The sequence below is a fragment of the Streptomyces sp. NPDC087440 genome (genome assembly GCF_044744005.1).
Lineage (GTDB): Bacteria > Actinomycetota > Actinomycetes > Streptomycetales > Streptomycetaceae > Streptomyces.
On record NZ_JBIUXN010000002.1, the window covers coordinates 516,646 to 573,681 of the forward strand.

General features: G+C 71.4%; 53 protein-coding genes and 1 tRNA gene (2 of these 54 cut by a window edge). 15 read left to right on the plus strand and 39 right to left on the minus strand.

The features are described 5' to 3' along the window. The 15 genes from ACIO3O_RS07165 to ACIO3O_RS07235 form a co-directional block, all read right to left on the minus strand. Positions 1–972, minus strand: partial view of a sensor histidine kinase gene (locus ACIO3O_RS07165; protein WP_401742933.1) — the 5' portion only. 555 nt of this gene lie to the left of the window's left edge; the window shows 972 of its 1,527 coding nt (coding positions 1–972); it begins with the start codon at positions 970–972; its stop codon lies beyond the left edge, outside the window. A gap of 117 nt (positions 973–1,089) precedes the next feature. Beyond that, complete coding sequence (locus ACIO3O_RS07170) at positions 1,090–1,947, minus strand: SDR family oxidoreductase (RefSeq protein WP_401742936.1); 858 nt, start codon at positions 1,945–1,947, stop codon at positions 1,090–1,092. Positions 1,948–2,020: 73 nt separating this feature from the next. Beyond that, positions 2,021–2,902 carry an alpha/beta hydrolase gene (locus ACIO3O_RS07175; protein WP_401742939.1) on the minus strand — a complete coding sequence of 294 codons (882 nt, stop codon included), beginning with the start codon at positions 2,900–2,902 and terminating at the stop codon, positions 2,021–2,023. 140 nt (positions 2,903–3,042) lie between these two features. Next, entirely contained in the window at positions 3,043–4,269 is a 1,227-nt protein-coding gene (kynU, locus tag ACIO3O_RS07180; RefSeq protein WP_401742940.1) for a kynureninase, read from the minus strand. Continuing rightward, positions 4,262–5,119, minus strand: a complete 858-nt coding sequence (locus tag ACIO3O_RS07185) for a tryptophan 2,3-dioxygenase family protein (protein WP_401742941.1) — start codon at positions 5,117–5,119, stop codon at positions 4,262–4,264. Before ACIO3O_RS07185 ends, kynU begins: the two co-directional genes overlap by 8 nt. A 111-nt stretch (positions 5,120–5,230) precedes the next feature. Continuing rightward, a complete protein-coding gene (locus ACIO3O_RS07190) occupies positions 5,231–6,115 on the minus strand; it encodes a DUF3152 domain-containing protein (protein ID WP_401742944.1) in 885 nt (294 codons plus the stop codon). A 206-nt stretch (positions 6,116–6,321) separates the two neighbouring features. Continuing rightward, positions 6,322–6,735: a DUF3151 domain-containing protein gene (locus ACIO3O_RS07195; protein WP_345221273.1), complete on the minus strand. Its 414-nt coding sequence runs from the start codon at positions 6,733–6,735 to the stop codon at positions 6,322–6,324. Between the two features lie 21 nt (positions 6,736–6,756). After that, positions 6,757–8,250 carry an MFS transporter gene (locus ACIO3O_RS07200; protein WP_401742945.1) on the minus strand — a complete coding sequence of 498 codons (1,494 nt, stop codon included), beginning with the start codon at positions 8,248–8,250 and terminating at the stop codon, positions 6,757–6,759. A 248-nt stretch (positions 8,251–8,498) separates the two neighbouring features. Beyond that, a complete protein-coding gene (fbaA, locus tag ACIO3O_RS07205) occupies positions 8,499–9,521 on the minus strand; it encodes a class II fructose-bisphosphate aldolase (RefSeq protein ID WP_401742947.1) in 1,023 nt (340 codons plus the stop codon). Between the two features lie 231 nt (positions 9,522–9,752). Then, complete coding sequence (pyrE, locus tag ACIO3O_RS07210) at positions 9,753–10,292, minus strand: orotate phosphoribosyltransferase (RefSeq protein WP_401742948.1); 540 nt, start codon at positions 10,290–10,292, stop codon at positions 9,753–9,755. Between the two features lie 44 nt (positions 10,293–10,336). Further along, positions 10,337–11,152: an aldose 1-epimerase gene (locus ACIO3O_RS07215; protein ID WP_401742950.1), complete on the minus strand. Its 816-nt coding sequence runs from the start codon at positions 11,150–11,152 to the stop codon at positions 10,337–10,339. A 26-nt stretch (positions 11,153–11,178) separates the two neighbouring features. Beyond that, positions 11,179–12,111, minus strand: coding sequence for an SRPBCC domain-containing protein (locus ACIO3O_RS07220; RefSeq protein ID WP_401742952.1), 933 nt, complete (start codon positions 12,109–12,111; stop codon positions 11,179–11,181). Between the two features lie 89 nt (positions 12,112–12,200). Continuing rightward, complete coding sequence (locus ACIO3O_RS07225) at positions 12,201–13,901, minus strand: polyamine aminopropyltransferase (protein WP_401742953.1); 1,701 nt, start codon at positions 13,899–13,901, stop codon at positions 12,201–12,203. Between the two features lie 149 nt (positions 13,902–14,050). Further along, positions 14,051–14,584: a DUF2617 family protein gene (locus ACIO3O_RS07230; protein ID WP_401742955.1), complete on the minus strand. Its 534-nt coding sequence runs from the start codon at positions 14,582–14,584 to the stop codon at positions 14,051–14,053. A gap of 322 nt (positions 14,585–14,906) precedes the next feature. Beyond that, positions 14,907–15,203: a hypothetical protein gene (locus tag ACIO3O_RS07235; RefSeq protein ID WP_401742957.1), complete on the minus strand. Its 297-nt coding sequence runs from the start codon at positions 15,201–15,203 to the stop codon at positions 14,907–14,909. Between the two features lie 121 nt (positions 15,204–15,324). Here ACIO3O_RS07235 and ACIO3O_RS07240 point away from each other — a divergent pair, with 121 nt between their 5' ends. Both ACIO3O_RS07240 and ACIO3O_RS07245 read left to right on the plus strand, forming a co-directional pair. Next, on the plus strand, positions 15,325–16,536 hold the full coding sequence (locus tag ACIO3O_RS07240; protein ID WP_401742958.1) for a pyridoxal phosphate-dependent aminotransferase: 1,212 nt from the start codon (positions 15,325–15,327) through the stop codon (positions 16,534–16,536). A gap of 133 nt (positions 16,537–16,669) precedes the next feature. Further along, on the plus strand, positions 16,670–17,680 hold the full coding sequence (locus ACIO3O_RS07245) for a LuxR C-terminal-related transcriptional regulator (protein WP_401742961.1): 1,011 nt from the start codon (positions 16,670–16,672) through the stop codon (positions 17,678–17,680). Between the two features lie 20 nt (positions 17,681–17,700). On the opposite strand, the gene ACIO3O_RS07250 is transcribed toward ACIO3O_RS07245, so the two are convergent. Continuing rightward, positions 17,701–17,913 carry a hypothetical protein gene (locus ACIO3O_RS07250; RefSeq protein ID WP_401742963.1) on the minus strand — a complete coding sequence of 71 codons (213 nt, stop codon included), beginning with the start codon at positions 17,911–17,913 and terminating at the stop codon, positions 17,701–17,703. Between the two features lie 314 nt (positions 17,914–18,227). On the opposite strand from ACIO3O_RS07250, the gene ACIO3O_RS07255 reads away from it, so the two are divergent. Continuing rightward, complete coding sequence (locus ACIO3O_RS07255; protein ID WP_401742965.1) at positions 18,228–19,445, plus strand: hypothetical protein; 1,218 nt, start codon at positions 18,228–18,230, stop codon at positions 19,443–19,445. Positions 19,446–19,455: 10 nt separating this feature from the next. On the opposite strand, the gene ACIO3O_RS07260 is transcribed toward ACIO3O_RS07255, so the two are convergent. Beyond that, positions 19,456–19,992, minus strand: a complete 537-nt coding sequence (locus tag ACIO3O_RS07260; protein ID WP_401742968.1) for a YbjN domain-containing protein — start codon at positions 19,990–19,992, stop codon at positions 19,456–19,458. Positions 19,993–20,125: 133 nt separating this feature from the next. Then, positions 20,126–22,738: an ATP-dependent chaperone ClpB gene (gene clpB / locus ACIO3O_RS07265; RefSeq protein ID WP_401742971.1), complete on the minus strand. Its 2,613-nt coding sequence runs from the start codon at positions 22,736–22,738 to the stop codon at positions 20,126–20,128. A 156-nt stretch (positions 22,739–22,894) separates the two neighbouring features. Here clpB and ACIO3O_RS07270 point away from each other — a divergent pair, with 156 nt between their 5' ends. Continuing rightward, positions 22,895–23,299: a pyridoxamine 5'-phosphate oxidase family protein gene (locus ACIO3O_RS07270; protein ID WP_401742972.1), complete on the plus strand. Its 405-nt coding sequence runs from the start codon at positions 22,895–22,897 to the stop codon at positions 23,297–23,299. A gap of 115 nt (positions 23,300–23,414) precedes the next feature. Here ACIO3O_RS07270 and ACIO3O_RS07275 read toward each other — a convergent pair whose 3' ends face one another. After that, a complete protein-coding gene (locus tag ACIO3O_RS07275) occupies positions 23,415–23,792 on the minus strand; it encodes a hypothetical protein (RefSeq protein WP_401743434.1) in 378 nt (125 codons plus the stop codon). Between the two features lie 341 nt (positions 23,793–24,133). On the opposite strand from ACIO3O_RS07275, the gene ACIO3O_RS07280 reads away from it, so the two are divergent. Genes ACIO3O_RS07280 through ACIO3O_RS07295 form a run of 4 tightly spaced genes read left to right on the plus strand, consistent with a single transcriptional unit; the run spans position 24,134 to position 27,123 of the window. Continuing rightward, positions 24,134–25,111, plus strand: coding sequence for a helix-turn-helix transcriptional regulator (locus ACIO3O_RS07280; protein WP_401742974.1), 978 nt, complete (start codon positions 24,134–24,136; stop codon positions 25,109–25,111). A gap of 34 nt (positions 25,112–25,145) precedes the next feature. Then, on the plus strand, positions 25,146–25,790 hold the full coding sequence (locus tag ACIO3O_RS07285) for a helix-turn-helix transcriptional regulator (RefSeq protein WP_401742976.1): 645 nt from the start codon (positions 25,146–25,148) through the stop codon (positions 25,788–25,790). 38 nt (positions 25,791–25,828) lie between these two features. Then, positions 25,829–26,482 (plus strand): helix-turn-helix transcriptional regulator, encoded by a 654-nt coding sequence (locus tag ACIO3O_RS07290; protein ID WP_401742977.1) that lies wholly within the window; start codon positions 25,829–25,831, stop codon positions 26,480–26,482. A 56-nt stretch (positions 26,483–26,538) separates the two neighbouring features. After that, entirely contained in the window at positions 26,539–27,123 is a 585-nt protein-coding gene (locus tag ACIO3O_RS07295; protein ID WP_401742979.1) for a hypothetical protein, read from the plus strand. Between the two features lie 63 nt (positions 27,124–27,186). Here ACIO3O_RS07295 and ACIO3O_RS07300 read toward each other — a convergent pair whose 3' ends face one another. The 10 genes from ACIO3O_RS07300 to ACIO3O_RS07345 form a co-directional block, all read right to left on the minus strand. Further along, positions 27,187–27,633, minus strand: a complete 447-nt coding sequence (locus ACIO3O_RS07300) for a heat shock protein transcriptional repressor HspR (RefSeq protein WP_401742982.1) — start codon at positions 27,631–27,633, stop codon at positions 27,187–27,189. Between the two features lie 9 nt (positions 27,634–27,642). Next, positions 27,643–28,815 (minus strand): molecular chaperone DnaJ, encoded by a 1,173-nt coding sequence (gene dnaJ / locus ACIO3O_RS07305; protein ID WP_401742984.1) that lies wholly within the window; start codon positions 28,813–28,815, stop codon positions 27,643–27,645. Between the two features lie 45 nt (positions 28,816–28,860). Further along, complete coding sequence (gene grpE / locus ACIO3O_RS07310) at positions 28,861–29,511, minus strand: nucleotide exchange factor GrpE (protein WP_401742986.1); 651 nt, start codon at positions 29,509–29,511, stop codon at positions 28,861–28,863. Further along, positions 29,511–31,367, minus strand: a complete 1,857-nt coding sequence (gene dnaK / locus ACIO3O_RS07315) for a molecular chaperone DnaK (protein ID WP_401742989.1) — start codon at positions 31,365–31,367, stop codon at positions 29,511–29,513. Before dnaK ends, grpE begins: the two co-directional genes overlap by 1 nt. A gap of 114 nt (positions 31,368–31,481) precedes the next feature. After that, the gene (locus tag ACIO3O_RS07320; protein WP_401742991.1) at positions 31,482–32,546 is read right to left on the minus strand and encodes a hypothetical protein; all 1,065 of its coding nucleotides are present in this window, start codon (positions 32,544–32,546) and stop codon (positions 31,482–31,484) included. Continuing rightward, on the minus strand, positions 32,546–33,184 hold the full coding sequence (locus tag ACIO3O_RS07325) for a low molecular weight phosphatase family protein (protein WP_401742993.1): 639 nt from the start codon (positions 33,182–33,184) through the stop codon (positions 32,546–32,548). Before ACIO3O_RS07325 ends, ACIO3O_RS07320 begins: the two co-directional genes overlap by 1 nt. Then, positions 33,181–34,713 (minus strand): polysaccharide biosynthesis tyrosine autokinase, encoded by a 1,533-nt coding sequence (locus ACIO3O_RS07330; RefSeq protein ID WP_401742995.1) that lies wholly within the window; start codon positions 34,711–34,713, stop codon positions 33,181–33,183. Before ACIO3O_RS07330 ends, ACIO3O_RS07325 begins: the two co-directional genes overlap by 4 nt. A 161-nt stretch (positions 34,714–34,874) precedes the next feature. After that, the gene (locus ACIO3O_RS07335) at positions 34,875–36,374 is read right to left on the minus strand and encodes a lipopolysaccharide biosynthesis protein (protein ID WP_401742998.1); all 1,500 of its coding nucleotides are present in this window, start codon (positions 36,372–36,374) and stop codon (positions 34,875–34,877) included. Then, entirely contained in the window at positions 36,371–37,519 is a 1,149-nt protein-coding gene (locus ACIO3O_RS07340; protein WP_401743000.1) for an LCP family protein, read from the minus strand. The genes ACIO3O_RS07335 and ACIO3O_RS07340 overlap by 4 nt, the downstream gene beginning before the upstream one ends. Before the next feature lie 15 nt (positions 37,520–37,534). After that, positions 37,535–38,491, minus strand: a complete 957-nt coding sequence (locus ACIO3O_RS07345) for a UDP-glucuronic acid decarboxylase family protein (protein ID WP_401743003.1) — start codon at positions 38,489–38,491, stop codon at positions 37,535–37,537. Between the two features lie 152 nt (positions 38,492–38,643). On the opposite strand from ACIO3O_RS07345, the gene ACIO3O_RS07350 reads away from it, so the two are divergent. Continuing rightward, complete coding sequence (locus ACIO3O_RS07350; protein WP_401743006.1) at positions 38,644–39,243, plus strand: sugar transferase; 600 nt, start codon at positions 38,644–38,646, stop codon at positions 39,241–39,243. 146 nt (positions 39,244–39,389) lie between these two features. Continuing rightward, positions 39,390–40,265 (plus strand): class I SAM-dependent methyltransferase, encoded by an 876-nt coding sequence (locus tag ACIO3O_RS07355; RefSeq protein WP_401743009.1) that lies wholly within the window; start codon positions 39,390–39,392, stop codon positions 40,263–40,265. Here ACIO3O_RS07355 and ACIO3O_RS07360 read toward each other — a convergent pair. The 5 genes from ACIO3O_RS07360 to ACIO3O_RS07380 are packed head-to-tail and all read right to left on the minus strand — an operon-like array spanning position 40,241 to position 45,966. Further along, entirely contained in the window at positions 40,241–41,710 is a 1,470-nt protein-coding gene (locus ACIO3O_RS07360; protein ID WP_401743012.1) for an O-antigen ligase family protein, read from the minus strand. The genes ACIO3O_RS07355 and ACIO3O_RS07360 overlap by 25 nt on opposite strands. After that, positions 41,701–42,927 carry a glycosyltransferase gene (locus ACIO3O_RS07365; protein WP_401743437.1) on the minus strand — a complete coding sequence of 409 codons (1,227 nt, stop codon included), beginning with the start codon at positions 42,925–42,927 and terminating at the stop codon, positions 41,701–41,703. Before ACIO3O_RS07365 ends, ACIO3O_RS07360 begins: the two co-directional genes overlap by 10 nt. Next, the gene (locus ACIO3O_RS07370; RefSeq protein WP_401743014.1) at positions 42,924–44,129 is read right to left on the minus strand and encodes a glycosyltransferase family 4 protein; all 1,206 of its coding nucleotides are present in this window, start codon (positions 44,127–44,129) and stop codon (positions 42,924–42,926) included. The genes ACIO3O_RS07365 and ACIO3O_RS07370 overlap by 4 nt, the downstream gene beginning before the upstream one ends. Then, a complete protein-coding gene (locus tag ACIO3O_RS07375) occupies positions 44,126–44,968 on the minus strand; it encodes a WecB/TagA/CpsF family glycosyltransferase (RefSeq protein ID WP_401743016.1) in 843 nt (280 codons plus the stop codon). Before ACIO3O_RS07375 ends, ACIO3O_RS07370 begins: the two co-directional genes overlap by 4 nt. Beyond that, positions 44,965–45,966, minus strand: coding sequence for an NAD-dependent epimerase/dehydratase family protein (locus tag ACIO3O_RS07380; RefSeq protein ID WP_401743018.1), 1,002 nt, complete (start codon positions 45,964–45,966; stop codon positions 44,965–44,967). The genes ACIO3O_RS07375 and ACIO3O_RS07380 overlap by 4 nt, the downstream gene beginning before the upstream one ends. Positions 45,967–46,105: 139 nt before the next feature. Between ACIO3O_RS07380 and ACIO3O_RS07385 the strand changes: the two genes are divergently transcribed. Continuing rightward, complete coding sequence (locus ACIO3O_RS07385) at positions 46,106–47,341, plus strand: nucleotide sugar dehydrogenase (RefSeq protein WP_401743021.1); 1,236 nt, start codon at positions 46,106–46,108, stop codon at positions 47,339–47,341. A gap of 21 nt (positions 47,342–47,362) precedes the next feature. On the opposite strand, the gene ACIO3O_RS07390 is transcribed toward ACIO3O_RS07385, so the two are convergent. Beyond that, positions 47,363–48,262: a class I SAM-dependent methyltransferase gene (locus ACIO3O_RS07390; RefSeq protein ID WP_401743024.1), complete on the minus strand. Its 900-nt coding sequence runs from the start codon at positions 48,260–48,262 to the stop codon at positions 47,363–47,365. Between the two features lie 305 nt (positions 48,263–48,567). Here ACIO3O_RS07390 and ACIO3O_RS07395 point away from each other — a divergent pair, with 305 nt between their 5' ends. Beyond that, on the plus strand, positions 48,568–50,850 hold the full coding sequence (locus ACIO3O_RS07395) for a (Fe-S)-binding protein (RefSeq protein ID WP_401743027.1): 2,283 nt from the start codon (positions 48,568–48,570) through the stop codon (positions 50,848–50,850). 71 nt (positions 50,851–50,921) lie between these two features. Then, a complete protein-coding gene (locus tag ACIO3O_RS07400; protein WP_401743028.1) occupies positions 50,922–52,193 on the plus strand; it encodes a hypothetical protein in 1,272 nt (423 codons plus the stop codon). On the opposite strand, the gene ACIO3O_RS07405 is transcribed toward ACIO3O_RS07400, so the two are convergent. Continuing rightward, positions 52,181–53,029 carry a hypothetical protein gene (locus ACIO3O_RS07405; RefSeq protein WP_401743031.1) on the minus strand — a complete coding sequence of 283 codons (849 nt, stop codon included), beginning with the start codon at positions 53,027–53,029 and terminating at the stop codon, positions 52,181–52,183. The two genes, ACIO3O_RS07400 and ACIO3O_RS07405, sit on opposite strands and share 13 nt — an antisense overlap. 332 nt (positions 53,030–53,361) lie before the next feature. Here ACIO3O_RS07405 and ACIO3O_RS07410 point away from each other — a divergent pair, with 332 nt between their 5' ends. Then, complete coding sequence (locus tag ACIO3O_RS07410) at positions 53,362–54,342, plus strand: Yip1 family protein (protein ID WP_401743033.1); 981 nt, start codon at positions 53,362–53,364, stop codon at positions 54,340–54,342. A 98-nt stretch (positions 54,343–54,440) separates the two neighbouring features. Here ACIO3O_RS07410 and ACIO3O_RS07415 read toward each other — a convergent pair whose 3' ends face one another. Next, positions 54,441–54,938, minus strand: a complete 498-nt coding sequence (locus tag ACIO3O_RS07415; protein WP_401743036.1) for a phosphoribosyltransferase — start codon at positions 54,936–54,938, stop codon at positions 54,441–54,443. A gap of 8 nt (positions 54,939–54,946) precedes the next feature. Continuing rightward, positions 54,947–55,522, minus strand: coding sequence for a dCTP deaminase (gene dcd, locus ACIO3O_RS07420; RefSeq protein WP_189822350.1), 576 nt, complete (start codon positions 55,520–55,522; stop codon positions 54,947–54,949). Positions 55,523–55,930: 408 nt separating this feature from the next. On the opposite strand from dcd, the gene ACIO3O_RS07425 reads away from it, so the two are divergent. Continuing rightward, positions 55,931–56,004, plus strand: a tRNA-Gly gene (locus ACIO3O_RS07425). Positions 56,005–56,091: 87 nt separating this feature from the next. Here ACIO3O_RS07425 and ACIO3O_RS07430 read toward each other — a convergent pair. Continuing rightward, positions 56,092–57,036, minus strand: partial view of an ATP-binding protein gene (locus ACIO3O_RS07430; protein ID WP_401743038.1) — the 3' portion only. It continues 579 nt past the right edge of the window; only the last 945 of its 1,524 coding nucleotides appear in the window; its start codon lies off the right edge, out of view; its stop codon occupies positions 56,092–56,094.

A 57,036-nucleotide genomic window follows, 5' to 3' on the forward strand; every position in this document is an offset into this window, starting at 1 on the left:
GACGGCCTGCTCGACCTCCAGCCCGGTGTCGCGGACGTTCGCCAACAGGCGCGGCAGGTCGGCCAGTTGGGGCTGCGGGGCGTCGGGGGCCTCGTAGTCCTCCGCCCGTACGACGCCCAGGACGCGGCGCAGTTCGGTCAGGGCGGCCACCGCGTTCTCGCGGATCGTGGCGAAGGCCTGTTCCAGCTCGGGCGGCGGGTTCTCCACCCGGTAGGGGGCGGCCTCCGCCTGGATGGCGACGACCGACATGTGGTGGGCGACCACGTCGTGCAGTTCGCGGGCGATGGTGGTGCGCTCCTCCAGCAGGGTGCGCCGGCCGCGCTCGACGGCGGTGACCGACTTCTGGGCGACCACCTCGCGCTGCCCGGCCCTGCGGACGTGCACGATGCACACCAGGAGGAGCAGGAAGGCGGCTGCCGCCAGGAACGGACCGCCGTTGTTGAAGCGCCCCGCGCCGAGCACCACGTCCGCGAGGAAGGTGTACGCGGCGGAGATCAGCCACATCCAGACGGCGGTCCGCGGCCGGGTCCTGAACGCCACCACGATGAGCACCACCAGGTGGGCCGCGATCACCCCGCCCGGCCAGGGCCAGTACACGTCGAACGCGCCCAGCAGCCCGGTCACCGGCGCCATCAGCAGCGACAGCCAGAACGCGGCGGCCGGTCGCACCAGGCTGAGCAGCACCGGAGCGGCGGTCAGCAGCGCGATCACCACGCCCTCGATGTTCCCGCCCATGGTGACGAAGGCGATGAAGGCGGCCAGCAGCGCCCCCGCCGTCACCAGGGCGTGCACCGCCCAGGACGCCCGCTCGCGCATCCGGGCGGGCAGTGCGGCCACCAGCCGGTGGTCCGGGCCCAGCGGCGGCAGGAGCCGGTAGGCGGTGGGCTCACTCAGCAGGTCTTCCCGCAGACCGCCCAGCGCTCGGGCGGCCAGCCGGTACTCCGGGCTTCTACTACTGATCGTCTGGTTCACGTTTCCCAAGGTAGGGCGGGGTCCACGAAAGGTCGTCCCTCCGTACGCCGACCTTTCGCGTCCCCCTCAAGTACTACGCGCCCAAGGACTACGCGCCCGAGGACTGCGCACCCCGCCTCACGCCCGGAACGCCCCCGCGTGCTCGGCCGCCCACTCCTCGAAGGTCCGCGCCGGGCGGCCCGTCACGTCCGGCACCGTCGGGGCCACCGTGCGCCCCTCGACGGGAGTGTTGCCGTACATCTCCAGCATGAAGTCGATGGTCTCCTGCGGCATGTACTGCGCCCGCATCCGCTCCACCGCCTGCTCCTCGGTCAGCTCGACCAGGCCGATCTCCGCACCCCGTGCCGCGCCGAGGATGCGCACCTTGTCGCGCAGCGTCAGGGCGGCCGGACCCGTGATGACGTGCTCCTTCCCGTGGTGGCTGCCGTCCCGGGACAGCAGGGCCACCGCCGCGACCGCCCCGATGTCGCCCTCGTGCACCATCGAGCTGACCCGGTCCACGAACGGCTCCTCGATGCGGCCGTTCGCCTTGATGTCGTCCGCCCAGAACAGGGCGTTCGACATGAACTCCACCGGCATCAACACGGTCCATTCCAGGCCGAGTTCATTGGACCGCACCACGTCCTCCAGCGGCGAGGGTCCGCCGCCGTGCAGCACCGTCACCCGCCGCACCCCCGCCTTCGCGGCCTGCGCGAGCAGCTCCGGGCCCGTGGTCAGCGGCGCGTACTCCTCGCCGCCGAAGACGATCAGGTGGACCGCCTCGACGCCCTCCAGCGCGGGCGCAAGGGACGCCGGGTCACCGAGGTCTCCGCGTACGACCTCGACCTCGGCCGGGAAGTCGGCCTTGGCGGGGTTGCGGGTGAGGGCGCGGACCCGGGCCCCTCGGGCGAGCAGTTCGGCGACCACCTCGCGGCCGACCGTGCCGGTGGCTCCGGCGACCAGGACCTTCTGCGCTTCGCTCTGCGTCTTCGTCATGCCTCAGACAGTAGGAGGGCTTGCGGACAACCACGGTCCGCAAGCCCCGTTTCGCGCACGCGAGTTGGCCCGTCTAGTACGCGAGCTGGGCGATCTCCTCCGCCACCACCGCGCACGCGTCCGCCACCGGGTCGATCAGCGGGAAGTGCCCGACGTCCTCCAGCAGGGTCACCCCCACCACCTCCCCCGCCTTCGCCGCCGCCGCCGCGAACGCCTCCGCCACCTCGTGCGGGACGGTGGTGTCGGTGCGGCCCTGGACGACGGTCGTCGCGATGCCGGTGGGCAGCAGCGCCGCCGGGTCCGCGTACGGCCTGCGCTCCTCGTACGTACCGTCGCCGCCCAGAAGCTGCGTGACCGCGCCGCCGCACACCCCTCTGCGTACCGCCTCCGCGAAGTCCGCGATCGGCGCGAGCGCGACCACTCCGCGCAGCGGCGGCGGCGCGTCCAGCCGCCACGGCGAACCCTCCGGGAGCACGTGCCGGGCGGCGGCCCACAGCGCCAGGTGGCCGCCCGCGGAGTGCCCGGTCAGGACGGTGCGGCGGACGTCCGCCTCCGGCAGTGCCTCCTTCGCCAGGTGCGGCAGCGCGTCCAGGGCGGCGGCGACGTCGTCGAAGGTCTCCGGCCAGCGGCCCGCCAGCGGACCGGAGGCGTCCTGGTGCGGCAGTGAACTCCCGCGCCGGTACTCGACGTTGGCGACCGCGAACCCCCGCCGGGCCAGGAAGTCCGCGAACGGGGTGACGTGCTGCCGGTCGTAGGGGGCCCGCCACGCCCCGCCGTGCAGGACGACCACCAGCGGGGCGGCCCCGGTGCGCTCGCCCCGGGGCGCGTAGAAGTCGATGATCTGGTCGGGGTGGTCGCCGTACGGGGCGGTGGCGTCCGGCGCGACGGCGGGCAGTGTCGGCGGCTCGTCGAGGGGGAGCCCGGACGGCTCGTCCGGCAGGGGAACGCTCGGCATGACGGCTTCAACCTCCGGGCACTGGCGGGTCGTTCCTACACCCATTTGGATCATTAAGCGCGGACGCTACCAGGCGCTTTGCATGCGTGTGGCCACGCCGGGAACCGTTCCCTCCGACGTGGCCACCACGCGTCGTCCCGCTACAGCACCTCGGCCAGCACCCGGGCCGCCCGCTCCACATCGCCGAAACCGACGTACAGCGGAGTGAACCCGAAGCGCAGCACGTCCGGGTGACGGAAGTCCCCGACCACGCCCCGCGCGATCAACGCCTTCATCACGTCCCCCGCGTCGTCGCAGCGCAGCGCGATCTGGCTGCCGCGCTCGGCGTGTGCGAGCGGCGTGACCACCTCGACGCGACCCTCGGGGACGTACGCCGTCACGCACTCCAGGAAGAAGTCCGTGAGCGCCAGGGACTTCGCCCGTACGGATGCCACGTCGACGCCCTCCCAGACGTCGAGCGAGGTCTCCAGGGCCAGCATCGACAGGATGTCGGGCGTGCCCACCCGGCCGCGCACCGCCCCGTCGCCCGGGGTGTACTCCGGGGTCATCCCGAACGGGTTGGCGTGTCCCGTCCAGCCCGGCAGCGGCGAGTCGAACCGCTCCTGGTGGCGGGCGGCGACGTACAGGTAGGCGGGCGAACCCGGCCCGCCGTTGAGGTACTTGTACGTGCAGCCGACCGCCAGGTCCACGCCGTGCTCGTCGAGCCCGACCGGCACCGCGCCCGCGCTGTGGCACAGGTCCCAGACGGCGAGCGCGCCCGCCGCGTGGATCGCGGCGGTGAGCGAGGGCAGGTCGTGCAGGCGGCCCGACCGGTAGTCGACGTGGTTGAGGAGGACGGCGGCGGTACGGGGGCCCAGGGCGTCCCGCACCTCCTCCGGGCGGACCGGGCGCAGGGTGCGGCCGGTCATCCGGGCGGCGGACGCGGCGATGTAGCCGTCGGTGGGGAAGGTGGTGGCGTCGACCAGCACCTCGTCGCGGTCGTCGCCCGCCAGCCGGATCGCCCCGACCAGCGCCTTGAAGACGTTGACGCTGGTGGAGTCGCCGACGACGATCTGGCCCGCCGCCGCGCCCACGAGCGGGGCGATGCGGTCGCCGATCCGCTCCGGGGCGGTCCACCAGCCGCTCTCGTCCCAGGACCGGATGAGCAGCTCGCCCCACTCGCGTCCGGCCACGTCCTGGAGGCGTCCGGGGACGGCTCCGGGCAGGGCACCGAGGGAGTTCCCGTCGAGATAGACGAGCCCCTCGGGGAGGCTGAACAGCTCGCGGTGCTTGCCGAGTTCGTCGGCTGCGTCGAGTTCGGCCGCACGTTTCACGTGAAACATCGCCTGTGCGTTCTCGGAAGCCTTCTCAGAAGCGTTCTCAGACATGACTGCGCGCCGTCCACAGCTCGGGGAACACGTTCTTGCGGGCGCGCTTCTCCAGCCACGCCACTCCGGCGGAGCCGCCGGTGCCGACCTTGGAGCCCATCGCACGGCGGGTGGCCACCAGGTGGTCGTTGCGCCATCGCCACACGAGTTCGCCGACCTCGGTCAACGCCTCGCCGAGCACGACGAGTTCGGAGCGGTTCGCGCCGACCTCCTCGTCGCCGTACACCTGCGCCCAGACCGCCTCGATCTCGGGCGACGGCTCGTACTTCTGCGACAGGTCGCGCTCCAGGACCTCCGGCGGGACCGGCAGGCCGCGCCGTGCGAGAAGGCGCAACACCTCGTCGTACAGGCTGGGTTGGTGCAGCGCCTTCTCCAGCTCGTCGTACACGCGGGGTGCGCCCCGGTGCGGGACCAGCATGGAGGCGGCCTTGTCGCCGAGCAGGAACTCCATCCGCCGGTACATCGCGGACTGGAATCCGGAGCCCTCGCCGAGCGCGCTGCGGTAGGAGTTGAACTGGCCGGGTGTGAGGTTGGCGAGCGGCTTCCAGGAGGCGTTCAGGGCCTCCAGCTCGCGGGTGGAACGCTTCAGTGCGTCCAGTGCCACGGGGAGCTTCTCCTCGCGCAGCGCTGCGGCCGCGGTCTCCCACTCGTGGACGATGACCGTGAACCACAGCTCCATGACCTGGGTGGTGACCAGGAAGACCATCTCTCCGGGATCGTCGGAGAGGGGGTGCTGGAGGTGGGTGAGGACGTCCGCCTGGACGTAGTCCTCGTACGGTGTGGTGCCGGCGAAATCGAGGTTCGGGGTCTCCGAGCCTTCGGTTCCGGGCGCCTCGGGGGTGTGCGTCATCGCATGCTCCTCGACACGAACTTCCAGGTAGCGGTCCGCCCCTTCCTCGAAGGATTCTCGGGCCCCGGTCCCCTGCCGGGCAGCATAGTCCGGGGTCCCGCGAGGTGCGCCTCAGAGGGCCGGTCCTGCCAGGTACGTCCCGTTCGTCGCATACGGGTGGGCGTTGGAGCGGCACCCGTCGAGGCCCTTGATCTGCTGCTGCATCACGGGTGCGGGGCGGCCGGGGCCGGGGCAGCCGAGGTGGCCGAGGCCGAGGGCGTGGCCCAGCTCGTGGTTGATGATCAGGTGCCGGTACGCGGCGGGGGTGCCCGCGAACTGCGGGGATCCGGTCAGCCAGCGCTTGAGGTTCACCACGACGCCCTTCCCCGTCTCGCAGTTCAGCTCGCCGCCGGTGTCGAGGTGGGCCGCGGCGCAGAGCCGGTCGGCGGTCTTCGGGGTGGCGATGCGGATGACGAAGTCGGGCTTCTCGGCGACCAGTTGGAAGCGGCCCCGGCCGTTGCGGGCCCAGCCCTGGGGGTGGGCGACGATGCGCTGGATCTCGGCGGCGGCCCGGTCGGGGGCGACCCCGCTGCCGGTCTCGACCTGGACCTGGTACCGGCGCAGGGTCCCCGTGCCGACGGGGTCGCCGGTGAGGCGGGCGACGGCGAAGGACCCGGTGCCGGAGGCGGGGACCTGGTGCTCGGCACGGTCCCGGCTCGGGGGGTTCCGGGAGACCTCGCCGGGGGCCTCGGACGCGGTGGGTCCCGGGGCGGCGGCTCTGCCGGTGCCACCGGAGCCGGAGGCGCCGTCCCGGGCGGCGACGGCCAGGGAGGTCCCGCCGATCCCGACGGCGACGCACAGGGCGGTGACCAGGAGGCGGCCGCGCCGGGTGAGACGGGTGCGGGGCGCGGGACCCCGGGCGGCGGAAGTGCTGCGGGGCGCGGGACGCCAGGCGGAGGGGGGTCTGCGGGCCGGGTGGCCGCCGGACGACGGGTGTCTGTAGTGGCCTTGGCCCACGTCGGAGCCCTCCCCTGGTCGGCGTCTGGGGCAGCTGTCTCCGGCGGGTGGGGGGAGCGGGGCGCGGGCCCCGGACACCGGCGACGATCTTCCTCACGGTCCGGGCGATCGTACAGGCGTCTTATCGGCAGCCACGGCGCATGCCCGACGGGAGGCGTGTCGCCCCGGAGGCGGCGGTGCCGCGCCCCGGGGCGTACCCGAACGATCTAGCCGAGGGTGTCGGCCGCCAGGGCGGAGGAGTCGCGCAGGAAGGTCGAGCAGCGCTCGTACTCCTCCTGGTCGCCGATCGCCTGCGAGGCGCGGGCCAGGGCGTGCAGGGCGCGCAGGAAGCCGCGGTTGGGCTCGTGCTCCCACGGCACCGGGCCGTGCCCCTTCCAGCCGGCGCGGCGCAGCGAGTCCAGGCCGCGGTGGTAGCCGGTGCGGGCGTACGCGTACGACTCGACGACGGAGCCCTTGTCGAACGCGTCGTCCGCGAGCTGCGCCCAGGCCAGCGAGGAGGCCGGGTACTTCGCGGCGACGTCGGCGGGGGCCGTGCCGTTCGCGAGGAGCTCGCGGGGCTCCGGGTCGTCGGGCAGGTGGGTCGGGGGCGGTCCCCCGAGGAGGTCCTGGTGAATAGCCATGCCCCCTAGTCTGCCTCCCCGCTACGACAACCCGTGCCGCTCCCCGCGATCGGGCTCCAGGGGCGGTGCGGCGACCCCGCAGTGCGTACGGCACGCGCTCTCGGGGACGGCGCCCTTCGGATTGCGTACGGTCGTCAGCGCGATCAGCGCACCCAGCACCAGCACCCCCGCACACATCGGCATCGCCCGCCGGAACGTCGCCCCGAACTCGGCCGCCGACCGGTACGCGTCCGGCCCCATCCCGGCCAGCAGCGGCAGCGCGGCCACCGCGATGAGCCCGGCGGCGCGGGCGGCGGCGTTGTTGATCCCGGAGGCGAGCCCGGCCCGCCCGGCGTCCACGGAGGCCAGCACGGTCGCGGTGAGCGGGGCCACCAGCGTCACCATGCCCATCCCCATCACCACCACCGCGGGCAGCACATCCGCCACATACGACGCACCCTCCCCCACCCGCAGCATCAGCAGCATCCCCGCCGCACACAGCAGCGGCCCCACGGTGAGCGGAATGCGCGGCCCGATGCGCTGGGCCAGCTCGCCGGACCGGGCGGACAGGAACAACATCAACACCGTCGTCGGCAGCATCGCCGTCCCCGCCTGGAGCGCCGAATACCCGGCGACCACCTGCAACTGCAACGCCGCCAGGAAGAAGAACCCGCTGAACGCGGCGTACACGCACAGCGTCACCACGTTGATCGCGCTGAACTGCCGCGAGGCGAAGAGCGTGAGCGGCATCATCGGCTCGGCCCGCGTCCGTTCGACGTACAGGAACGCCCCCGCGACGACCACGCCCACCACCGCACACCCCACCACCACGACCGACGCCCCCCGGGTGGGGGCCTCGATGAGCGCGTACGTCACCAGGGCGAGCGCGACGGCCGCCAGCGCGGCCCCCAGCACGTCGAACCGGCCGTGCGCCTGCGGATCGCGCGACTCCGGTACGTGCCGCAGCGCGACCGGCACGCACAGCGCGGCCAGCGGCACGTTGATCAGGAACGCCCACCGCCAGCCGGGCCCGTCCACGAGCCACCCGCCGAGGAACGGCCCGATCGCGGCCCCGATGCCGCCGAGCCCGGACCACAGCCCCACGGCCCGCGCCCGGTCGTCGGGGTGGAAGGACGCCTGGATGAGCGCCAGCGAGCCGGGGGTGAGCAGCGCCCCGCCGATGCCCTGCAAGGCCCGGGCGGCGATCAGCACGGTCGCATTCGGCGCGAGCCCGCACAGCAGCGACGCGACGGCGAACCACACCACCCCGACCACGAACACCTTCCGCCGCCCGTACCGGTCCCCGAGGGCGCCGCCCAGCAGGATCAGCCCGGCCAGCGTCAGCATGTACGCGTTGACGGTCCACTGGAGCCCGGCGAGATCAGCACCGAGATCCCTGCCGATACGCGGCAGGGCGACATTCACGACGGTCGAGTCCAGCATCGCCATGCTCGACCCCAGAACGGTGGTGAGCAGCACCCACCGCCCGGCCGCTGTCCCAACCCGCAACCCTCCACCACTCCCGCTTTCACCCATACCGGGATAGTCCCCGCACTCGCCCCTTCCGGCCAGACGAAAGCCCCTTCAGGGGCGCGAGGAACTGCGCGAGCAACCACCAACCCAGCCGCGCGGCCGAGCGCTCTAGGTGAAGGGGCGGGTCTGGGGCCCCTTTGGCCCAGCGGGCCAGAGCCGCACACACCCCCGCCCCATGCGCAACAAAAAGGGCCCGGCCACCCCCGGACACAAAGTCCGAAGTGCGCCCGGGCCCTTCCCAGAAGCGAGAACTACTTCAGCCGCGTCCCCGTGGAACGAAGCGCCGCACAAGCCTCCGTCACCCGCGCCGCCATACCCGCCTCAGCGGCCTTGCCCCACGTACGCGGGTCGTACTTCGACTTCGTGCCGACCTCGCCGTCGACCTTCAGCACCGCGTCGTAGTTGCGGAACATGTGGTCCACGACCGGACGCGTGAAGGCGTACTGCGTGTCCGTGTCGAGGTTCATCTTCACGACGCCGTTCTCCAGCGCGGTGGCGATCTCCTCGGCCGTCGAGCCCGAACCACCGTGGAAGACGAAGTCGAACGGCGACGCCTTGCCGTACTTGGACCCCACACCCTCCTGGAGGTCCTTCAGCAGCTCCGGACGCAGCACGACGTTGCCCGGCTTGTAGACGCCGTGCACGTTGCCGAAGGAGGCGGCCAGCAGGTAGCGGCCCTTCTCGCCCAGGCCCAGCGCCTCGGCGGTACGCAGCGCGTCGTCGACCGTCGTGTACAGCTCGTCGTTGATCTCGTGGCTGACGCCGTCCTCCTCGCCGCCGGTCGGGGTGATCTCGACCTCAAGGATGATCTTGGCGGCGGCGGCCTTGGCCAGCAGCTCCTGGCCGATGGCCAGGTTGTCGGCCAGGGTCTCGGCCGAGCCGTCCCACATGTGGGACTGGAACAGCGGGTTGCGACCGGCCTTGACGCGCTCGGCGGAGACCTCAAGGAGCGGACGGACGTAGCCGTCCAGCTTGTCCTTGGGGCAGTGGTCCGTGTGCAGCGCGACCGTGATGTCGTACTTCGCGGCGACGATGTGCGCGAACTCGGCCAGGGCGACCGCGCCGGTCACCATGTCCTTGTTGTGCTGGCCACCCAGGAACTCCGCACCACCGGTGGAGATCTGGATGATGCCGTCGCTCTCGGCCTCGGCGAAGCCACGGAGCGCGGCGTGCAGAGTCTGGGACGAGGTCACGTTGATCGCCGGGTAGGCGAACTTCTCCGCCTTCGCCCGGTCGAGCATCTGGGCGTAGACCTCGGGGGTTGCGATGGGCATCTGTCCGCTCCTTGGGATATGCGGGTGTGCGTGCTGGTCCCTGACCTGGGGGCGACGTCATCGTCGTCGCCCATCTTTCCAGACTCTTCACGGGACTCCACCCGGCGGACCTCCGCGTCCCGTGTCCCGGAATGCACAAAGGTCGGAGTGTTTCACGTGAAACACCCCGACCTCAGACAAAACCCCAGGTCACAGCCCTGCCGCAGCGGGACCGGGACCTAGGTCACAACTTCAGCCCAGACCAAGATCGCCGAGCTGGTAGCCGGTCAGGTACGGCACTCCGGCGTCGGCGATGGCCTTCGCCGCGCCCCGGTCGACGATCGTGGCGACCGCGACGACCTCGCCGCCGGCCTCACGGACCGCCTCGACGGCGGTCAGCGGGGAGCCGCCGGTGGTGGAGGTGTCCTCGACGACCAGGCAGCGACGGCCCTTGACCTCGGTGCCTTCGATGCGGCGCTGCATGCCGTGCGCCTTCTGCGCCTTGCGCACGACGAAGGCGTCGAGCCGCTGACCGCGCGCGGCGGAGGCGTGCAGCATCGACGTGGCGACGGGATCGGCACCGAGCGTCAGCCCGCCGACGCAGTCGAAGTCGAGGTCGGCGGTCAGGTCCAGCATGACCTGCCCCACCAGCGGCGCGGCCTCGCCGTCCAGCGTGATCCGGCGCAGGTCGATGTAGTAGTCGGCCTCCAGACCCGAGGAGAGGGTCACCTTGCCGTGCACCACGGCCTTGTCCTTGATCTGCTGGAGCAGTTCAGCGCGTACGTCAGTCATGGTGACGAGCTTAAGTGGCGGCCGGGAGCCCTGCCGCCACGGCCTCAGCCCAGCCGCCGCCACGTCCACGTGGTCGACGCCTCCAGCGGGTCGACCGGGGTGACCAGACGCGGCAGGGTGTTGAGCCCGTTCGGCGGGCCGGTCTGCGGCTCGACGCACACGGCCGCCTCCTGCTCGTCGTACACGACCACCCACTCCTCGCGGCTGGTCACCCTGATCTCCAGCTCGCCGGGCCAGGTGAGGGTGACGTCGACGCCGTCGGGCATGCCGAAGCAGTCGTCCCAGGGGCTGGGGAGGGGGTCGATGCGACGCCCGGTGGGGAGGTGGTTCTCGCCGCGCTCCTCCTGCCAGGCGGCGGTGAAGTCCAGCGTCACGTCCTGGCCGCCGAGGTTGCGGCGGAACCAGGGGTGCCAGCCGACCTGTGCCGGGAAGGAGTTGTCGTACGTCTCGACGCCCATGGTGAGCGTGAGCGCGTCCGGCGTCAGCTCGAAGAGCTGGGTGACGCGGCCCGCGTACGGCCAGGGGCTGGTGAGGTCGTACGTGAAGGAGGCCGACGCCGTGTCGCGCACGGCGGTGCGCCAGCGGCCGTCGCGGCCGGTGCCGTGGATGGCGTGCGGCGGGGAGTTCACCGGGAGCTGGTGGACCTTGTCGCCGTCGCGGAAGCGGCCGTTCTCGGTGCGGCCGCACCACGGGACCATCGGGAAGCTGCCGAAGTGCTTGCCGTTCTCGGGCTGGCGGAGCACCTCGGTGCCGCCGATGCGCAGGCTCTCGACGCGGCAGCCGTCCGCCGGGTCGACGGTCACCTCGACGTCGCCGGCGGTCAGCACCACACCGGTGTTCTTCTTCTCTTCGCTACTCACGCCCCGGACCCTACCCAGCCCCGACGTCACCTGCGCCGCCGCAGCACCCGTCCCACGACCACCGCCGAGGCCACCGCGAGGGCCGCGGCGGGGGCCAGGCGGCGCAGCGTGAACGTGCCGGAGGCGGGGGCGGGGGCCATGACGGGGGCGTACCGGCCGCGCGGCGGCGCGTGGTCGACCTCTTCGGCGCTGCGGCCGATCATGGTGCGGCGGGCGTGCGCGGCCTCGGCGGGCGGCTCGTCGGGGAAGGCGTCCGGCAGTTCGCCGGGCAGCCCTGCGAGGGCCTCGCGCAGGGCGATCTCCTCGTCCTCGCGGGTGGGGCCCGAGCCGGGGAGGGGATCGTCCTCGGTGAGTTCCTCGTCGCTGAGGCGGTCGAGGGAGGGCTGCGGGACCTCGGTCTCGAAGACGGAGGCGCGCGGCTCGTCGGGCCGGGAGGTGCGGTCCGGCCCGGAGGTGCGGTCCTGCTTGGCGTCACGGTCCGGCTTGGGGTCGCGCTGCGGTGCGGGCCGCGGGCCGGGACCGGCGGCCTCCGTGCCGAGTCTGCTCCCGAAGCGGTCCAGGAGGCGGTGCACGGCGGACTCGACCGTGGGGGCGTCGAGTTCGGTGATGCGGCCGTCGCCGTGGGCGGTGCCGCTGAAGCTCAGCTTCGTACCGTCGTCGTGGCGTGCGGTGCGTACCGTCAGGGTCAGCTTCACGGAACCGTTGCCGCGGGCCTCGGCGCCCTCGCCCTCGACGGTGAAGACGCCCTTGGGCCCCTTGGGGGCGGCGGTGACGGTCAGGGCGCCCCGATAGGTGATGGTGTGTCCGCCGAGCCGGACCTTCAGGCGTCCGGTCAGCGGGGTGGACGACTTGTCGGCGTCCTGCTGGAAGCCGGGGAGGCAGCGGGCGACCCGGGCGGGGTCGGCGAGCGTGTGCCTGACGGCGGCGGGCAGAACCGGAACGAGCACCTCATGGTCCATGGTTCCTGAGCCTACTCAGGCTCACCGGCTTCACACCCTGGTCTTGCCCAGAAGTCTTGCCCGGAGTCGCCCCCGGGACCCCCGGGCCTTCACTGCCCGTACCGGGGATGCACCAGCGTCGACGCCCCGACCCCCCGCAGCCGGGCCGCCTCCGCCGACCTCGCCCCCTCCAGCAGCAGCGGCACGGTCAGGGAGCGCAGGTGCGGGGCGTCCGGTTCGATGCCCAGTCCGGGGCGGGTGCGGGCCGCCAGGATCAGGCCCCAGTCGCGCGGGGCGCGGGAGTTCCCCGAGGAGCGGTCCGGGCCCGCGCTGAAGTCGGAGAGGCGGCCGGTCGCCCGGTACGGCCGGGTGGCGAGGCCCGCCGCGCGCAGGGTGGCCTCGACGGTCCAGTAGACGTGCGGGCGGGCCCCGATCGGCCCGGCGTGCACGACCATGCGGCCGCCGGGGGCCAGGACGTCAGCCGCCAACCCGTAGAACTCCTGGGAGTAGAGCTTCGTGGCGGCCGTGATGCCGGGGTCGGGCAGGTCCGAGATGACGACGTCGTACGGGAGGCCGCCGAGCGGCGCCGAGCGCAGCCAGCCGAAGGCGTCCGCGTTGACCACCGTCAGCCGGGGGTCCCGGTGCACGCCGCCGTTGAGGGCGACCAGCGCCGGGTCGGTACGGGCGAGGCGGACGACCCCGGGGTCCAGCTCCACGAGGGTCACCGAGCGGACGTCGGGGTAGCGCAGGACCTCCCGGGCGGCCATGCCGTCACCGCCGCCCAGGATCAGCACGCGGGCGTGCTTGCCGCGCATCGCGGGGTGCACCAGGGCCTCGTGGTAGCGGTACTCGTCCCGGCTGGAGACCCGCAGCCGGCCGTCCAGGAAGAAGTCCATGGGGCCGGACGCGCTGCCGGTGATGACGACCTCCTGCGCGTCGGTCTGCACGGCGACCCGCACCCGGTCCCCGTACACCGCCCGCCTGGCCGCCCGCTCGAAGTCGTCCACCAGCACGGTCGCGGTGGCGAGAGAGGCCAGCACCGCCACGTTGACGCCGATGAGCAGCCAGCGGTTGCGGCGCGTGAGCTCGCGGCGGAAGAGCCACAGCACGAGGGAACCCCCGGCGGCCGTGTTCACCGCCCCCGTGAGCAGTGCGCCGGTGAGCTGCCCGAGCATCGGGAGCAGGAAGAAGGGGAAGAGGAGGCCGCCGACGAGCGCGCCCACGTAGTCGGCGGCGAAGAGGTCCGCCACGTCACCGCTGGCGTCGTCCCCCTCGCCGGGGTCGGGCCCCCGCCCGATCCGCTGGATCAGCGTCATCAGCAGCGGGATCTCCGCCCCGATGAGGATGCCGATGGCCAGCGAGAACGCCACCAGGACGTACCGTGCGCCGCCGAACCAGGCGAACGACGCGTACAGCACCAGCGCCGAACTGCCGCCCACCGCCGCCAGTCCCGCCTCCAGCATCCCGAAGCCGACGGCCGCCCGGCACCGCAGCCGTTTCGCGAGCAGCGAGCCGACGCCCATCGCGAAGACCATCGTGGAGAGCACCACGGACGCCTGGGTGACCGAGTCGCCGATCAAGTACGAGGCGAGGGCGACCAGTTCGAGTTCGTAGACCAGACCGCAGGCGGCGCACAGGAACACCACCGCGAGCACCAGGAACCTGGCCGTCCGCGGACTCACCGGAAGCGGCTGCCCCGCCCCGGGGCCCCGGCCGCCCTGCACCGGAACGCGTCCGGCGGGGCGGTGCGGGGGGCCGGCGGAAGGTCCGGCGGAGTCGGGCCCGGCTGGGGCGGAGGCCGGTTGGATCATGTTGGGCAACGCTACGTCACCACCCACTCGCAACGTGTCACCCACACGGGTGCACCTGGGGCACGTACGGCATACAACGCGGAATCCGCGTGCGGCGCACACCGCGGTTCACCGGTCCCCGCCGCGCTCCGCCCCGATGGCGGTGCGGCTCAGACCCCCGCCGGGACCCGCGTGCCGACCCGGGTGCCGACCCGCGTCCGGGTCACGACCAACTGCCCTTCCTGCGGGTAGGCGTGCCAGGTCCGCCAGCTCACCCGGCCGCCGTCCTCGTGCTGGGCGAGGAGCGCGGTGAACGCGTACGGGCTGCCGGGAAACGTTCCCGCCAGCCCGTTGGGGTGATCGGCGACCAGGGCGAGCAGCTCCTGGGCCCGGCCCGCGAAGGCGGCTTCCGAGAGCTTCTCCACGCGGGCCGCGAACTCGTAGTCCCAGTCGCCCACTTGCTTGGACACCCCCAGCGGGAGCGGGGTCCTGCTGCCGGGGATGCAGGCGACGGTCTCCGAGCAGTAGCCGTCCCCCTCCGACAGGAGCACCTGGTGGGACGCGCCCAGCAGACGCAGCTGAAGGGTCGCGCCGCCGAGTTCGAGGTCGAGGACGGCGAGGGCGGGCAGCGGCTCCCGGCCGAGCGCCCAGGCCAGATCGGAGGCACACGTGTCGGTGTAGTCGGTCTTCAGGGTCGTCAGCATGGGGTGGCTCCGCAAACACGCAGTGGGGGGTGGGCCAGGGGCACGCCGGTGTTGTATCGGGGTGGAGCTGGAGGACCGCCCGCTCGGGGAATTTCCACAGCGAGGGAATCATGAAGTGTGCGGCGCACCTAGCGTTTTTACCCAATCTGGCGGGGTTTCCATCCCCTCGGGGGCCACACGGTTCAACTGTTCAACAAAAGCGCGCCCGGCGGGAGTTGAGAAGGAGGACACGCGTACGAGTCCTCCCCCTGCTCCCACCGGGCGCGCACCGCCCCGTACCGGCGGATCAGCTGCCCCGTGTCAGCCGTTCCGCCGGAGGCCTTCAGCTGCCGCCGCCGCAGCCACCACCACCGCCACCGCCGCCGCCGCCGCAGGACGAGGAACCCCCGCAGGAGGAGGAACCTCCGCAGGACGACCCGCCGCCCCCGCAGACGTACGCGCCGCCGCCGCCCGACCAGGAACCCCTGCGGCTCGCACGGCGCTTCCTCTTGGTGTGCGGGTGGGGCCGCGCGGTCGGCACTTTCCGCAGCCGGTTCGGGTCCGGCGTGCTCCTGACCTTCGCAAAGATGGCGATCACCACGACCACCATCACACCCAAAGCGATGAAGAGACCGGTCACGGCCCTCACCGTCCTTCCGTTCCCCCGGAGCGGAGGGCGTTCCCTCCGCACGTGGAAGGGGGATTCCCGAACGCCGTCCCGCCCAAAGCACACTTGAGCAAGTCCAGAGGTTCCGCGCAGGATGGCCGCCATGACCACCTCCGCAGGATCACCGGACGCCCCCCGCCCGCTCCTCAACCGCCGCCTCGCCGAATTCGGCACGACGATCTTCGCCGAGATGTCGGCGCTGGCCGTCTCGACCGGCTCGATCAACCTGGGCCAGGGCTTCCCCGACGAGGACGGCCCCCAGGAGGTCCGCGAGGCGGCGGTGCGCGCGCTGCGCGACGGCCGGGGCAACCAGTACCCGCCGGGCCCCGGCGTCCCGGAACTGCGCACCGCCGTCAGCGACCACCAGCTCCGCTTCCACGGCCTCTCCTTCGACCCCGACACCGAGGTCCTGGTCACGGCCGGGGCCACCGAGGCCATCGCCGCCTCCCTCCTGGCCCTGCTGGAGCCCGGCGACGAGGTGATCGCGCTGGAGCCGTACTACGACAGCTACGCGGCCTGCATCGCCCTGGCGGGCGGCCGCCGCGTCCCCGTACAGCTCCGCCCGAAGGACGGCGCGTACCACCTCGACCTGGACGAACTCCGCGACGCGATCACCCCCCGCACCCGCCTGATCCTCCTCAACACCCCCCACAACCCCACCGGCACCGTCCTCACCCGCGAGGAACTGACCGAGATCGCCCGCCTCGCCGTTGAGCACGACCTCCTCGTCGTCACCGACGAGGTGTACGAGCACCTGGTGTACGACGTCGAGCACCTCCCCCTCGCCTCCTTCCCCGGGATGCGCGAGCGGACGGTGACCATCTCCTCCAGCGGCAAGACCTTCGCGTTCACCGGCTGGAAGGTCGGCTGGGTGACGGCCTCGCCCGCGCTGGTGGCGGCGGTCCGTTCGGCCAAGCAGTTCCTGACGTACGTCTCGGCGGGCCCCTTCCAGTACGCGATCGCCGAGGCCCTGGCTCTCCCCGACACGTACTACGAGGGCCTGCGCACCGAGCTGCGCGCCAAGCGCGACCTGCTGAGCACCGGCCTCGCGGAGGCAGGCTTCGAGGTGTACCGGCCGGCGGGCACGTACTTCGTGACGACCGACATCCGCCCGCTGGGCGGCACGGACGACGGCTTCGCCTTCTGCCGCGAACTGCCCGAGCGGTGCCAGGTGGTGGCCATCCCGAACGCGGTCTTCTACGACGACCGCACGGCCGGTGCCCCCTTTGTCCGTTTCGCCTTCTGCAAGAGGACCGAGGTCCTCCAGGAGGCCGTGACCCGGCTGAAGGGGCTCACACTGTCCTGACCTGCGGCGGCACTGGCCCGCCCGGCGGACGGGGTGATTCCATGTGCCCGCGGAGCAGTACGGCCCGACCAGCCGTACGCGCGCCGTGCGCAAGCGGTGCGCAAGCCGTACGCAACGGGGGAAGGCGGGGGCCGTGACCGGGCCGAATCTGGAGTTCCTGGAGGCCGGAGGGGACGTCGAGCGGGCGTACCGGCTGCTGCTGCGGCTGGGCCAGGCCGACGCGGACACGTTCGCCCTGCGGCTGGGGCTGCCCGCCGAGGCCGCCGAGGCGCACGGGCGGCGGGTCGTCGAGCTGGGTCTCGCCGCCCTGCACGACGGCGTGCTGCGGCCGGTGTCGCCGGGCAAGGCCGTGGAGCGCCTGGTGGAGCGGCGGCTCGCCCGCTTCCAGGACGAGCTGGAGGCGGGGGTGGCGCACTCGGGCGTGGTCGACTCGCTGCTCGGCGAACGCGCGGCTGCCCCGGCCGCCGACGCCCGGCCGGGGCAGCAGGGCCCGCCGGTGCAACGCCTGGAGAACCAGGCCGACATCCGGGCGGCCATCGACGAGATGACCTTCTTCACCCGCTCCGAGAACCTCACCGCGCAGCCCGACGGCATCCTCACCCCGCAGTCGATCGTCCACTCCCGGCCGCTGGACATGCGCGTCCTGCGCCGGGGCGTCACGATGCGCAGCCTGCTCGGCCCGGCCGCCGTCGGTCATCCCGGCACCATGGCCTACCTGCGCGAACTCAGCCGCAAGGGCTGCGAGATACGCATCGCGCGGCAGCCGATCGAGCGCATGATCATCTGCGACCGGGCGGTGGCCCTCACCCCGATCGACCCGCGGAACACCGGCAAGGGGGCGCTGCTCACCCGGGAACCCGGGCTGGTCGCGACCCTGGTCACGCTGTACGAGCGGATGTGGGACGCCGCCGACCCGCTCCCGGCCGCCCCCGGCGACACGCCGTCACCGGGGGCCCGGCCCGAGGGCGTCGAGCGGCAGGTGCTCGAAACGCTCTACACGGCCGACAAGGACGAGGCGGGCGCCCGTGACCTGGGCATCTCGGTCCGTACGTACCGCAAGCACGTGGCGTCCCTGATGGAGCGGCTGAGCGCGACCAACCGCTTCCAGGTGGCGCTGCTGGCGCGCGAGCGGGGGTGGATCTAGCCCCGGGGCGGCACCGGGCCTCAGCCCTGCTGCCGCAGCCTGCTCCGCTTGATCGCCGCACCGGTGAAGCCCGCCGAGACGAGGAGTGCGACGGCCAGCGCGCCGCCCACCACGTTGCGCAGCACGCCTTCGAGGGAGCTGGTGCCCACGATCAGGGCGACCACGAGCAGGCCGGTCACCAGCGCCGGCTTGACGGTCTCCGGGTTGTTCCGTTCTGTCTGTACTGCGGACACGGCTGTGTCTCCCCTCGTCGGCACCCTGTCTGACCTGCGCTTTCCGCGCCTGCCTACCGTCCCATCGGCGAGCGGGCCCGCCGCGGCCGACGGCGCGCAGCTTCCTGCACGCTCCGGTGCAGCTTGTTGCAGAAGCGGCCGGTGCGGCACGGGAGGGCAAAAACCTTCCTGCACAGCTCTGCTGACACCCCGTACGCTTCCCCGTACACCCGGTCGGCCGACCTCCGGTAGCGGACGGCGCCGGGGCCGATCAAGGTCGGGACGACCGGTCCCCGGTCGCCCCGCGACCGTCCCCGCCGCCCGGAGGTAGCCCCGTGTCCGTCGACACCTCCGTCGACACCGTCGTCCCCGCCCAGTCCACGACCCCCGCCGCACCCCCGGCGGCCCGCCGCACCCCGTCCACCGCCCTGCGCGCGGCGTTCCTGCGGGCGGCCCCCGCGCTCGGCGCGTTCGCGGCGGCACGGCTGACCGGGATGCTGCTGATGGCCGTGTGGGCCTGGCACATCGGCAAGTCGCCGCTGCGCCTCCTCGGCCAGTCCTGGGACTCCCTCTGGTACACCCGGATCGCCACGCACGGCTACGGCCACACCAGGCTCCTGGCGGGCGGCGAGGTCGTCCAGAGCGACCTGGCGTTCTTCCCGCTCTACCCGGGCCTGATCCGCGCGGTCGGCACCGTCCTCCCGGTCACCCCCGGCGGCGCGGGCCTCCTGATCTCCTGGACGGCCGCGCTGGCCGCCGCCTGGGGCGTCTTCGCGGTGGTGGACCGCCTCTACGGCCGCCGGGTCGCCACCGTCACGGTCGCGCTCTGGGGCCTGCTCCCGCACGCGGTCGTCCTGTCCATGGCGTACACCGAGCCCGTCCTGGTCGCCCTGTCCGCCTGGTCGCTGTACGGGGTGCTCACCCGGCGCTGGCTGCTCGCGGGCTCGCTCGCCGCGCTGGCGGGCCTGTCCCGGCCGAACGCGGTGGCGCTGGTGGCCGCCGTCGTACTGACGGCCGCGTACGAACTCCTCAAGGGGCGGCAGCGCGGCTGGCGGATCTGGACGGGGGCACTGCTCGCCCCGCTCGGCTGGGCCTCGTACGTCCTGCACGTCGGCATCCGCACGGGCGATCCGCTCGGCGGCTACTTCGCGGTGCAGGCGGGCTGGTCGTCCCGCTTCGACTTCGGCTCGGGCACCCTGAAGTTCATCAGGCACCTGGTCAGCGCGCCGGAACGGTTCGGCTTCCCGATGGCGCTGGTCATCGTCGCGGTCGGCGTGCTCCTCCTCGCCCTGCTGACGTACGGAATGGACCGCCGCCCCCCGCTCGCGCTGCTCCTCTACACGGGCGTGCTGGTCCTCATCGCGGTCGGCGGCGCGGGCTTCTTCGAGTCCAAGCCCCGCTTCCTGCTGCCCGCCTTCCCCCTGCTCCTCCCCCTGGCCTGCGCCATGGCAAAAGCCCGGCCGAGGGCCGCGATCACGGTGACCGCAGCCCTGGCCGGGCTCTCGATGGCGTACGGGACGTACCTGCTGACGGTCGCGCCGATGCCGATGTGACGGGGGAGGCTCAGGCCTCGTCGTCGCCCTTGTCGCCCTCTTCGGCGGAGTCGACGTCCTTCTCCAGGCCGAGCTGCTCGACGACCCACTTGTCGAACTCGATGGAGGCGCGGACCCAGCTCACCGTGGACGACACGAAGTGCTCCAGGGAGACACCCGTGCCGATCAGCATCTGCGCCTCGCCGATGAGGCGGACGGAGCCGTCGTCGTGGGTGTGGCTGTAGACCTTCGGCCACAGAGTGCGGCGGTTCCAGTCGTCCAGGAGCTCCAGCAGCTGGAGCTTGTCCTCGATGCTGTGCGGGCGGTCGTAGAACGTCCGCACCGAGAAGACCTGCTGGTCCTCCTCGCCGCGGAACATGAAGTACGTGCGGAACTCTTCCCACGGCGCGGCGAGGTCACCCTCGTCGTCGACGACGTACTTGAGCTCCATCTGGTCCAGGAGCTGCTTGACCAGGTCCTGGTCGGGGATGACGGGGCCTGCCGGTCCCTCGGGCTGCGGTTCGGGCTGTCCCCCGAAATTCGGAATCGAGGACGGGTCGATGCTCACCGTGTATTTCCCTTCGTACGGTTGCGGTCATCCTCTCCCATCCCGGGAGGGTGAACGCAAGCCCCGGCGGGTGCGATCCGCTGCGCGCTGAGAGAACACCGCGAATCGCACCCTTGGCACCGGCTCGTACCCCTTACAGCTTCTTCTCCGTCGCCACGGTCGTGGCCGGACCCACCAGCAGCCCGTCCCCGACCCGCTCCACGCGGACCGTGTCGCCGTCCTTGACCTCGCCGGCCAGGATCTCCTTGGCCAGGCGGTCGCCGATGGCGGTCTGGATGAGGCGGCGCAGCGGGCGGGCGCCGTACGCCGGGTCGTTGCCCTCCTCGGCCAGCCAGGCCAGGGCGTCGGGGGTGACGTCCAGGGTGAGCTGCCGGTCGGCGAGCCGCTTGGCGAGGCGGGCCACCTGGAGCTCGGCGATGTGGGCCAGCTCCTCCTTGTTGAGCGCGGAGAAGACGACCAGGTCGTCCAGCCGGTTCAGGAACTCCGGCTTGAAGGAGGACCGTACGACCTCCAGGACCTGCTGCTTCTTGACGTCCTCGGCGGTCGCCGGGTCCATCAGGTACTGGCTGCCCAGGTTCGACGTCAGGATCAGGATGGTGTTGCGGAAGTCCACCGTCCGCCCCTGGCCGTCGGTGAGGCGGCCGTCGTCCAGGACCTGGAGGAGGACGTCAAAGACCTCCGGGTGCGCCTTCTCCACCTCGTCCAGGAGCACGACGCTGTACGGACGCCGCCGCACGGCCTCGGTGAGCTGGCCGCCCTCCTCGTACCCGACGTAGCCGGGCGGGGCACCGACCAGCCTGGCGACGGAGTGCTTCTCCCCGTACTCGCTCATGTCGATCCGCACCATGGCGCGCTCGTCGTCGAAGAGGAAGTCCGCGAGGGCCTTCGCCAGCTCGGTCTTGCCGACGCCGGTGGGACCGAGGAAGAGGAAGGACCCGGTGGGCCGGTCGGGGTCGGCGATCCCGGCCCGCGTACGGCGTACGGCGTCGGAGACGGCCTGTACGGCCTCGCTCTGCCCGATCAGCCGCTTGCCCAGCTCGGCCTCCATGCGCAGCAGCTTCTGCGTCTCGCCCTCCAGGAGGCGTCCGGCGGGAATGCCGGTCCAGGACCCCACCACATCGGCGATGTCGTCCGGGCCGACCTCCTCCTTGACCATGGTGTCGACGTCACGGACCTCGGCCTCGGCCTCGGCGGCCTCCTCCAGCTCGCGCTCCAGGCCGGGGATCTCCCCGTACAGCAGCTGGGAGGCGGTGTCGAAGTCGCCGTCGCGCTGGGCGCGCTCGGCGGTGCCGCGCAGCTCGTCGAGCTTCTCCTTCAGCTCACCGACCCGGTTGAGGCCCTGCTTCTCCTTCTCCCAGCGGGCGTTCAGCCCCCGCAGCTCCTCCTCCCTGTCGGCGAGGTCGCGGCGCAGCTTCTCCAGGCGCTGGACGGAACCGGGGTCGGTCTCGTTCTTGAGCGCCAGCTCCTCCATCTTCAGCCGGTCCACCGACCGCTGGAGCTCGTCGATCTCGACGGGCGAGGAGTCGATCTCCATCCGCAGCCGCGAGGCGGCCTCGTCCACCAGGTCGATGGCCTTGTCGGGCAGGAAGCGGGAGGTGATGTACCGGTCGGACAGCGTCGCCGCCGCCACCAGCGAGGAGTCGGCGATCTGCACCTTGTGGTGCGCCTCGTACCGCCCCTTGAGCCCGCGCAGGATGGCAATCGTGTCCTCCACGCTCGGCTCGGCGACCAGCACCTGCTGGAAGCGCCGCTCCAGGGCGGGGTCCTTCTCGATGCGCTCGCGGTACTCGTCCAGCGTGGTCGCACCGACCATGCGCAGCTCGCCGCGCGCCAGCATGGGCTTGAGCATGTTGCCCGCGTCCATGGCCGAATCCCCACCGGCCCCGGCGCCCACGACGGTGTGCAGCTCGTCGATGAACGTGATGATCTGCCCGTCGCTCTCCTTGATCTCGGAGAGGACGGTCTTCAGCCGCTCCTCGAACTCGCCCCGGTACTTGGCACCGGCCACCATCGCGCCGAGGTCCAGCGACACGAGCCGCTTGTTCTTCAGCGACTCGGGCACGTCCCCCTTCACGATGCGCTGGGCCAGCCCCTCGACCACGGCGGTCTTGCCGACACCGGGCTCACCGATGAGAACGGGGTTGTTCTTGGTCCGGCGCGACAGCACCTGCACCACCCGCCGGATCTCCTGGTCACGGCCGATGACCGGGTCCAGCTTCCCCTCGCGCGCGGCGGCCGTGAAGTCGGTGCCGAACTTCTCCAGGGCCTTGTACTGGCCCTCCGGGTCCGGAGTGGTCACCCGGCGTCCTCCCCTGCTCTTCTCGAAGGCATCGAGCAGCTTCGATGCGCTCGCACCCTGGTTCTTCAGTACGTCGGCGGCCTGACCGCCCTTGGCGGCGAGCCCGATGAGCAGGTGCTCGGTGGACAGGAACTCGTCCCCCAGCTCCTTCGCGCGCTGCGCGGCGTCGGCGACGACGGCCAGCATGTCGCGGTTGGGCTGCGGGGGCGAGACCGTGGACCCGGTGACGCTGGGCAGGGCGGCGAGAATCCGCTCGGCCCCGGCCCGTACGGCAGCCTGGTCGGCCTCCACGGCCGCCAGCAGGTCAGTGATGTTCTCGTTGTCCTGGCCCTCCAGCAGAGCGAGCAGCAAGTGCGCGGGGGTCAGATCGGGGTGGCCGTCGGTCACGGCCCGGTTGGTGGCCGCGTTGATCGCGTCCCGGCTCCTGTTGGTCAGCTCGGCTTCCACGTCTGCACTCTCCTCCTGTACGCCCTCACGGCATCGACAGCTGCTGTGCGCGTGCCCTGCGGCACGACCTCTATGACTCATCCAACGTGCACAAAGTTGAGTCTATTCCACTCAGCTTTACGAAAGCGGGTCGCCCCGGGCGCTAATCTGCGCCCCATGGCCATCGACCTGCAGGACCCCAGCCCGGAATTCCGCGCCTTCTGGAGCGAGTACCACCTCTGCACCCTCACTACCCTGCGCCGGGACGGCACGCCACACGTGGTGCCGGTAGGGGTGACGTACGACGTCGAGCAGGGCGTCGCCCGGGTGATCTGCTCGCGCGGCAGCCGCAAGGCGGTGCATGTGAGGGCGGCGGGCGAGGCGGGGGCGCGGGTGGCCGTGTGCCAGGTCGCGGGCGCGCGGTGGTCGACGCTGGAGGGGGTGGCCCGGGTGCGCGAATCGGCGCAGGAGGTCGCGGACGCGGAACGCCGGTACGCGGAGCGCTACGGGCGGCAGCCGAGGGAGAACCCGGAGCGGGTCGTCCTCGAAATCACGCTGACCCGGCGTCTGGGCATGGCCTGACCCCTGTCGGGATTGTTTCCGGGCACAGCACAGCGACGTCCTCGTGTTCAGGTTCACGAGGACGTCGCTGTGTGGGGGAAGCGCCTGGGCGATCTACTGCGACGGGGGAATCGCGTCAGGCACTGCGGGGGGTGGCTGTGGCGGCCCGCTGGGCGGGCCGGCCGGTGCGCGAGACGGGGTGGGGGGTGACGCGTGGGGCGCCGCCCGTCTCGTACAGCTGGTGGTCGGCCTTCTCCAGGTTGACGAAGATGTTGCCGTACCGGATCTCGCACCGGATGGGCTGCGGCGCACCGCGCGGGCGGCGCAGACACCGGTAGGCACGGACTTCCTCGTCCCGCTCACGGACGACCAGGATCGGATCGCCGAAGAGGGTCACCATCAGCGAGTCACCGGGCTCGGGGAGCGCGGAGACCAGATCGATGAGGTGCCAGCCGCCGCGCATGACCCGGGCCATTTCGCGTCTGAAAGAAGGGTCGTCCGACGTCATCATCAGCCCCAGCCCAGGTCGGTCTTGGCAGAAGTGGAGGAACGGCCCTCACCTGAGGCTACGCCCCAGCCCAGGTCCGGCACCCGGAACGTCTGCGTCGCACCCCGGTCAAGGCCCGTCGGCGATGCGGCAGCACCATTCACGCCAACGCCCACTCCGAGCGCAAGTCCCGCAGTAGCAGCGGCGACAAGCACAGAGCGAAGCATTCTCTTACGCATAGTCGGCTTCGTCCTCACTTGGTGGCTTCCTCAACCCCGTGATGAAGACGATGGCTCATCCAGGCACGTCAACACCACTGGGCCGATGCATCATGTTCCTGTACGTTCAGGACCCTGGGGGGTGGACATATGCGTGAAGAGGGAAGCAAATCGGCACATCCGCACAGTGTCAGTGAGCTGTGCGAGTCCGGCGCGCAGCTTTACGCCATCGCCCTGCGCACGGGGCGCATCGCTCGCAGCGAGGTCCAATCCGCTCCCTGCCTCATGGAATTCGCCCTGGTACACCCTGACCCTGACGACGCGAACTGGCTTCTCCCGGTTCCGCCTTCGGCCGCGCTGGGCCAACTCCTGCACCCCATAGAGAGGGAAATGCAGGATCGCAGACTGCTGACGGCTCAACTCGCCGATGCATTTGAGCCGTTCATGGCCATCAGTGCCCAAGTCTCCGCGACGACCCACTCCATCACGGTCCTCGAAGGCCTCAAGCGCATCAACGATACGCTCGACATTTCAGCTGCCCAGTGCCAGAAGGAAGTCCTGACGATCCAGCCCGGGGGCGGTCGTCGCGAAGACATCCTGGAACAGGCCCTGAAGCGGGGCCAGCCGCTCGTCGACCGTGGCGTCGCCATGCGCACGCTCTACCAGCACACCGTCCGGCACAGCCAGGGCACTCTCGCCTACGCCGAGCGGATGGCCCAGGGCCAGGTGGAGATACGCACGCTGGAAGAGCTGGTCGACCGCCTGATGATCTTCGATCGCTCCGTCGCGTACATACCCGTCAACGACGATCGCCACGTGGCCCTCGAGATCCGCCAACCCGCGCTCGTCGCCTACCTCACGCAGGTCTTCGAGCAGTTCTGGAACCACGCGGTGCCCCTGCTGGAACCCGTCGCGTACGATCCCACGCCCGAAGGCATCTCCGGAGTGCAACGTTCGATCGCCAAACTCCTCATCGAGGGGTACGTCGACGAGGCCATCGCCCGTCGGCTCGGCATGAACGTCCGTACCTGCCGAGCCCATATCGCCAAACTCGCCGCCTCCTTGGGCAGTGGGAGCCGCGCGCAACTCGGCTATCTGATAGCAAGGTCGAACGTCCTAGACCTCTGACCGCACCTGCGCCCCTCCCCCGAACGGAACAGCCTTGCTCCCGGCGATCACCGTCCTGGAAGGACTTGAGCGCATCAACGCCGCCCTCGACGTGGCTTCGGCGGAATGCCTCACTGAGGTCCGCACGCTCCAACCGGGCGGGGCCCGCTCCGAGAGCCACCTCACCCAGGCACTGGAACGGACCAAGCTCTTCGGCCAGCGCGGCGTCCGGATGCGCAGCCTCTACCAGCACACCGTCCGCCACAGCTACGGCCTGCACGCCTACCTCGACCGGCTGCCCGACGTACAGCTGGAAGTGCGCACCCTCGACGAACTCATCCCCCGCCTGATGATCTTCGACCGGACGGTCGCGTACGTCCCCGTCCTACCGGGCACCCGCACCGCCCTGGAACTGCGGGACCCCCTCCTCATCGCCTTCCTGACCAGCACCTTCGACCGCTTCTGGCACCTGGCCGTCCCTCTGGACGAGCCCCTCCCCGCCGAAGCCGCCGACATCCGCCGCTCCATCGCCCGCCTCCTCGTCGAGGGCAACACCGACGAAGCCGTCGCCCACCGCCTCGGCCTCAACATCCGCACCTGCCGCGCCCACATCGCCAAACTCGCCACCTCCCTCGGCGGCACCACCAACCGCACCCAACTCGGCTACCTCATCGCCAGATCCGGCATGCTCGACGGTTGAACCCACCGTCCAGAGCACCGTCAGAGAACGGACAGGCCTTGAATCCGGAGCAGCGCCCCGCGCTCACCGTCCTGACCGGCAAGGACCAGATCGACGCAGCACTCGACCACGCGGCCGCCCAAGCCCACACGGAAGTCCTGACCATCCAGCCGGGCGGCGCCCGCAAGGCGAAGACCCTGGCCGACGCCCTGGTGCGCGCCGAGCCGACCATCGAGCGCAACGCCCGCATCCGCACGCTCTACCAGCACAGCATCCGCTACAGCTACGGCGTCTACGCCTACGCCGAACGCCTCCCGGCGCACTGCGAGATCCGCACCGTCGAACAACGCGTCGACCGCATGATGATCTTCGACGACACAGCCGCCTTCATCCCCGCCTCCCCCGGCCCCGAGATGGCCCTGCACATCCACCACCCCGCGCTCATCCGCTACTTCACCGAGGTCTTCGAACACCACTGGCAGTACGCCGTCCCCCTCACCGAGCCCCTCCCCCACCACACCACCGACCTCCGCCGCACCATCGCCCGCCTCCTCATCGAGGGCAACACCGACGAAGCCATCGCCCACCGCCTCGGCCTCAACATCCGCACCTGCCGCGCCCACATCGCCAAACTCGCCACCTCCCTCGGCGGCACCACCAACCGCGCCCAACTCGGCTACCTCATCGCCACGTCCGGCATCCTCGACGCCTGACCTGCACAAAGTCCCCGGAGTGCGCAACCCTCCGCCCCTCGGTACGGTCTCCAGAAGTGAGCCAGCAAGCCAGTCCCCTCCCGCCCGAAGGCCACGGCATGACCGACCTCACCAAGAACCACCCGCACCCCCCGGCGTCCCGCCCGCCCCTGGACGACCCCCTCTTCGGTGCCGTCACGGTGATCATCGCCCCCCACGCCCGCATCACCGTCTCGGGCCCGGCGATCCCCCGCACCGACCTCACCCGTACCGGCGGCATCGACGGCGCCGACACCTACAGCGCCATCGGCACCCGCTCCGCCACCCACCTCACCCTGACGGTGGACGACACCCCGGCCTCCATCACCCCGGGCAGGGGCCGCCTCCGCCGCTCCACGTACAAGATCGACGCCACCCACGCCGGCGTCCACTACCGCCTGGTCCCCACCTCGCTGAACACCAGCAGCTTCCTCCGCGACGGCGCGACCCTCGGCGAGTTCACCGCCGACGGCGACGAGACCGTCCTCGTGGAGTGGCGCGAGGACACCACCCCGCAGCCCGTGGACGCCTCCATCGGCTACACCCTCGCCGCGGCCTACGGCACGGGCGGCCAGCCGATGTGGCTGACCCTGGTCGACGTGGTCACCGACCTCATCCCCTGACGGGGGCACGCAGAAGGGGCCCGGGAGCAGTTGCTCCCGGGCCCCTTCGGTACGCGTACGGACTCAGTCCGACGACCGCTTCGGCCGCCACACCACCAGCGCACTCGTCTGCTGCACGTCCTGGTACGGGACCAGGTCGCGGCGGTACGAGGCGTGGACCTGGGCCTCGCGCTGCTGGAGGGCGGCGGCCGCGCCGTCCACCGCCGCCGAGAGTTCGGCGACGCGGGACTGGAGGGCGGCGACCTGGTTCTCCAGCTCGATGATGCGTTTGATCCCGGCCAGGTTGATGCCCTCGTCCTGGGAGAGGGCCTGGACCGTGCGCAGCAGCTCGATGTCGCGGGCGGAGTAGCGGCGGCCGCGCCCGGCCGTGCGGTCGGGGGAGACCAGGCCGAGGCGGTCGTACTGGCGCAGGGTCTGCGGGTGCAGGCCGGAGAGCTGGGCGGCGACCGAGATGACGTACACCGGTGACTCGTCGGTCAGCTCGTAGGGGTTTCGTCGTCGGCCGTCCATCGCTCTCTCCTACGCTCCCTTCGCGTCCTGGAAGAGTGCGGCCCGCGGGTCGGTGCCCGCCGTGGCCTCACGGTAGTTCTCCAGGGCTTCCCTGGCCTTGTCGTTCAGATCGGTCGGTACGGAGACCTCGACGGTGACCAGGAGGTCGCCGCGGGTTCCGTCCTTGCGGACCGCGCCCTTGCCGCGGGCCCGCATGGTGCGCCCGTTGGGCGTCCCGGCGGGCAGCTTGAGGGTGACCGGCGGTCCGCCGAGGGTGGGTACCTTCACCTCGCCGCCGAGGGCCGCCTCCGTGAAGGAGACGGGGACCGTGACGGTGAGGTTGTCGCCCTTGCGGCCGAACACCGGGTGGGAGTCGACGTGGACGACCACGTAGAGGTCACCGGCGGGTCCGCCGCGCTCGCCCGGCGTGCCCTTGCCACGCAGGCGGATGCGCTGGCCGTCGGTGACACCGGCGGGGATGCGCACCTGCATGGTGCGGGAGGACTTGGCCCGGCCCGAGCCCTTGCAGACGTCGCAGGGGGTCTCGGCGATGAGGCCGCGGCCCTTGCAGTCGACGCACGGGTCGGTGAGCGAGAAGCCTCCGCCGCCGCCGCGCGAGACCTGGCCGGTGCCGACGCAGGTCGGGCACACCCGGGGGGTGCCGTTCTTGTCGCCGGTGCCGGAGCACGCCTTGCAGGGGGCCTGGGAGGACATCCGCAGGGGGACCGTGGCGCCGTCGACGGCCTCGGTGAAGCTGAGGGTGACCTCGGACTCGATGTCCTGGCCGCGCCGAGGCTGCGTACGGGTGCCCGCGCCGCCCCGGTTGAAGAGGCCGCCGAACACGTCGCCTATGCCGCCGCCGAAGCCACCGGTCTGGGTGCCGCCCGCCGCGCCCCCGAAGAGGTCGCCGAGGTCGAAGTTGAACGAGCCGCCCGCCGCCCCGGGGCGGGGGCCGAAGCCCCCGCTGCCGAAGAGGGCGCGCGCCTCGTCGTACTCCTTGCGCTTCTTGGCGTCCCCGAGGACATCGTTCGCCTCGGAGATCTCCTTGAAGCGCTCCTCGGCCTCGGCGTTGCCCTTGTTGGCGTCGGGGTGGAACTCCCGGGCCAGCTTCCGGTACGCCTTCTTGATCTCGGCCTCGGTGGCGTCCTTGGGGACGCCGAGAACCTTGTAGTAGTCCTTCTCGACGAAGTCCTTCGTGCTCATTTCCTCGACGTCCCTCCTCTCGGACCCGTGATGCCGAGTGCGGTACTACCCCTTCTCGGGGTCACCGCTCTCCTTGTCATCGGAGTCTTCCGACTTCTCGGCCGCCGCCCCCGGCTGGGGCTCGGCCACCGCGACCCGTGCGGGACGGATCGTACGCTCGCCGATCCGGTAGCCCGGCTGAAGGATCGCCACGCAGGTCGTCTCGGTGACGTCCGGCGCGTACGAGTGCATCAGGGCCTCGTGGATCGTCGGGTCGAAGGGCTCGCCCTCCTTGCCGAACTGCTGGAGGCCCATCTTCGCGGCCACCGTTTCGAGCGATTCGGCGACCGACTTGAAGCCGCCGACCAGCTCGCCGTGCTCGCGGGCCCGGCCGATGTCGTCCAGGGTCGGGAGGAGCTCGGTCACGAGGTTCGCCGCGGCGATCTCCTTGACCGTGATCCGGTCCCGCTCCACGCGGCGACGGTAGTTCTGGTACTCCGCCTGCAGGCGCTGGAGGTCGGCCGTGCGCTCGGAGAGCGCCATCTTGGCCTGGTCCAGCTGGGCGGTCAGTGCGACGTCCTTCGCGGCGTTCGCGGCGTCGGCCGGGGCCGCCGAGCCCTCCTCCGGGGAGGAGGACTCAGCGGCCTTCGGCTCGGCGTCGTCCGCGCCGGAAGAGACGTCGGGCTTCTCCTCGAAGCCCGGAGTCTCCTCCGTCATCAGGCAGCGCCGCCCTTCTTGTCCTTCTCGTCGTCCACGATCTCGGCGTCGACGACGTCGTCGTCGGCGGCCTGACCGGCACCCGGGGCAGCACCCTCGGCGCCCGGGGCGCCCTGGGCCGCACCGGCGTCGGCGTACATGGCCTGGCCGAGCTTCTGGGACACGGCGGCGACCTTCTCGGTGGCCGTACGGATCTCAGCGGTGTCCTCGCCCTTGAGCTTTTCCTTCAGCTCGGTGACCGCGGTCTCGACCTCGGTCTTGACCTCGCCGGGGACCTTGTCCGCGTTGTCGGAGAGGAACTTCTCCGTCTGGTACACGAGCTGCTCGGCCTGGTTGCGGGTCTCGGCGGCCTCGCGGCGCTTGTGGTCCTCGTCCGCGTACTGCTCGGCCTCTTCGCGCATCCGGTTGACCTCGTCCTTCGGCAGCGAGGAGCCACCGGTGACGGTCATCTTCTGCTCCTTGCCGGTGCCGAGGTCCTTGGCAGCGACGTGCATGATGCCGTTGGCGTCGATGTCGAAGGCGACCTCGATCTGCGGCACGCCGCGCGGGGCCGGCGGCAGACCGGTCAGCTCGAACATCCCGAGCTTCTTGTTGTACGCCGCGATCTCGCGCTCGCCCTGGTAGACCTGGATCTGCACGGACGGCTGGTTGTCCTCGGCCGTCGTGAAGATCTCGGAGCGCTTGGTGGGGATCGTGGTGTTGCGCTCGATGAGCTTCGTCATGATGCCGCCCTTGGTCTCAATGCCCAGGGACAGCGGGGTGACGTCGAGGAGCAGGACGTCCTTGACCTCGCCCTTCAGAACGCCCGCCTGGAGCGAGGCGCCGATGGCGACGACCTCGTCCGGGTTGACGCCCTTGTTGGCGTCGCGGCCGCCGGTGAGCTCCTTGACGAGCTCGGCCACGGCCGGCATGCGGGTCGAGCCGCCGACGAGGACCACGTGGTCGATCTCGGAGAGGGCGATGCCCGCGTCCTTGATGACGTTGTGGAACGGCGTCTTGCAGCGCTCCAGCAGGTCGGAGGTGAGCTGCTGGAACTGCGAGCGCGTGAGCTTCTCGTCCAGGTGCAGCGGGCCCTCGGCCGACGCCGTGATGTACGGCAGGTTGATCGACGTCTCGGTGGAGGACGACAGCTCGATCTTCGCCTTCTCCGCGGCCTCGCGGAGACGCTGGAGAGCCATCTTGTCCTTGGCCAGGTCCACGCCGTGGTTGCCCTGGAACTGCTTCACCAGGTAGTCGACGACGCGCTGGTCCCAGTCGTCACCACCGAGGTGGTTGTCACCGTTGGTGGCCTTCACCTCGACGACGCCGTCACCGATCTCGAGCAGCGAGACGTCGAAGGTGCCGCCACCGAGGTCGAAGACGAGAATGGTCTGGTCGTCCTTGTCGAGACCGTAGGCCAGGGCGGCGGCAGTCGGCTCGTTGACAATACGCAGCACGTTGAGGCCCGCGATCTCACCGGCCTCCTTCGTCGCCTGACGCTCGGAGTCGTTGAAGTACGCCGGGACGGTGATGACCGCGTCGGTCACCTTCTCGCCCAGGTAGGACTCGGCGTCGCGCTTCAGCTTCTGCAGGATGAAGGCGCTCATCTGCTGCGGGTTGAAGGACTTGCCGTCGAGGTCGATCTTCCAGTCAGTGCCCATGTGGCGCTTGACCGAACGGATCGTCCTGTCGACGTTGGTGACCGCCTGGCGCTTGGCAACCTCGCCGACGAGCACCTCGCCGTTCTTGGCGAAGGCGACGACGGACGGCGTGGTCCTGGCGCCTTCGGCGTTGGTGATGACGGTGGGCTCGCCGCCTTCGAGAACGCTGACGACGGAGTTAGTCGTGCCCAGGTCGATGCCGACCGCACGTGCCATTTCGGATTCCTCCAGTTACGTACTTGAGTGGATCTGGCTCAAGGATGCATCACTCGAACGCCGCCGTCAACAGAGCTGAGTGGAGGAGGCTCAACTTAACGGCACTTATCTCACTCATACACTCCGCATCGACGCCGTGACCTGCACCATTCGCGTGTACAGGGGCTTGAGCCGCCGCTGCATCGCAGGCGTCGTGACCTTCTCCACGAGGTCCCCGACCCCGTTGAGCAGGGCCCGCTGGGGCGTCCGCCGGGTCGCCGCCAGGACGGCACCGGCCCGCTCCCGGAACTCCGCGTCCGACGCCGTCCAGAACCACGACCCCCGGTCCACCGCTTCCCCGTACAGCCGCTGGAAACCCAGATCCTTCTCGTGGGTGAGGTTCCACAGGGTGAGGCCGAGGATGGTGTCGCGGTCGGTGAGCAGCCGCCGCCAGGGGGCGGTGCCGATGAGGCGGACGTGCTCGCTGGTCTCCTTCAGGGGGACGGCGCGCAGCGCGTAGTTCATGAAGTGCTCGTCGGTGTGGAAGCAGGGCAGTCCGCGCGCATGCCTCTCCAGCGCCAACTCCCAGGCACGGGCGACCCGTTCGCGCAGGACCGGGCCCCACCGCTCGGGGATCGCGTAGAAGGACCCGGTGTACATGCCGTGCTCGGCGTCGCTCTCGCCGAGCTCCCGGTGCATGGCGTGGCAGGACCGGGCGTACTCGTCCAGCGCGGGCGCGCCCGGTGCGTACAGCGCGTCGAGGCGTTCCGTCTGGACGCCGACGGCCCCGTCGAGCGAGGCGAGGAGCGTGTCCAGCGGGCGTACGCACAGCATGTCCGGCTCGATGAAGACCTGGGTGCCGCCCCGCGGGGCCAGGGCCTCCAGGGCGTCCAGGTGGTAGAGCGAGCTGACCCAGCCGTGCCCCCACCCGGCGGGCGGCCGGTGCGCGAAGGGGGCGAGGACCGTCTCGACGCCGATCGCGGCGAGCTGCCCGGCGTACGGCTCGGGCAGCGGGTCCGCGGTGACGAGCACCAGGTCGGCGTCCGGCTGGAAGCGCCGTACCGAGCCGTACGCGGAGGCCATGCACCGGTAGTAGGTGTGCGCCGGGTCCTCGCCGATCCGGCCCCGCGACTGGGGGCTCTGGGCGGTGGGCATCCGCACGAAGGCCATGGCGACGGTGGTGCGGGCGGTGGCGCCCATCAGGCTCTCCTCGTTGTTCCCGGTACGGGGACGGGGCCGCCCCGCGCACTCGTCGGTTCCCCACCCGTCGAAGCCCCCGTCGAAGCCCCCGTCGAAGCTCCCGCCGCAGCCCCTGCCGGCGCTTCCGCCAGCGCCTCCGCCACCGCGTCGACGGCCTCCGCGATCCGGACGCCGCACTCCTTCAGCACCTCGTACGGCTGCCCGTACGGGTCCTCGATCGCGTCCGGGCCGGGCGGCAGCGTGCCGCGCCTGCCCGCCGCGTACGCCACCGGGTCGGCCCCCTGCGGAGCCCCCGCCGCCAGCCGCACGAACTCCAGCAGGGTGAAGCTGCGGCCGAGCGCCGACGGGCGCAGCCGGACCGCCGCCTCCCGGTGCTCCCGCTCCATCCCGAGCACGAGGGCGGCCCGGTCCACCTGCTCCGCGGTCAGCCGCCGGGAGGTGAACTCCCGTCCCTCGCCGCCCAGTTCCTCCAGTACGTCCCGGGTCGCCGCGTCCATCGGGACGGCTCCCGGCGGGCGGGTGCCCGCGCTGGCCGCCCGCACCCCCGCCGGCGCCCGCCGCGCCAGCAGCCGTTCGGCGAGCACCGAGCGGTGCACGTTGCCGGTGCAGACAAAGAGGACGGTGACGTCGTCCCTCACCGGTCCGCGCGCCGGGCGCTGGAAGAGGAGGAGGCGGCGGAAGCGGTGGGCTGTGCGCCGACGGTGCCCGCGCTCTCCTTCGTACGGGGCCGGATGCGGGCCAGCCAGCCCGCTCCCGAGATGCTTCCGGCGAGGCGGGCGGAGCCGCTCTGGGCGGGCACTTCGTAGGGCTGGTAGGAGCCGTACGTACCGTAGGCGCCCGGTCCACGGCGCTCGGGGGCCATGCTCAGCACCGCGCCGATCAGCCTGCCGCCGACCCCGCGCAGGGTGTCGGCCGCCGTGCTCGCCTGGTCGCGGCCGGTCTTCCCGGCCCGTACGACCAGGACCACACCGTCCGTCCTGGGCACCAGCGCGACCGTGTCGGCGACCGGGAGCACCGGTGCCGTGTCCACGATGACCGCGTCGAAGCGTCCGGCGAGCTCGGCGAGGACGACGCCCATCTGGCCCGAGGCGAGCAACTCGGCCGGGTTGGGCGGGACTTCACCGGCGGCCAGGACCTTCATCCCGCCCGGCCCGTTCTGCAGGACGTCCGTCAGTTCCACCGCGCCCACCAGCACACTGGTGAGGCCCGCGCCCTCCACCAGCCCCAGGTGCCCGGCGACCCGGGGCCGCCGCAGGTCGGCGTCGACCAGGCAGACGCTGCGTCCGTCGAGGGCGATGGCCGCCGCGAGGTTCACCGAGGTGGACGTCTTGCCCTCGCCGGGCAGGGCGCTGGTCACGGCGATGACGGTCGGGCGCTGGTCCACGGCGGCGAACTGGAGGTTGGTGCGCAGCTGCCGGTAGGCCTCGGCGCGCAGCGACCGGACGCCCTGCGCGACGACGAAGCCCTCGTCGGGCTTGCCCTTGTGGCCCTTGTCCAGCGGGATCGTCCCGAAGACGGGCAGTCCCAGTACGTCGCCGAGCGCGGACGCCGAGCCGATCGTGGTGTCCAGGTTCTCCCGCAGGACGGCGAAGCCGCAGCCGAGCAGCAGCCCGCCGAGGATGCCCGCCGCGTAATTGAGCAGCGGGCGCGGGCTCTGGGGGGCGCCCGGCACGGCGGCGAACTCGGCGACCGACAGCTTCACCGGCACCTTCCCGCCGTCCAGCGGCGTCTCCAGCTTCTCCACGGTGTCCGCGAAGCTCAGCGACACCGCGTTGGCGATCGCGGCGGCCCGCTCGGGGTCGGAGTCGCGCACCGCGATGTCGACAAGGACGGTGCCCAGCGGGGAGACCGCCTCGACGCGCTCGGCCAGTTCGGCGGGTTCCAGCGTGCCGGTCAGACCCAGCTCGTTGATCGCGCCGGTCAGCACGGGGGCGCTGCGCGCGATGTCCGCGTAGCTCTGCACCCGGTCCTGCCCGAAGTTCGAGATCTGGGCGAGCTGCTGGGCGTCGGCGACCGCCCGGGCGGAGACGAAGATCTTCGCCTCGGCCCGGTAGACGGGCGTGGTGAGCCAGGTCGCGGCACCGCCCGCCAGCGCACCGGCCGTCAGAAGCGTCAGGACGGTGATCCAGCGCCTGCCCAACACCCCCAGGAAATCGCGGATGTTCATGTCTGTGCTCCTGACGAAACGTCATGAAAAGTCTGATTCATGGCAGTCTGTGTGACCATAGACGCAATGCTCTTTACGGCCGGGCCGCATCTCCTGGGCGCTGCCCAAAATGCACCGGTCGGACGAACCGCCCCGCTCACCGGTCGGACGAACCGCCCCGCTCACGGGGCGGACCGGCCGCCCACCCTCGGCACCGGCAGCCCCCGCTCCCACGCGGTGCGCAGCGCGGGAATCCGGTGGCCGACGGGGGCCAGGCACAGCGGGAGCAGCGCGAGCAGCGCCCCGAGACAGCCGCTCACCAGCCGCAGCCCCGGGCCGCCCACGGCCGCCGCGGCCGTGCAGGCGCTCACCCACACCCCGAGCAGGCCGTGCACCCCGTACGTGCGCCACATCAACCCCATGCCCCACCGGCGCAGCTGGCCGGCGTGCCCGGCGAGGGTGGCCGCGAGGTGGGCGAGCCCCAGCACGTGCGGGCTCGCCAGCACTCCGCCGACCAGGCAGCCCGCCACCATGACTCCCGCCACGAGGAGTTGATCGCGCCAGACCCCGGCGTGCTCCCCGCGCGCCTCGTCGCCCTGGTTGCCGAGCATGCACAGCACCTGGAGTCCCAGCCCGGGCAGGAACCAGGGCACGAGCGCCCCCGCCTCCTCCCAGCCGGGGCCGAGCAGCACCACCAGCACGGTCGGCCCGAGCGCGGCCAGCACCCCGAGCACGCAGGCCAGCAGCGCGGAGGCGGCACTCAGCGCGGCGCCGAGCGCGGGCAGCGGGGAACGGCCGGCGGCCACGCAGCGGGCGACGGCCGGGGTGACGACCCGCCCCAGCCCCTGCACCAGCATCATCGGGGCCATGGAGGCGAAGTAGACGGCCCGGGAGTAGTGCCCGGTGACCGCGGGCCCGAGGGTGAGGCCCGCGGTCCACATGGGGACGCCGTACATCACCGACTGGAGCACCGCGCTGCGGGTGCACAGCCACAGCTCGCCGCCCAGGGCCGCGCCGCCCCACCGCAGCCCGCCGAGCCGGGGCCGCAGCAGGGCGAGTCCGCCCACCGTCTGCACCACGGCCGAGACGCTGAGGGTGACGGCGATGCCCAGGGGGTTCCAGCCCGTGGTGAGCAGCAGGACGGCGGCCGCGAACCCGGTGCACTGCCCGCCGAATTCGAGGACCGCGGCGGCCCGGTTGCGCCCGGAGCGGCGCAGCGCGGACGCGCACACGAAGGAGAGCGGGAAGACCGCGTTCTGGAGCAGCAACACCCGTACGAACGCGACCAGTTCGGGTACGTCCGGCCAGAGCACCCCGCAGACGGGGGCCGCGAGCTGGAGCAGCGCACAGGACCCGACGCCCGCGACGGCGGCCGTCAGCAGCGCCAAGCCGAGGAATTCCTCGGTCAACTCCCTTGACTTCAGCACGAGTTGAGTGAAGCCGACCATGGTCGAGGCGCACACGTGCACCAGGTTGAGGGCGATCGCGTACGCCCCGAAGTGCTCGGCGCTGACATGGCGGCCGGTGTACGCGGTGTAGCAGAGCTGGACGAGCAGGGCGGCGGCCAGCGCCCCGGTCTCCCAGCCGAAGCCGCCGACGAGGGCGCGGGCCCCGGGGCGGCCTTCGGTTCCCGCGGCGGCGCGGGCGGGGGCCGCGGGCCCCCCGGGAGGCGTACCGCTCACTCGTACTCGTCGTGGACCGGCTCGAACTCGGGCTCCGGGTTCTCCTCGGACGGCTCCTTGCGGGCCTTCTCCAGGGCGAGCAGTACCGGCTCGTCCTTCTTCACCGCGTCGAACACCCGCCGCGCCTCGGGCTGTTCCAGGTCGAGCCGGTACCAGTGGTCCGGGGCCTGGTGGTGCGGGAGGGTGGTGAAGGTGAGTGCCCCCTGCGGCAGGGCGCGCAGGCTGTCGGCGACCTCGTACAGCTCGCTGAGCGAGTCGAGTCCGGAGTCGGCGGTCAGCGAGGCGGTCGCGGCGTCGAGGACCGGGTAGAGCCGGGCGGGGTTGGTGAGGGTGCCGTTGCCGCGGATCTTGGCGACGAGCCGGTTCACGAAGTCCTGCTGGCGGCTGATCCGGTTGAGGTCGCTGCCGTCGCCGACGTACTGGCGGGCCCGGACGTAGCTGAGCGCGGTCTGCCCCTTCAGCACGTGCTTGCCCGCGCTGAGGTCGAGGCCGACGTTCGGGTCGTGCTCCGGCTTCTTGAGGTCCACCTCGACGCCGCCCACCGCGTCGACGATCTTCGTGAAGCCCTTGAAGTCGACGGTCAGGTGGTGGTCGATCCGGATGCCGGTCAGCTTCTCCAGCGTACGGATGGTGCAGGCGGCCCCGCCGAACTGGAAGGCCCAGTTGAACTGGGCGTTCTGGGCGAGGCTGTAGCCGCCGTCCGGGCGCAGGCAGCTGGGCATGTCCACCCTCAAGTCCCTCGGGACGCTGAGGACTTCGGCCCGTCTGCGGTCGGCGGCCAGGTGCAGCAGCATCACCGTGTCGCTGCGCTCGCTGCCGGCTTCCTTGCGCCAGTCGGAGCCGAGCAGCAGGATGTTCTGCGCGGTGCCCGGGTGCCGGGCGGGACGCTCGGCACCGTGCTCGGCGAGCGCGGCGGCGGTCGCCTCGTCGGTCCGGATGTTGCTGTCGATCTTGCGGTACGCCAGCCAGCCCGCGACCCCCGTCAGTCCGACGAGGACGGCCAGCCCGGCGCACATCAGCCTGAGCGTGCGGCGGGCCCTGAACCGGGCCCAGACGGAAGCGCTCGCGGGCGCGCCCTCGGACGTGCTCGCGGGCGCACCCTCGGGTGCGCCCTCGCCCTGTGCCGTGTTCTTGTCCTGCGGCATGCGTGCCACCCCTCCTCAGGCCCCCAGCACCAGTGCGGGAACCCGGTTCGTCGCGAACCAGTCGATCGTGCGGCGCAGCCCCTCCTCGACGGACACGGCGGGCTCCCAGCCCAGCGCGGTGCGCGCCAGCGTGATGTCGGGGCGGCGCCGGCGCGGGTCGTCCACGGGCAGCGGAATGTGCGTGACCCCGGAGACCGAATCGGTCAACTCGGCGATCCACTTGGCGAGTTCGAGCATGGACAGTTCGTACGGGTTGCCCAGGTTGACCGGTCCGGACACCCCGGAACGGACCATCTTCAGCACGCCGTCGACCAGGTCGTCCACGAAGCACAGCGAGCGGGTCTGGGTGCCGTCGCCGCTGACCGTCATCGGCTCGCCGTCGAGGGCCTGGCGGATCAGGTTCGGCACCACCCGGCCGTCGCCCGGTCGCATCCGGGGGCCGAAGGTGTTGAAGATCCGTACGATCCCGGCGTCCGTGCCGTGCACCGTGCGGTACGCCATCACGGTGGCCTCGGCGAACCGCTTCGCCTCGTCATAGCAGGAGCGCGGGCCGACCGGGTTGACGTTGCCCCAGTACGTCTCGGGCTGGGGGTGCACCTCGGGGTCGCCGTAACTCTCGGAGGTGGAGGCGAGGACGAACCGGGCGCCCTTCGCGGTCGCCAGGTCCAGGGCGTGCCGGGTGCCGTCGGAGCCGACCCGCAGGGTCTCCAGCGGGTGGCGGAGGTAGTCCACGGGGGACGCGGGCGAGGCGAAGTGGAGTACGGCGTCGACCGGTCCGGCCACCGCGATGCCCTCGCTCACGTCGCAGCGCAGCAGGCTGAATCCCTGACGTGGCATCAGGTGGGCGATGTTCTCCGGCTTCCCGGTGAGGAAGTTGTCGAGGCAGACGACCTCCTCGTACCCCTCGTCGAGCAGTCGACCACACAAGTGGGAGCCGATGAATCCGGCCCCTCCAGTCACCACGGCACGCATGCCGACCAACACCTCTCGCACCTTTTCGGCCCGGCCGGGTGACACGAGCGTGGCGTCAACCGCACCGGCTGCAGTTCATCGTGCGAGAGTCATTGCCACAAAACCGGCTATTCGCATTAAGTCGGTCAAAGATCCCACGAAAGGATGCGGCGATGCGGGCACCGTCCGCGAAACGCGCACTCGATCTGACCGGCAGCCTCCTGCTGCTGCTCCTCCTCGCCCCGGTGCTGGGGGCCTGCGCCGCAGCCGTGGCGCTCACCTCCCCGGGCGGCACCTTCTTCCGGCAGGCACGGGCGGGACGGGGCGGCGAGCCCTTCGAGATGCTGAAGTTCCGTACGATGCGCGCGTCGGCCGCCGCCGAACGGGCCTCCCTCGCCGCCCGCAACGACAGCGACGGGCACCTCTTCAAGATGCGCGCCGACCCGCGCATCACCCCCGTCGGCCGCTTCCTGCGCCGCTTCTCCCTCGACGAACTCCCCCAGCTGGTCAACGTCGTCCGCGGCGAGATGTCCCTGGTGGGCCCGCGCCCGCTGCCCGTGGAGGACTCCGGCTACACGGGCCTGGCGCTCGGCCGCCTCAAGGTGCTGCCCGGCATCACCGGCCTGTGGCAGGTCAGCGGCCGCTCCGACCTGCCCTGGGACGAGATGGTGCTGCTCGACCTGGAGTACGTGGACACGCACTGCCTCGCCGTCGACCTGGGCATCCTGGCCCGCACCGTCCCGGCCGTCCTCACCGCCAGGGGCGCGCACTGAACCGACCGGGCCGCGCACCGAACCACCCGGGGCGCGCACCCAACCATCCGGACCGCGCACCGAACCCCCCGGGACGGGCACGGAACCGCCGCCCGCAGCCCCGGCCGACGCACCCCGCACACCCTCCCGTACAGGAGACACGCCCCATGCCGCAGCAGTCGAGCAGCGCCACCGCCGCCGGACGCCCGTATCCCGACGACCGCACCTTCACCGAGCGCTATCTCTCCGGCCGCGAACTGTGGGGCGACGACTTCGGCCCCCAGGAGATCGCCGAGTGGTTCGAGGACGAGCGCGAGGGGTTCTCCTCGCTGGACAGCGCGCCCACCTCCGCCGACAACTTCGAGTACGAGGGCCTCAACGCCCACCACGGGTTCCCGCACCTCACCGGACGCGACTTCCCCCGGGCGCTGGGCGTGGGCAGCGCGTACGGCGGCGAGTTCCTGCCGGTGCTGGACCGGATCGGCGAGGTCACCATCCTGGAGCCCTCGGAGCACTTGCGCTCACCGTCCCTCCGCTCGGACAGCGGCCGCGAGATCCCGGTGCGCTACGTCGAGCCGGTCCCCTCCGGCGACATGCCCTTCGCCGACGGCACCTTCGACCTGACGCTCTGCCTCGGGGTCCTGCACCACATCCCGAACGTCAGCAAGGTGGTCCGCGAGATCGGCCGGGTGAGTGCGAGCGGCGCGATGCTGCTGATCCGGGAGCCCGTCGTCTCCATGGGCGACTGGCGCGACCGCGACCACCCGGGCCTGACCAAGCGGGAGCGCGGCATCCCCCGGCACCTGCTGGAACAGGCCGTACGGGACGCCGGGTTCACCGTCCGCTCCAGCCGCTTCTGCGCGTCGGTCCTCACCTCGCGGATCAGCCGGGTGCTGGGCCGCAACCTGTACCGGACCGCCTCGGGCGCCCGCGTCGACCGGGCCCTGTCCCTGGCCACCGCCTGGAACTACCGCTACCACCCGGCGAACGCCTGGCAGAAGCTGCGCCCCTCGGCCGTCTACCTGGTCGCCGAACGCACCTGACCGGGACGCTCGGCCCCCGCCCCGCCCCGCCCGCTCCGCGCACCCTCCGGGGCCGGCTCCTCCCGGGAGCCGGCCCCGGCCGCGTTCCCGGCCCCCGACTCCCGCAGCACCGTGAACACCAGCACGTTGAGCAGGAGGTACGGGCTGAACCCCGCCCCCCGCAGCGGCACGTCCGGCACGCAGGCCACCAGCAGGAGGCCCGCCAGGCACAGCGACAGCCCGGCCCCCGCCGGTGCGACCCGCACCGCCGTCACCACGACGACCGCCAGCAGCACCGCCAGCACGACCGCCCCGAGCAGCCCGGCGATGCCCAGCGTGTGCAGCAGCTGGTTGTGCGCGTGGTCGTAGGCGAGGTGCACCGGCGAGAGCGGGTCGTCGAAGAGCGCGGGCCCGTAGCCCAGCCACACGTTGGTGTGGAACGCCTCGAAGACCGCCTGCCAGGTGAGGTTCCGCCCGTGCAGGGTGGTCATCTCCTGGTCCTGGCTGAGCCGTACGAGCTGCTCGGGCACCCCGGGCACCAGCAGCAGCCCGCACGCCGCCGTACCCGCCGCCATGAGCCGTACGAAGACCGGGTGCACCCGGTGGGCGACCTCCCGGCGGTAGAGGAAGAGCAGCCCGACCAGGGTCATGATCCACGCCGTACGGGACTGGGCCAGCAGCAGCGTCACCGCGGCGACCGTGCCGTGCAGGGCCCACCACCGGGTGCGGACCAGCGGCACGCACTCCAGCACGAGCGCCATCGCCACCATCACCCCGAGCATCACCGGGTGGGTGGCGAGCCCGCTGAGCCGCCCGCCCGGGGTGAACTCCTCCAGGCTGAAGTTGGCGTTGCGGCTGGCCGTGATCGCCCAGTCCGGCACCGCCAGCAGTGCGGCCAGGCTGCCCCAGGTGTAGCAGCGCAGCACCAGGCGGGCCCGGCCCAGCAGCACGGTCAGCCCCGTGGAAGGGGCGAGGTAGAAGGCGAGCAGCACCAACGGGGGCAGCCACAGCCGCCAGTTGTCCGCCCCGCCGTGCTCGCCCAGCACGCCGGACACCACGGGGGCGGCGTACAGCGCGAGGAACGCCGCGATCAGCGGGGTGTCGCCGCGCCGCCCGCGGTTGCCGGTCAGCGCCACCAGGACCACGGCCGACGCCAGCAGCACCACCGCGCTGCCGTAGAGCTGACCGGCGTGCAGCCGCCACAGGGCCGTCGACATCTCCGCCCGGGCCTGGCCCCAGGCCGTCGCGGGCAGCGTCCCGTCCCCGCTGCGGTCCCAGACGACCACGGCGAAGAAGGCCGGGCTCAGCGCGATCGCGACGAAGAGCAGGGCGGCGAGCTGCCCGGCCAGCACGGTGGCACGGTCGGCGGGCCCGGAAGACGCCCGGCGGCCCGGGGAGTTGGGCGCACGGGGTGGGGAGGGGAGCGGGGAATGCGGCGCGGAGGGCGGACGGCTCGCTAGCGACATGATGCGAAAGTAGGCAGATTTCCCACCATTTGCTCCACCCCCTGCGCGAAGCGCTCCGCCATCCCCCCGATGGTGTAGTGGGCGGCATCCGTTCGGCAGACATCGCTCAGCCGCCGCAGTCGGGCCGGGTCGGCGAGCAGCTCCGCGACGGTGCGGACGTACGCCTCGATGCCGCCGTCCACCACCCGGGCGTTCTCGCCGTCGCGCAGGTAGTCGAACTCCGGTCCGTGGCACAGCCCGGCCGTGGTGACCACCGGGGTGCGCAGCGCGAAGGAGTCCACCGCCACCAGACCCACCTGGCCCGGCACCAGCAGCACGTCGCTCACCGCCCCGACCAGTGCCTTGTGGACGTCCCCCGCGGTGCGCCCCCCGTACACGACCACCCCCCGCTCGCGTGCGACCCGCTCCACCAGGTCCCGGTCCGGACCGTCCCCGGCGATCAGCAGCCGGAATCCCGGGAGTTCGCGGGCCAGCCGGTCGGCCGCGTCGAGGAGGAAGCCGACGCGCTTCGTCCGGTCGAGCGCGCCGATGTAGAGGCCGGTGCGTCCGGGGGTCAGCCCGTACAGCCGCCGGAAGGCGTCCGCCTCGGCGCCGGTGACCGCGTCCCGGGCCGCGACCAGCGCGTCGGTGTCGATGGTGTTGCGCACGACCGTGATCCGCTCGCCGGGGAAACCCGCTGCGGCCACCGCGCGGGCGCCGCCCTCGGTGTAGGCGAAGAACCACCGGGCCCGCCGGGTCATCCGCCGCTTGAGCGCGTCCAGCACCTGGCCGTGCCGCGCGTTGTACGTGGTCCCGTGCCCCCAGAGCGCGACCGCCGGGCCGCCGCCGGGCCGCAGCAGCGGCGGCAGGCTCTCCAGGTTGTGCAGGGCCTGCTCCAGGATCAGTACGTCGCTGTGCCCGCGCAGCGCCCCGAGGTCGCGCCACATCACGGTCCGGCCGCCGAACTCGAAGTCCCGCTGGGGCAGTTCGCACGCGCCGGGCAGCCGCACCGCGTCCCCCCGGGCCGCCAGCCGGGGCGCGGGCCTGCCGTGCGCCACGGTCAGGTCGATGCCGCGCGCCGCGAGGACGGGGCCGAGCCTGGCCAGGAAGGGGGCCCGGTAGCCGGTGATGTACGGCTGCACGACGGTGACCCGCGGACGGCGGGCGGCCCGCGCAGGGCGCTCGGGCCGCGGCACGGCGGGCCCGTACGGACCGGCGGACGGACCGGCAGGACTCATACGGCGCACGCGGCGGCCCCTTCACTGCTCGTGGACTTCTCGGCTCCCGTGCGGCCGGTTCCGGTGCGCGCGCGCAGGGCCGCCTCGTACGTACGCCCCATCCGCGCGGTCCACACCTGCTGCCCGTACCGCTCGGCGAACACCCCGGCGCAGTGCGCACGCAGCGCCGGGAAGCGGGTGTCCGCGTGCCGCAGGACGGGCCGGAGCGGGTCGTTCCAGCCGGTCACCGCGCCGGTGCCCTCCGCCCGTACGGCCTCGGCGACCGACGAGCCCGCGAAGGCGAGCACCGGGAGCCCGGCGGCGAGGGCCTCCGCGTAGACGAGCGGGGCGTTCTCCAGGCAGCGGCTGGGGAAGACGAGCCCGCGCCAGGAGGGCAGGCTGCGGCGCAGCACCGCGCGGTCCAGCGCGCCGAAGAAGCGGACGCAGGACGGCGCGGCGCGGCGGCAGTCGGCCGCCAGGTCCCCGTCGCCGACCACGTCGAGCGGCTCGCCCTCGGGCCAGGCGCGCAGCAGTTCCAGAATCCCCTTCTCCGCGCCCAGCCGCCCGACGTACACCCAACGGCCCTTGCCCGTGGTGGAGTTGACCGGCGGGGCGTCGGCCACGAAGTTGGGCACCAGCGTCAGCCGGTCGCCCGGGACGCCCGCCTTCTCGTACGTACGGCGGCTCAGCTCCGACAGCACGACGAGCGCGTCCGCCCGTGCGAGCAGCGGATCACCGGCCGCACCGCCGCGCCCGGCCCAGGCCAGCGGCAGTGTCGCCGCCCGCGAGTCCCGGTAGCAGCCTTCGCGCAGCCCGGCCCAGCGGTCGCCGTCCGGGCAGCGGGTGCAGGTGGCGCCGTCCCGGTAGAGGGTTCCGGCGGCGCACAGCGGACGGTAGTTGTGCAGGGTCGCCACCAGGGGGCCGGTCCAGCCGCGCACCCATGAACGCCCGTAGTTCGGGAAGAGGTTGTGGACGTGCACCACGTCGGGTGCGAAGGCGGCCAGCTCCCGGGCCGGGCTCGCGCCGCGCCCGGTGGCGACCCGGGCGGCGGCCCTCAACGGGTAGACGCCGCCCTGGAGTTCGTCCGTACGGGCGGCGATCAGGGCGACCTCGTGCCCGGCGGCGCGCAGGGCCCGCTCCTGGTCGCGGACCGCCTCGTTCTCGCCGCTGGGCGCGCCGGAGGCGTAGAAGCTGTGGACGAGGGCGATCCGCAGCGGGCTCACCGGCCCCCCTCCACCAGCCGGGGCGGGCGCAGGGCGATCCGGGCCAGGTAGGCGGGGTTGTTGCGCAGATAGCGCCGCCACAGCCGACGGGGCTCCTTGCCCAGCCGGTACGCCCACTCCAGCCCGCGCTCCTGCATCCAGCCCGGCGCCTGCGGCACCCGCCCGGTGTGGAAGTCGAAGGCAGCCCCCACTCCGAGCAGCACGGACGCCTCCAGGCGGTCGCGGTGTTCGGCCATCCACCGCTCCTGCTTGGGCGTGGACAGCCCGACCCAGACCAGGTCGGCCCCGGAGTCGTTGATCCGCCGCACGGCCTCCGCGTCCTCCTGGGCGGTCAGCGCCCGGAACGGCGGCGACCACGCCCCGGCGACCTTCAGCCCCGGAAAGCGCCCGGCCATCCGCTCACCGAGCAGCTCGGGAACACCCTCCGCGCCGCCGTAGAAGTACGAGGACCAGCCGCGCTCCGCCGCCCGCCGAAGCACCGCGAGCATCAGGTCGGGCCCGTACACGCGCGCGGTGTCCGGTGCCCCGGCCCGCCGGGCCGCCCACACCATGGGCATCCCGTCGGGCACGGTGAGCCCGGAGCGGTTGTGCACTCCGCGCAGCCAGGGGTCCCGTACGGACTCCATGACCCCGTGCACCCCGGTCACGCACACGTACGACCGCTCGCCGGGCGTCTCGACCCACCGCCCGATCTCGTCCACAGCCTGTGCGGGACGGGTCGCGCTGACCCAGGTGCCGAGCACGTCGACCCGCGCGGGGACACTCGCGCGGCCCGCACCGCTCGCGCGGCCCACGCTGCTCACACCGCTCACACCGCTCGCGCGGCTCACCAGGCTCACGAGGTGAAGTACGGTCGGCCGTCGAGCTGGGCGCTGACCTGGTCGTACACCCAGCGGTAGGTGCGCTCCAGACCAACGGTCAGCGGGGTCTCGGGCTCCCAGCCCAGCTCCTTGACGATGCGGGTGTTGTCACTGTTGCGGCCGCGCACGCCGAGCGGCCCGGGAATGTGCCGGTGCTTGAGCCGCACGCCCGCGATGCCCTCGACGATCGCGAACAGCTGGTTGATGCTGACCAGTTGGTCGGAGCCGATGTTCAGCGGATCGACGAACTGGCTGCGGGCGAGCCGCAGGGTGCCCTCCACACAGTCGTCGATGTACGTGAAGGAACGCGTCTGCTCGCCGTCGCCCCAGATCTCCACCTCGTCGGTCCCGGTGAGCACCGCGAGCGCGACCTTGCGGCAGGCGGCGGCGGGGGCCTTCTCGCGGCCGCCGGTCCAGGTCCCGTACGGGCCATAGACGTTGTGGTACCTGGCCGTGCGGGTGGCGAGGCCGAAGTCCTCGCGGAAGTGGCGGGCCATGCGCTCGCTGAACAGCTTCTCCCAGCCGTACCCGTCCTCGGGCATCGCGGGGTACGCGTCCTCCTCGCGCAGCGCGGTGACGTCGGCCTCGGTCTGCTTGCCCGCCGCGTACACGCAGGCGGAGGAGGAGTAGAAGTACCGGCCCGCGCCCGCGTCCCGGGCGGCCAGCAGCATGTGCGTGCTGGAGAGGACGGAGAGCATGCAGTCGGCCTTGTGGTTCTCGATGAACCCCATCCCGCCCATGTCCGCGGCGAGATGGAAGACCTCCGCGCCCTCGGCGCCCGCCATGGCGTCCGTGCAGCCGTCGAGCAGGTCCACGTCCCTGACCAGGTTGTCGGCCTCCGGGTGGGCCTGGTACCAGGCCGTCAGCGGCTTGCGGTCCACGCCGCGCACCCGCAGGCCCTCGTCCAGGAGGGCGCGGGTGAGGTGTCCGCCGATGAACCCACCGGCCCCGGTCACCACTGCGTCGATTGTGCCCATGGCAGCCATTGGCTTTTATCCCCTTTTCGGTCGGTAACACCGAAAGGTGTGCCACGAAGCACTGACCGACCCGGCCCGGCACGCCGCACCTCACGTCCGTTTTAAGGCATTTGACAGGCGCTCAGCTAATTTGTCATTCATGACGAAAGTATGCGTGATGGGACTCGGGTACGTCGGCCTCCCGCTCGCCGTACGGGCCGCCGAAGCCGGATTCCACGTCTTCGGAGTCGAGTCGGACGAACTGCGGGCCAAACGTCTGGACGCGGGCGACAGTCACGTGGAGGACATCCCCTCCGCCCGTCTGCTGGCCGCCCTCGACACGGGCCGCCTGCACGTCTCCACCGTCTGCGACACCCCGTACGACCTCTGTGTGATCGCCGTCCCCACCCCCCTGCGCGCCGGCGTCCCCGACCTGACCTGCGTGGAGAGCGCCGGACGCGCGGTGGCCGAGCACCTGCGGCCCGGCGCGACCGTCGTCCTGGAGTCGACGACGTACCCCGGCACCACCGAGGACCTGCTGGGCCCGATCCTCGAAGCGGGCAGCGGGCTGCGCGCGGGCCGCGACTTCCACCTCGGTTACAGCCCCGAGCGCATCGACCCGGGCAACCCGACCTGGCACCTGGAGAACACCCCCAAGGTCGTCGCCGGAATCGACCCGGCCTCGCTCGACGCCGTCCGCGCCTTCTACGACCGCATCACGACCCGCACCGTCCCGGTCACCTCGCTGCGCACCGCCGAGCTGACCAAGCTGCTGGAGAACACCTTCCGGCAGGTCAACATCGCGCTGGTCAACGAGCTGGCGATGTGCGCGGGCCCGCTCGGCATCGACATCTGGGAGGCGGTCGGGGCCGCCGCCACCAAGCCGTTCGGCTTCATGCCCTTCTACCCGGGGCCGGGGGTCGGCGGGCACTGCCTGCCGGTGGACCCCTCGTACCTCTCCTGGCAGGTGCGCCGGGAACTCCACCACGACGTGCGGTTCATCTCGCTGGCCAACGAGATCAACGAGCAGATGCCGGAGTACGTGATCCGCCGCATGGAGCGGGGCCTCGGCCGGGACCTGCGCGGGGCGTCCGTCCTGGTGCTGGGGCTGGCGTACAAGAAGGACACCGGGGACGTGCGCGAGTCCCCGGCGCTGCGGATCGCCGAACTGCTGGTCCGGCGGGGCGCCAGGGTCCGCGCGGTCGAACCGTACGCGGTCCCCGCCCACCTGCCGCCGGACGTGCTGCTGGTGGAGCTGACCGGGGAGGAGGTCCGGACGGCCGACGCGGTGGTCCTGGCCACGGACCACGACGCCTTCGACTACCCGCTGATCGAGCGGAACGCCGCCTACCTCTTCGACGCGCGCAACCGGTGCGCGGCGGCGGACCGCCTGTAGGTCGGGCCTCGCGCAGGCCACTCAGGCCGTACGCAGCCACAGCGACGCCGGGAAGTGACCGCCGCCCGCGCCCAGGCCGTCCCGGTCGGACTGCGGCCGGTACTCGGGGAAGACCTTGCGCAGGTCGTCGGTGCGGTCGTAGTGCAGGTGGGACAGGCAGGCCAGGATGCCGACCCGGTCGTTCCCGGTGAGGAAGGCCCGCACGAGGGAGGTCTCCGCCCAGTGGAAGGGGGAGTCGAGGAGGTCGCGCTGGTAGTCGTACGGGAGGTAGATGTCGTGGATGTGGACGATCACCCCGGCGGCGAGCCTCGGCAGCACCTCCAGCACCAGGAAGTTGGTGTCCGCGCCCGGTCCCACGACATGGCTGGAGTCGATGAAGAGCACGTCGCCCGCACCCAGCGAGGTGAAGACGTCCAGGTCGACGCTCTGCACCGGGCTGCGGTGCAGGGTGACGCGCGGGTCGTCGGCCAGCCAGGGCCGGGGGTAGGGCTCGACGCAGACGACGTCGCCGCCCTCGCCCTCCTCGGCGTTCAGCTCCAGGGCCCGCAGCGCGATCCGCGTCGAGACGCCGCTGCCCACCTCCAGGTACCGGCGGGGCTTCACGGAACGCAGGATTCCGTGCAGGGCCTGGGCCTCGACGTAGCCGTAACCGGGCCCGGAGGCGGCGGACCTGCGGTAGAGGGCGTTGCCCTCGTACTCCGTCGCGTACGGCAGACAGGCCCGCCGCAGCCACTCGATCTGCGCGTCCAGGTCGACCCGGATGCCGGGCAGCTCGGAGGGGGCGCACCACTGGGCGCGGGACTGCTCCAGGGCGCGGAGGTCCGGGGCGGAGGAGTAGTAGTGGCGCGGGGAGACGAGGACGCCGAGACGCGAGAACAGCCTGTTGGCGGCGGTGGCGGCACGCCGCTTGAGGGAGATCATGCGCGCAACGTAGCCACATGATCACTGTGCGGTACGTCAGGACGCGCCGCGCGCGGGGGCCGGACGGACGCCCGGGGCGGGCCTCGGGCGCGACCTCGCATGCACCCCCGGATGCGACCTCTCTCACTGAGGGTCGCCTGAGCGACACAGATCACCGGTCGTCTGGATACTGTGCGACGGCATAAGTGGGTAATCTCAGCTCGACTGGATAAGTTACCGCTTAGTAATGCCTGGGACCCGGCACCGGCCGGGACCGCCCCCGGGCACCCCCGTTACCCACCCTCGCAGGCCCGAGGAGCCCCCAAATGCAACTCGCCGCGATCATCGTGTCGCTGGTCCTCATGGCAGTCGGCGTCGCGCTGTTCGGCCGTGCGATCTTCCAGATCTATCGCTTCGTACGGCTCGGACAGCCCGTGCCCGCCGGCACCCGTACCGACTACCCGTGGCAGCGCGCGGTCACCGTGGTCAAGGAGTTCCTCGGCCACACGCGCATGAACAAGTGGGGCGTCGTCGGCGTCGCGCACTGGTTCGTGGCGGTGGGCTTCTTCTCGCTGCTGCTGACGATCGTCAACGCCGTCGGCCAGCTCTTCCAGGCCGACTGGATGCTGCCGATCATCGGCGAGTGGGCTCCGTACAACATGTTCGTGGAGTTCATCGGCACGATGACGATCGTCGGCATCGCCGTGCTGATCGTGATCCGCCAGCTGAGCAAGGCGAACAAGCCGGGCCGCAAGTCCCGCTTCGCGGGCTCCAACGCGGGTCAGGCGTACTTCGTCGAGTCGGTCATCCTGATCGTCGGCATCTGCATCTTCACGCTGCACGCCCTCGAAGGCGCCCAGCACCACGTGGACAGCTACGAGGCGTCGTTCTTCATCTCGTACCCGGTCGTCGCCTGGTTCCGGGGCATGGACCTCTCCACGCTCCAGCAGCTCACGTACTTCTTCGCGGGCCTGAAGATCGCCACCTCCTTCATCTGGATGATCACGGTCGCGCTCAAGACCGACATGGGTGTCGCCTGGCACCGCTTCCTGGCCTTCCCGAACATCTACTTCAAGCGCAGGGCCGACGGCGACGTCGCGCTCGGCGCGCTGCTGCCGATGACCACCGGCGGCAAGGAGATCGACTGGGAGGACCCGGCGGAGGACGCCGTCTTCGGTGTCAGCCAGGTCGAGCAGTTCAGCTGGAAGGGCATCCTCGACTTCTCCACCTGCACCGAGTGCGGCCGCTGCCAGTCGCAGTGTCCCGCCTGGAACACGGGCAAGCCGCTCTCGCCCAAGCTCCTGATCATGTCCCTGCGCGATCACGCGCACGCCAAGGCGCCGTACCTGCTCGCGGGCGGCGGCAAGGACATGGAGGGCAACGAGAAGGCCACTCCCGAGCAGTTGGCCGACGTACCGGCTGCGGCCCTCGCGGAGGCCGAGCGCCCCCTCATCGGCACCCTCGAAGAGAACGGCGTCATCGACCCCGACGTCCTGTGGTCCTGCACCACCTGTGGCGCCTGCGTCGAGCAGTGCCCGGTGGACATCGAGCACATCGACCACATCGTCGACATGCGCCGCTACCAGGTGATGATCGAGTCCGCGTTCCCGTCCGAGGCGGGCACGATGCTCAAGAACCTGGAGAAGAAGGGCAACCCCTGGGGCCTGGCAAAGAAGCAGCGCCTGGAGTGGCTCAAGGAGCTCGACTTCGAGGTGCCGGTCGTCGGCAAGGACATCGAGGACCTCACCGAGGTCGAGTACCTGTACTGGGTCGGCTGCGCGGGCTCCCTCGAAGACCGCGCCAAGAAGACCACCAAGGCCTTCGCCGAACTCCTCCACATGGCGGGCGTCAAGTTCGCGATCATGGGCGGCGACGAGAAGTGCACCGGTGACTCCGCCCGCCGCCTGGGCAACGAGCCGCTCTTCCAGCAGCTCGGCCAGGAGAACGTCATGGCCCTCAACATGGCCTTCGGCGAGGAGTACGACGACGACGGCAAGGTGACGGAGGACTCCAAGAAGCCCCGCGCCGCCAAGAAGATCGTCGCCACCTGCCCGCACTGCCTGAACACGATCGGCAACGAGTATCCGCAGATCGGCGGCGACTACGAGGTCGTCCACCACACGCAGCTGCTCCAGCTCCTCATCGACGAGGGCAAGCTGATCCCGGTGACCCCGGTCGAGGGCCTCATCACGTACCACGACCCCTGTTACCTGGGCCGTCACAACAAGGTCTACACGCCGCCGCGCGAGATCATGTCCGCCGTCCCGGGCCTGCGCCAGCAGGAGATGCACCGCCACAAGGAGCGCGGCTTCTGCTGCGGCGCCGGTGGTGCGCGGATGTGGATGGAGGAGCGGATCGGCAAGCGCATCAACAACGAGCGCGTGGACGAAGCACTGTCCCTGAACCCGGACATCGTCTCGACCGCCTGCCCGTTCTGCCTGGTCATGCTGACCGACTCGGTCAACGGCAAGAAGAACGACGGCAAGGCCAAGGAGTCCGTGACGGTCGTCGACGTCGCGCAGCTCCTGCTCGAATCGGTCAAGACGCCGATCGACCCGGCGGCCTCGGAGGAGTCCGAGGACGCGCCGGAGCCCGAGCCGGTGAAGTAATACGTACGGACGCATGAGCGGCCGGTTCTGCCTCGGGGGCGGAACCGGCCGCTCTTGTTATGCCGGGGTGCATGCGCCGTCGTCCTGTGTTGCTGCTGTTTCTCGTCTTCGCCGTCATGCACGTCGCCCTGCTCCCCCAGTGGGTGTTCAGCGGGGACTCCTACCGGTACGCCGTCGCGGCCCTGCGCCTCACGGGCACGCCGGAGGGGGCGGCGCACGCCGAGGCGCTGCGGGCGTACTGCTCGGCGCAGGACCTCCAGCCGTACGCGGACTGCCTCGCCGACGTCCCGGCGGGCCTGCGCCCGTACGGCGAACGGTACGAGTCGATCTTCGCGGCGCGGCCCGGCTACCCCCTGCTGACCGCCCCGCTGGTCCTCGCCCTGGGCGTGCTGCCGGGGATGTGGCTGACGGGGCTCGCGCTGTCGGTGGTGTCGGCGTGGCTGGTGGGGCTGCTGCTGCGGGAGGCGGGGTACGGGCCGCGGGCGGTGCTGGGCGGGCAGGCGCTGCTGCTGTTCGGGCCGCTGGGGTACTGGTCGATGCGCCCGCTGACGGAGGGCGCGGTGCTGGCCTGTGTCCTGGCCTGCACGCTGGGGGCGTACCGGCTGGTGTCGGGGCGACCGTCGGGGGCGTGGGTGCCGCTGGGGGTGGGGTTCGGGGTGCTGGCGGGGGTGAAGTACTCGTCGGCGCTGATGGTGGGGGTGGGGCTGGGGGTGGCGGGGCTGGTGCTACTGGTGCGGACTCATCTCGTACGTCCGGATCTCGTACGTACGAGGAAGGCCGCCCGGCACCTGGCGGTGGCGGGCGCGTCCGGTGTCGCCGGGTTGGCGGGGCTGTCGTGGCTGCTGGGACTGCCGGGACCGGCGGTGGCCGCGCAGGACCTGCTCACGGAACACTTCACACGGCCCGACGTGGCGAACCCGGGGACGCGGATCGCGATGCTGGCGGTGCGGTACTGGGCGGAGTGGGCGCGGGACGAGACGGCGTTCGTGGTGCTGCTGGGGCTCGCGGGGTGGCTGCTGTGGCGGCGGGGGGACGCGCGGCTGGCGGTGACGGTGGCGGCGGCCGGGGCGGTCGGCTTCCTGACGGCCTCGGCGCTGCCGGGGGCGAACGAGCTGGACCGGCTGTGGGTGCTGATGTGGCTGCCGGTGGTGGTGGGGCTGCCGGGGCTGGGCCGGTTCGTCGGTCCCCGTACGACGCGCGAGGAGGGACCGGAGTGGTCACCTCCACTCCGGTCCCTCCCGGGAACGCGTACTGCCGGCGCTGCTCCTGCTGAGGCTGCTCCTGCCGGCGCTGCTCCTGCCGGGGCTGCTCCTGCTGGGGCCGCCGGGGGTCAGCCCTCCTGACGGTTGCGGCGCACCATCGCGAAGCCGAGGCCCGCGGCACCGACGGCGGCCAGACCGCCACCGGCGGCTATCAGGGTGCTGTTGCTCGCGGAACCGGTGTTCACGCCCTCGGCACCGGCCTTGACGCCGCCCTTGGGCACGGTGCCCTGCGGGACGACCACGCTGCCCGTGGTGGCCTTGCCGGGGGTCGTCACGACCTTCTGCTGGTAGACGTGGGTGTGCGTGGTGCTGTGGGTCTGCTTGTGACCGCTCCCGTTGCCGTGGCCGTGGTTGCCGTTGCTTCCGTTGTGGCCGTGACCGCTGTGGCCGCCCTTGCAGTTGCCGCTGCCCTGGTTGTGCTTGTGGCCGCCGCCCTCGGGGCAGTAACAGTCCTTGCCGGTGGTGGGCTTGGTGGTCGGCTTGGTGGTGGGCTTGGTCTGGCCGGTCTGACCGGTCTGGCCGTTGCCGTCACCCTTGCCGGGCGTCTTCACGACGTTCTCGTCACCGGTATCGCCCTTGCCGTTGCCGGAGCCGGTCTGACCGGTCTGACCGTTGCCGTCACCCTTGCCGGGCGTCTTCACGACGTTCTCGTCACCGGAGTCACCCTTACCGGTGTTACTGGTGTTACCGGCATTGCCGCTGCCAGGCGTCTTCACGACGTTCTCGTCACCGGAGTCACCGGAACCGGCGGCGGGCGCGGCCGGGGCGGGAGCGTCCTGCTTCGGAGTGCTCACCGTCTGGTCACCGGCCGGAGCCGGGGCCTCGTCCGCGAAAGCAGCGGCAGCCGGGAACGCGAGGGCCGCGACGGCCCCGGTGGCGACTGCGGCGGTACGGAAAGTGCGTCGGGTAGCGCTCATAGAACTGATCTCCCTCAGATACTTCGTCTTCGCTCTGTCTGCTTTGTCGGCCTTGCGACCTTTTGTCTCTCAGCGACAGCGACGAAGTTACGTGGATCACATGTGCACCACCCATCGGGAATGTAACGAAAGACACCAGACCGCGTCTCATCCACGTAAATACCCCCAATCCTCAACAAACTCTCACCGCATCCGGCCCGCCCGACTACGCTCCGCACCCTCCTGCGGGCCCCCCGGGGTTCCCCTAGGGGATGTCACAGCTCGGCGGCAAAGGCCCCCGGATCCGCCACCGCCCGTCCCCGGCCGTATCCGGAGCGGGTACGTTCGTTCGCGTGGCTGGATTCAGGATCGGACGCGGCCGGGACAACCGCACGCAGCAGGAACCGCAGCGGCAGCAACCGCAGGCGCAGCCGTACGGGGGACAGCAGGCACCGCCGCACCCCCCGTACGGCGGTCAGCAGTGGCCGCAGAACGCGGGTTACGGGCACGGGGCCCCACGGGGCAGCGGCGGATACGGAGGCGGCGGCTCCGACGAGCCGGAGTACTTCGGCGACCCGCAGGGCGGCTACGGCTCACAGGGCAGTTACGACCCCCGGGGCAACGCCCCCTACGACCCGTACGCACAGGGCGGCCCCGCCCCGTACCAAGCGGGCCCCCACGACCCGTACGCCGCCAACAACCCCGGCCACACCCAGGCCTTCAGCGTCAACGAGGACCCCTACGGCGACGGCAACACCTACCGGGCAGGCAACACCCCGGCCCCGCCGATCGGCCCGCGCCTGCACTGGAAGCAGCTGCTCTCGGGCATCGTGCTGCGCCCGGGCGCGACGTTCTGGCAGATGCGCGACCACCAGGTGTGGGCCCCCGCACTGATCGTCACGTTCGTCTACGGCATGCTCGCGGTCTTCGGCTTCGACCAGGCCCGCGAGGACACGATCAACTCGACCTTCGCGAGCGCCATCCCGTACGTCCTGATCACCGCGGTCGCCATGACGCTCTGCGGCCTGATCCTGGGCGCGGTGACGCACACGGTCGCCCGCCAGCTCGGCGGCGACGGCTCCTGGCAGCCGACGGTCGGCCTCTCCCTGCTGATCATGTCGATCACGGACGCCCCGCGCCTGCTGCTCGCCCTCTTCCTGGGCGGAGACAACAGCCTGGTGCAGATCATCGGCTGGGCGACCTGGCTGGCGGCCGGCGCACTGTTCACGTCAATGATCAGCAAGTCCCACGACCTCCCCTGGCCCAAGGCCCTGGGCGCCTCGGCGATCCAGCTGGTCGCACTGCTCGCCCTGATCAAGCTGGGCACGCTGTAGCCAGAACGGCACACGGAATACAACGAAGGGCCCGGCGCGATGCACTCGCCCCGGGCCCTCCCCCGTACTCCCACCCACTCCTACGTGCCCCTACCTGCTTACGCGTCGAGAATCTGCCCGTCGCGCCGCACGACGGGCTTCTCCACGGACCACGGGAAGTTGATCCACTCGTCGGTCCGCTTCCACACGTACTCGCACTTCACCAGCGAGTGCGACTTCTCGTAAATCACGGCACTGCGGACTTCCGCCACGTGCTCCAGGCAGAAGTCGTGCACCAGCTTCAGCGTCTTCCCGGTGTCCGCGACATCATCAGCAATAAGAACCTTCTTATTGCTGAAATCAATGACGTTCGGAACGGGCGCCAGCATGACCGGCATTTCCAGAGTCGTCCCGACCCCGGTGTAGAACTCCACATTCACCAGGTGGATGTTCTTGACGTCGAGCGCGTACGCGAGCCCACCCGCCACGAACACACCACCGCGCGCGATGCTGAGCACGATGTCGGGCTCGTACCCGTCATCGGCGATCGTCTGCGCCAGCTCGCGCACCGCGTGCCCGAAGCCCTCGTAGGTCAGATTCTCTCGTACGTCACTCATACCGGCTATCACACCTGCGTCCGATGGAAATTGAGGAAGGACCGCGAGGCCGTCGGCCCGCGCTGCCCCTGATAACGGGACCCGTACCGCTCGGACCCATAGGGAAATTCAGCCGAAGAGCTCAGCTGGAACAGACACAGCTGTCCGATCTTCATCCCCGGCCACAACTTGATGGGCAACGTCGCCAGATTCGACAGCTCCAGCGTCACGTGCCCGGAAAAACCGGGGTCGATAAACCCGGCCGTCGAATGCGTCACCAGCCCCAACCGCCCGAGCGAGCTCTTTCCCTCCAGCCTCGATGCGAGGTTGTCGGGCAGAGTGATCGTCTCGTACGTCGAAGCGAGCACGAACTCCCCCGGATGCAGGATGAACGCCTCATCCCCCTCCGGCTCCACCAGCCGCGTCAGATCGGCCTGCTCGACGGCAGGGTCGATGTGCGGATACCGGTGGTTCTCGAACACCCGGAAGTAGCGGTCCAGCCGGACGTCGACACTCGACGGCTGCACCATGGATTCGTCGAACGGATCAATACGTACGCGTCCGGCGTCGATCTCGGCCCGGATGTCCTTGTCTGAGAGAAGCACCCACCGAGGATACGCAGAGCGCGCGGGCCCGCCCCAATCGGACAACCCCACGCGCTCACCCGCTGCCGCTTCTCCTACTTCTCTCCGCCGACCGGCACGGCATGCCGGAGCCGCGCACACCGGGGACACCTCACGAGCCTCCCGGGCCCGATCCGCCCTTCACCGAGCTGCCGCATCGGGAACGAAGAGGTGCTGAACACGTGCCCCTCGGCACAGCGGACGACGGTGCGATCGCGATCCATCTAGTCCCTTCCCCAAACCACGCGTGGACGAAGCTGCCACATTAGGGGATATACAGGACGCCCCACCAAGCGGCACTCCGCACTCCGCGCACCCACCCCTGGACACCTCGATCCCGACATGGGGTACAGTGTCCGACGATGCGGCAGAAGCTCAACGGCCGTTTTCGCGGGTGTAGTTTAATGGTAGAACATGAGCTTCCCAAGCTCAGAGCGCGAGTTCGATTCTCGTCACCCGCTCCACGACAGACCCCCAGGCCGGCGGCCCGGGGGTTCTTTGTTGTCTGGACCGGATCAGGAACCGCTTCCCGCGCCGCTCCTGGCGTTCGCTCATTGGAGCGGAGCGCGGAACGCTCCGCCGTAGAGCTCGTCGAGGCCGATGAGCAGTACGCCGTCCTCGCCTTGTGTTCCACGTGACACCTCACGCCGCAGCGAATCGCTGAAGCCGGCTGCGCTGAAGCAGGCCAGCTGGCAGCGGCTGGTGTCCACGCCTCGCGCGGTGAGGACTTCTCGGGCCCTGGCCAGCCTCTCCAGGTGGCTCAGGCCCATGACGGTGCCCCATTTCGCCTCTCCCAATAGGTGGACCGATTGTTTGCTGCCCCCGGACCCGGGTTCCACCACGGCTACGTCGATCTGCGTCTGCCGCCGTGCCACGGGGTCCGTCACCACTCCGCCTCCCACCTCCCCCAGGGAGGAGCGGAGCAGAGCCCGGCCCGGCCCGAGGATGTACTCGCGGCACACCGTTTCGAAGTGCGGGCCGGCAACCTGTGCCGCGAAGCGTTCCGCGGACTGCGCCCACACCTCTCGCGCCTGTCCGCTTTCCAGCCGCGCCCAGGCGGGCCGCATCACCGCCTCGTAGAAGTTGATCAGTGGCTCGGTGATTCTGTACTGGGACTTCCCGGCTCGGAAGACGTCCGCTTCACGTGCGAGAAGGTGGCTGTCCTCCAGGACATGGAGGGGGTGTGAGATGTCCACCGACTTACGGCCGATGTACCCCGCGATCCCTCCTCGGGTGGAATTCCCCTGAGCCACCGCGGCAAGGACCGAGTGGTACAAGGCTGTGTCCCGGATGTCCGCTTCCTCGGCAAGCAAGTACCGGGCTTCACGGAAGAGAGGACTGAAGGGCGAGAGGACCGTACGGCTGATCCAGTCGTCGAACTCCTCCAGGCTGGTGGGGACGTCGTCCGCGAGGAACTGCCGGCGGTACGCAGGTGTGCCGCCGAGCACGGCGTGAAGACGGGCAGCGAGCGCGGGGTCTTCAGCGACCCCCCAGAA

Coding starts and splice junctions, on each gene's coding strand:
- ACIO3O_RS07170 (WP_401742936.1), bottom strand. CDS start 1,947: ATGACGAAGACGCAGAGCGAAGCGCAGAAGGTCCTGGTCGCCGGAGCC.
- ACIO3O_RS07175 (WP_401742939.1), bottom strand. CDS start 2,902: ATGCCGAGCGTTCCCCTGCCGGACGAGCCGTCCGGGCTCCCCCTCGAC.
- kynU (WP_401742940.1), bottom strand. CDS start 4,269: ATGTCTGAGAACGCTTCTGAGAAGGCTTCCGAGAACGCACAGGCGATG.
- ACIO3O_RS07185 (WP_401742941.1), bottom strand. CDS start 5,119: ATGACGCACACCCCCGAGGCGCCCGGAACCGAAGGCTCGGAGACCCCG.
- ACIO3O_RS07195 (WP_345221273.1), bottom strand. CDS start 6,735: ATGGCTATTCACCAGGACCTCCTCGGGGGACCGCCCCCGACCCACCTG.
- ACIO3O_RS07200 (WP_401742945.1), bottom strand. CDS start 8,250: ATGGGTGAAAGCGGGAGTGGTGGAGGGTTGCGGGTTGGGACAGCGGCC.
- fbaA (WP_401742947.1), bottom strand. CDS start 9,521: ATGCCCATCGCAACCCCCGAGGTCTACGCCCAGATGCTCGACCGGGCG.
- pyrE (WP_401742948.1), bottom strand. CDS start 10,292: ATGACTGACGTACGCGCTGAACTGCTCCAGCAGATCAAGGACAAGGCC.
- ACIO3O_RS07220 (WP_401742952.1), bottom strand. CDS start 12,111: ATGGACCATGAGGTGCTCGTTCCGGTTCTGCCCGCCGCCGTCAGGCAC.
- ACIO3O_RS07225 (WP_401742953.1), bottom strand. CDS start 13,901: ATGATCCAACCGGCCTCCGCCCCAGCCGGGCCCGACTCCGCCGGACCT.
- ACIO3O_RS07230 (WP_401742955.1), bottom strand. CDS start 14,584: ATGCTGACGACCCTGAAGACCGACTACACCGACACGTGTGCCTCCGAT.
- ACIO3O_RS07240 (WP_401742958.1), top strand. CDS start 15,325: ATGGCCGCCATGACCACCTCCGCAGGATCACCGGACGCCCCCCGCCCG.
- ACIO3O_RS07270 (WP_401742972.1), top strand. CDS start 22,895: ATGGCCATCGACCTGCAGGACCCCAGCCCGGAATTCCGCGCCTTCTGG.
- ACIO3O_RS07280 (WP_401742974.1), top strand. CDS start 24,134: ATGCGTGAAGAGGGAAGCAAATCGGCACATCCGCACAGTGTCAGTGAG.
- ACIO3O_RS07300 (WP_401742982.1), bottom strand. CDS start 27,633: ATGGACGGCCGACGACGAAACCCCTACGAGCTGACCGACGAGTCACCG.
- dnaJ (WP_401742984.1), bottom strand. CDS start 28,815: ATGAGCACGAAGGACTTCGTCGAGAAGGACTACTACAAGGTTCTCGGC.
- grpE (WP_401742986.1), bottom strand. CDS start 29,511: ATGACGGAGGAGACTCCGGGCTTCGAGGAGAAGCCCGACGTCTCTTCC.
- dnaK (WP_401742989.1), bottom strand. CDS start 31,367: ATGGCACGTGCGGTCGGCATCGACCTGGGCACGACTAACTCCGTCGTC.
- ACIO3O_RS07320 (WP_401742991.1), bottom strand. CDS start 32,546: ATGGGCGCCACCGCCCGCACCACCGTCGCCATGGCCTTCGTGCGGATG.
- ACIO3O_RS07330 (WP_401742995.1), bottom strand. CDS start 34,713: ATGAACATCCGCGATTTCCTGGGGGTGTTGGGCAGGCGCTGGATCACC.
- ACIO3O_RS07340 (WP_401743000.1), bottom strand. CDS start 37,519: ATGCCGCAGGACAAGAACACGGCACAGGGCGAGGGCGCACCCGAGGGT.
- ACIO3O_RS07345 (WP_401743003.1), bottom strand. CDS start 38,491: ATGCGTGCCGTGGTGACTGGAGGGGCCGGATTCATCGGCTCCCACTTG.
- ACIO3O_RS07350 (WP_401743006.1), top strand. CDS start 38,644: ATGCGGGCACCGTCCGCGAAACGCGCACTCGATCTGACCGGCAGCCTC.
- ACIO3O_RS07355 (WP_401743009.1), top strand. CDS start 39,390: ATGCCGCAGCAGTCGAGCAGCGCCACCGCCGCCGGACGCCCGTATCCC.
- ACIO3O_RS07360 (WP_401743012.1), bottom strand. CDS start 41,710: ATGTCGCTAGCGAGCCGTCCGCCCTCCGCGCCGCATTCCCCGCTCCCC.
- ACIO3O_RS07365 (WP_401743437.1), bottom strand. CDS start 42,927: ATGAGTCCTGCCGGTCCGTCCGCCGGTCCGTACGGGCCCGCCGTGCCG.
- ACIO3O_RS07380 (WP_401743018.1), bottom strand. CDS start 45,966: ATGGGCACAATCGACGCAGTGGTGACCGGGGCCGGTGGGTTCATCGGC.
- ACIO3O_RS07385 (WP_401743021.1), top strand. CDS start 46,106: ATGACGAAAGTATGCGTGATGGGACTCGGGTACGTCGGCCTCCCGCTC.
- ACIO3O_RS07390 (WP_401743024.1), bottom strand. CDS start 48,262: ATGATCTCCCTCAAGCGGCGTGCCGCCACCGCCGCCAACAGGCTGTTC.
- ACIO3O_RS07395 (WP_401743027.1), top strand. CDS start 48,568: ATGCAACTCGCCGCGATCATCGTGTCGCTGGTCCTCATGGCAGTCGGC.
- ACIO3O_RS07400 (WP_401743028.1), top strand. CDS start 50,922: ATGCGCCGTCGTCCTGTGTTGCTGCTGTTTCTCGTCTTCGCCGTCATG.
- ACIO3O_RS07405 (WP_401743031.1), bottom strand. CDS start 53,029: ATGAGCGCTACCCGACGCACTTTCCGTACCGCCGCAGTCGCCACCGGG.
- ACIO3O_RS07415 (WP_401743036.1), bottom strand. CDS start 54,938: ATGAGTGACGTACGAGAGAATCTGACCTACGAGGGCTTCGGGCACGCG.